We start from the raw sequence: 57,479 nt of genomic DNA, 5'->3' as shown, positions 1-57,479 counted from the left end.
TAAATCTCCAAATACTAAGGAATGAGGATTTTTATGAGAAGAATTGACCTTATTACAATTTGTAGCTACAATGGCGGCATATAGAGATAGGAGTAAAAAATGCTAACTACAGATGTACGTTGCCGTATTGATGCCAAAACCAAGGCAGATGCCTCAGAAGTGATTGAGGCAATGGGACTTAATGTCTCTGACGCTATTCGCTTGTTCTTAAAGCGTGTGGCTATAGATGGCGCAATCCCTTTTGATCTACGCATCCCAAATGCTAAAACTATTGCAGCTATAAAAGAGCTTGAAATGCCTAAAAGTAAATCTAAGCTAAAAAAATATAAGACTGTGGAGGCGATGCATAAGGATCTATTGCGCTAATGCTCTTACATCCTGTTCCTAGTAAGCAGTATGGTAAAGATTTTAAGAAAATTGTCCAAAGTCCCAAGTTCAACCAGGTTGAATATCTAGTGGTTTTAACAAAACTTCTAATGGGGGAGTCTTTGCCAATTAAATATGGAAGCCATCCACTTAAAGGTGATTATGAAAGTTACAGCGATTGTCATATCACTAATGATTGCGTTTTGATTTTTAAAGTTGTTGGTAATGAACTACGACTTGCAAGAATTGGAACCCACTCAGAGCTTTTCAAAAAATAAATTTTTTGTCTGCTGTCGTGTTTAACACGACACCTTAATCCCTTTAATTGTTTGGTTTTTGCGGAAAATCAATGCTTGCTTCTTGCAAAATAAATTCTTCAATACGAATGTGCCACTTCCTGAGTAGGTCAATAGGGCGCTGTCGATAGTGCTTTTCAGCAATGGCGCTGGGTTTATGACCCATAATTTGTGCACTAATTCCTGCTGGACACTCAACCCACTCAGCAAGGGTGCCAAACGAACGTCTTAAACCGTGAATAGTGAGAAAAGGTAATCCAGCTCTATGAAGGGCTTGATCAAGCGCTATTCGAGGCTCTTTTAAATAGCCAGACTTAGATCTCTCGCTGGCAAAAACAAAATCGTTTATTTTTGGGAGGCTAGAAATTAAATATTCAACATAAGGGGTTAAGGGAATTACTCTAGTTTCTTGTACCTTGTCGTGAATAATTGCTGTATGCCAAATAGTATCGATGTTTGACCACTTAAGACTTGCCCATTCTTCGCGCCTTGCGCCAGTTAGTAATAGTGATTGCAGATAAGCGCTAATGGTTTGGGTTTTTATCTTTTTTACTGAGCCAAACCAAAATTCCAATTGTTCTTTTTGCAAGCAATCTCTCCGTGCTACTGGGACGGGTAGCTCTTGATTTAATCTTTCACAAAATGTGTTGTCAACTATTAGGTGTTTGTATGATGAATGATTGCTTGTCCATCTAATAAATGCTTTAAGCATCGCAAGAGCCAAACGAGTCTTTAGTGGCCTAGACACTTTTTCTTTTTCAATCCACGCAATGACTTTCTCGCGTGTAAGCTGATCAAATGAGAGATTTAATAGGGGTCGTAAGAAACCACGCTCTTTGATATTGGATTGATTTTTTCGTAGTCCACGAGAAATAATTTCGCCACCATCTCGCGACATATCGGCATGGTCCAAATAGTACCTGTGACTCCAGCGACCCTCTTTTTGCTTTATATATGCATTCCAAATCGTTAGTACAGTCTGATTTTGGATCAATTTAGTTTTGAGCTTTTCTACACGAGGGTCTATGCCACGGTCTATTAAAACCGCTAATTGTCTTGCTTCAGATTGAGCCTCTTCTATGCTCCAACTGTCCACAAGTCCAATCGTTAATCGAATTGTTCTACCATTTAGTCGATTTTGGGCTATGTAGGCTTTCACTCCATTTTTAGTTATTCGAATACCAAGACCAGGGGTTTTAGCATCCCAAAAAATAGCTTGACCCGCAAGGGGAGGGCTTAGCTTTTCGAGTTTCTTGATTGTGAAGCTAAATTTTTTAGGTAGCTGTGTAAGCACTATGTAAGCAATATCTGTGTAAGCGCTGTGTAAGCAAATCGCTTAAAAAATGAGCAAACCATCCTTGAAGATTGTGAAATAGGATAAAATATCAATCGTTGCCCCTTTAGCTCATCTGGTAGAGCAACTGATTTGTAATCAGTAGGTGGTCTGTTCGAGTCGGACAAGGGGCACCAAGAAATATGAGGCTCACTGCTTAACGGCTAGTGAGCTTTTTTTATTGGTTTTCAGCGCGAGCTTGTAGAGTTTTGATTGACAAAGTTTAAGTTTCCAAGTAATTTACTAAAATGCAAAATAACTTGGAAATAGTGGATCTTCCGGAAGATTCCATCCGGCAGTACATTGATGCCAAAAGCGCCTTTACTGCTTTGGAGCAGGCTAAATTACGCGCTACAGAGTTTCGTGGTGGAATGGTTTGGAAAGCCGTTAAAGGTAAAGAGTATTTGGTGCGCACCACCACTAGAGGTGGCCAAACCGGACTTGGTGCCAAAAACGCTGAAACAGAAGCCATCTACAAGAAATTTACTGCTGGCAAGTCGCGTGCAGCCGAACTTTCTTCTGGGTTGAAGCAGGCTGCCGTTAAGCATCAACGACTAAACCGCGCGCTCAGGGTGGGCAGAACACCCAACATCATTATTGATATCCTGCTTGGGTTGGGTGATGCTGGTATGTCTGATAAATTCACCATTATTGGCACCAACGCACTGTATGCCTATGAAACTGCTGCTGGAGTTCGCCTTAATGAGGCTCATCTGGCAACTCGTGATATTGACTTGCTATGGGATAACCGTAAAAAGCTCAGCCTATTCACCCAAGAAGGCGCCCTAGTCGGAGGGATGTTGGGCTTTCTTCAGAGCATTGATTCTTCCTTCACCCTTCGTGACAACCAGATGTATACCGCTGTTAATAAGGATGGCTACGAAGTAGATATTTTGCGCCGTATGGGTCGGAATAGTGACGCTGAGCCGGTTCGGTTAAGCGCGTTGGTTGATGATTTTTGGGTAGTTAAAGCACGCAATGCCGATTGGTTGCTGAGTGCACCCAAATTTAGTGAAGTGGTAGTTGGTATCAACGGCAAGATGGCTCGTATGAATACGGTTGATCCACGTGCTTTTGCTTTGTTTAAGTTATGGATGGCTGATCAATCTGATCGAGAGTCGGGTAAACGTATCCGTGATTCAAGTCAGGCTCGTATCGTAGTTGATTTGATTAATAGTCATTTGCCGCAATATAGCTTTGAAGATATCAAGGTGTTTCCATCAGCAGTTGCCGATAAGATTGCGATTGATAGCGCAGGCTCCCAGAGAATTATTAAGCCCAGTGGCTCTATTGAGCCCACCTGACGAAGTCGCTGAACTGATTTGTAATCAGTAGGTGGTCTGTTCGAGTCGGACAAGGGGCACCAAGTATTTGAAAGCTTCTAAGTTAATCGCTTAGAAGCTTTTTTCTTTGGCGCTTGAGTTACAGGTGCAGATTTGTTTTTCTTGTCTCTGGCAAATACAGAAGAGCCACAATAGCAGCGCTTGCTAAAAATACAGTGGGATACCATAGCCCAGCGCTGTCGCTTTGCCAACGTTGATTTAACCAGGTCACGATTAAAGGAAGTAAGCCGCCAATCCATCCGGCAGCAAGATTGTGGGGAAGAGTTGCAGCACTGTTTCTAGTTTTGGCTGGAAAGAGTTCCGCAAGCATGGCAGTCTGAGGTCCAACTACTAAAGCAAGTGCTAGAGATAAGCCGATTAGTAGTGCGCCAATTAAAATCAGATTAATAGCATCGGCTGGGTTGTTGAGGTGTTCCATGCCAATGTTCTTGAGCAGATGAAATGCCGGCAGAATAAATGTGGCACCTAAAAAGAGTCCGCAAACTATTACTGGTTTACGACCAATCTTGTCAGATAGCCAGCCAGCAAAAATAGTGAGTGGGAATAAGGCTAGAGTCGCATAAATGCTGAGCTGGTCAACTAACTCAGGCGCCAGCTTCACAGAAGTTTTTAGAAAAATCGTTGTATAGACTTGCACACAAAAGAACAGGACTGCTCCACCTGCCGAGATGCAAAAAAACAGTAAAAACATACGTTGGCGGGTTTGTGGATTCCGGAAGTTATTGAGTAAGGGGCTAGCAGATTGTTGATGGGATTTGCTCAGCTCTAGAAACACCGGCGTTTCTTCTAGAGCCATGCGCGCTTTGAATGCAATGAGCAATAGCGCAATCGAAATCCAAAACGGCACACGCCAACCCCAAGATTGAAATTCTTCTGGTGACAGCTGGCTTCTGAGTAATGCAATTTGCAAGGTGGATAACAGAATGCCAAGAGGGCCCATGAGTTGCAGGAAGCTGGTCTTAAATCCCCTGTGCTCATCACCGGCATGTTCGGTAAGGTAGACGGCACTGCCGCCGATTTCACCGCCAGCAGAGAGTCCTTGAAGCAGTCTCAGTGCAACCAGTAGGATGGGCGCCCAGATTCCGACTTGGGCATAAGTGGGTAAAAAGCCCACGCTCACGGTTGCCAGCCCCATTAACGCAATGGTGATCATGAAAACGGGTTTACGGCCGATCCGATCGCCCATAGAGCCAAATAGGGCCGCTCCAATAGGCCGGACTACCATTCCAACGCCAAAAGTCGCTAGGCTTGCTAAAAGGGCTGTATTTGGGTCTGTTGAGGGAAAGAAGAGCGGGGCAAAAACCACTGCCAGGGTCGCAAATGTCAGGAAGTCATACCATTCTAAAAAGGTCCCAAAACAGGCCGCAATGGCTACTTTTCGATAGGAGTGAGAATGCAAATATGACATTAAGTTATTGATTATATTAGTTTTATTTTATTTTTGGAATGTATTTGTTGCATAGCAGCAAAAACTGCTTGATTTGTCATATTCCTTCAGTTACAGTTTCATGGTGCAGTGCAATATTTAAGGTATCGACAGTTTTCCATCTCTTAAATCGTGCGCTTAATTGACTAGTTGTACCACTTAATTTCTGGAGAAATACATGAACCAAGATCAAATCACCGCTAAATTGTCCCAAATTAACAGCAAAGGCCTTGAGGCTACATTTTCTTTGAGCGAAGCTGCTTTGGAAAATGCTCAAAAATTGGCTGAACTGAACTACGCTGCTTCAAAAGATGTTTTGGTAAACGCTCAAGACGGCATTCAGCAAGTGTTGACAGCTAAAGATCCTAAGCAAGTGACTGAGATGTTAAATGCTGAAACTTTGCAATCTGTTGGCAACCAAGCTGTTGCTTATCAAAAGAAAGTTAGCAAAGTATTGCGTGATAGCAATAAAGAATTTGTAAACGTAGTTGATGCAAGCATTGATCACTTGCAAGATGGTTTCCAAGACTGGATTAACACTGTTGCTGCTAATGCACCTGCTGGTTCAGAAACTTTCTTGTCTTCATTTAAGACTGTATACGGTAGCGCATTGCAAGGTTTTGAACAGTTCCGCGCTGCCAGCAAAGAAGCATTTTCTACCGCAGAGAAAACTGCTGATCAAGCAATCGAAACTGTACAAGGTCAAATCGCTCAAGTTAAAAAGGCTACTACACCTGCATCACGTAGTCGTAAATCTGCTTAATTGATTGCTGACTTAGAGTATTGATTTAGTAGTCGGTATTAAAAACCCCGCTTGGTGAAAACTAAGCGGGGTTTTTGTTTGTCTAAAATCATTCGAAATCAGATGAAGACTCAATCAGTGGCGGAGATAGATTCTTGCTGGGCTTCACGCCTAGTTCACGAACCTTTTCCGCTGACCGGATGAGGTTGCCTTTGCCGGTTTTGAGTTTACTAAATGCATCGTGATAGCTGGTTTGCGCTTGATCTAATCGTTGACCAAGTTTCTCTAAATCATCTACAAAGCCTACAAACTTATCGTAAAGATTGCCACATTGTTTTGCAATTTCTAAGGCATTGCGATTTTGATGATCTTGCCGCCATAGGTGGGCAACTGTTCGTAATGTTGCCATGAGAGTACTTGGGCAGACCAACACAATATTTTTTGCCAGAGCTTCTTGATATAGGTTTGGCGCAGTCTTTAATGCGAGTAAGAATGCTGGCTCAATGGGGACAAACATAAGCACGAAGTCGACTGATCCAACCCCATATAGGGAGCTATAGTTCTTTCCAGATAGGCCTTGGATATGTTGTCGTAGCGACTGAATATGCGCAGCCAACTCTTGCTCAGCAACTACAGGGTCAGTAGTTTCAGCATGGCGTGCATAGGCTGTTATGGATACTTTGCTATCTACAACCAGACTTCTGCCTTCTGGTAGCTTAATGACAACGTCGGGCTGTAGGCGAGAGCCATCAACTTGCGTGTGGCTGTCCTGCACAAGATATTCTTCACCCTTACGTAGACCAGAGGATTCCAGGATGGACTCTAATACCAGCTCTCCCCAATTACCTTGAACCTTAGAGTCGCCTTTTAATGCCTGAGTTAAGGAGCGCGTTTCATCTGACATTCGCAGATTGAGATTAGCCAAGCGCTCGATTTCACTTTTGAGAGCATGGCGCTCGCGAGCTTCATTGCCATAAGAAGCGCTGACTTGTTCTTTAAATTCAGTGAGCTTGGTTTGTAGTGGCTTTAATAGCGCATCCAGGCTGGCTGCATTTTGTTCGGTAAAGCGCTTAGATTTATCTTCTAGGATTTCATTGGCTAAATTTTTGAACTGATTTGTCAAAGCCTCTTTAGCTTCATTAAGTGATTCAATTCTGCCTAGACCTTGTTTGCGTTCAGAATCCAGCTCTGCCTCTAGGCGAATCGCATTTTGAAGTGCTTGGTCACGCTCGTTACGCAAGCTGAGCCCTAGAGCAAGATCTGTTTGGGCTTGTAGCTCAACACGAGCAAGGGTGGAGCGTAGGTTTAAGGCATAAACTAAAAGGCCTGCACAAACTCCAAATGGCAGGCCAAATAATAGAAGAGAGCTTAAATCAAAAGTCACAGCGTCAAAGTCTCAACGAAACTCTTGCTTAAGCTTTAACGAGTTTTTGCAGTTCGCCAGACTGGAACATTTCGGTCATGATGTCAGAGCCACCAATGAATTCACCATTGATATAGAGCTGGGGAATCGTTGGCCAATTTGCGAACTCTTTAATCCCTTGACGAATGCCGGCATCTTCCAATACGTTCACTGTATGGAGGTTTTCAACACCACTAGCGCGCAAGATATTAATGGCGTTTCCAGAAAATCCGCATTGTGGAAACTGCGCAGTTCCCTTCATAAACAATACCACTGGGTGGCTAGTAACGATTTCTTTAATTTGAGCTTGTGAGTCCATATATTCTTTCTACTAAGTTTCTACTGAGGCAGTCTTATTGCAAAGACGGTTTGAAAATAAGGTTTTGTTGATTTTAAGACTTAATGTGAAAAAAGGTTATTTCAACCTATTTTCTGCCCGAGGCGACGCGGTAATGGCCGCCTAAATCCAAATGTGTTTGGACATCCTGAAAACCCGCTTGCTGCATGAGGGCTACTACCGCTTCTGATTGGTCAAATCCATGCTCAACGGCAAGTAGGCCATTTGGGTTGAGATGGTGTTGGGCACCTGAAATAATGTTTTCTAAGCAGGTAAGTCCGTTGCTATGATCAGTTAAGGCAGAAATCGGCTCAAAGCGCAGGTCACCTTGGTTTAGATGAGCATCTTGGGATGTGATGTACGGCGGATTACTCAGAATGACGTCAAAAGAAGCGCTAGCTTCTACCGCCTCATACCAGCTTCCCTGAAAAAACTGTACTCGAGACTCCACATTCAATATCTTGGCATTTATTTTGGCAATTTCTAGCGCTTCTATGGATTGATCGGTTGCGGTAAGTTGCGCATTTTGAGCTTCATGCGCAATCGCTAACGCAATGGCACCCGAGCCTGTTCCTAAATCCAGAATTTTGGCTGGAGCATTCAAACGTTTAATTTCACGCAAGCCTATCTCCACCAAGAGCTCAGTTTCGGGGCGCGGTATCAGTACTCCAGGAGCAACATAAAGCTCAATATTGTGAAAGCCTCTTTTGCCAATTAGGTATGCAATAGGCTCGCCCTGAATTCTCTTGGATTCAAGTATTTTCCACTCTTCAAGCGCCTTAACGCTGAGCTCTAAATCATCGCGCGATAGTAGAGCGGAGCGCGGAAGTTGGTAATGCTTTTCCAGAATGTAAGCCATCAGAATTTTCGCCTCAGCGGTAGCGAGTACTGAATCGCTCAATAGGGAGCGTAGGCTTAAATCCTGATTCACGGATTTTGTGATCGCTTAATTGTCACCAAGGGCAGCAAGTAACTCTGCTTGATGTTCAGATGCAAGAGCATTACAAAGATCATCGATATCCCCATCCATCATGGCGTCAATTTTATAAAGCGTGAGATTGATGCGGTGGTCAGTGATACGGCCTTGTGGGAAGTTATAAGTACGAATGCGATCACTGCGATCCCCTGATCCTACGAGGGATTTTCGGGTTTGAGCCTCAAGCTTATGTTTCTCTCGCTCACGCGCATCCATGATGCGAGAAACCAATACCTTCATGGCTTGTTCGCGGTTGCGGTGTTGGCTGCGATCGTCTTGGCACTCAACTACGGTACCTGTTGGCAGGTGGGTAATGCGGACCGCAGAATCTGTTTTATTAATATGCTGACCACCAGCACCTGAAGCGCGGAAGGTATCAATACGTAACTCTGCAGGATTAATTTTGACCGCCTCAAGTTCATCTGCTTCTGGCATGACGGCTACAGTGCAAGCGGAGGTATGAATACGACCCTGCGTTTCTGTTTGTGGAACCCGTTGCACGCGATGACCACCAGATTCAAACTTAAGACGTGAGTAAACAGACTGTCCAACGAGACGAAGGACTACTTCTTTGTATCCACCTAAGTCAGATTCAGCAGCGCTGACCATTTCTACTTTCCAGCCTTGGCGTTCAGCGAACCGGGTATACATACGTAGTAGATCGCCGGCAAAGAGTGCGCTCTCGTCACCACCAGTGCCTGCACGAATCTCTAAGAAAACGTTGCGATCATCATTTTCATCTTTAGGAAGCAGAAGCTTTTGTAATGTGCCCGCAAGTGCTTCCATCGTAGCCAAAGCCTGCTTCTGCTCATCATCGGCAAAGTCCTTCATTTCAGGATCTTTGCGCATTTCCTCTGCTGCTTGGGCGTCCTCCTCGGCTTGCTTATAAAGGCCAAACTGCTCTACTACGGTAGCAATATCAGAATGTTCACGCGTGAGCTTCCGATAAGCATCCATGTCTTTGGTTGCTTCTTCGGAGGTTAATAAGGAGTTAAGTTCGGCTAAGCGCGTGTCTAGGTGGTCTAGCTTAGCCCGCATGCTGGGCTTCATCTAATGGTCTTCTGGCTTGGAATGCGAGGCGAATAGTTTGGGTAACAACTTAATCAAGGCGTCACGCTCAGCGCCATTAGAGTGTTGCAATGCATGGAGAGAGCCATGCAGAAATTTATTGGTTAGACCTTGTGCCATAGCATTGAGAACTTCTTGCGGATCATCGCCACGCATCAAGCGTTTCATTGCGCGCTCGAGTTCAAGTTGACGCAAACGTTCGCCTTGTTGCTGAATATCCTGAATCAGTGGAACCGCGTTGCGACCTTGCATCCAATGCATAAAGTTACCAACACGATCTTCGATGATCGCTTCAGCTTGGCTTACTGCCGCTTGACGTAAGTTGGCGCCAGTCTGAATCATCATCCCTAAATCATCAACTGTGTAGAGATAGATGTCATCCAGTCTGGAGATTTCAGGTTCAAAATCCCGCGGCACTGCTAAATCAATCATCACCATCGGCTTGTGGCGACGTTGTTTCAAGGCGCTCTCCACCATGCCAAGCCCAATAATAGGCAGGGATGAGGCGGTGCTAGAAACAATAATGTCGAACTCGTGCAGGCGCCCTGGTAGCTCTGAGAGCTTGAAGGACTCAGCCTCAACGTCTTGTTCAGAAATAGAGTCCGCAAGCTCCTGACCACGTTCTATAGTGCGGTTAGCAATCGCTACTGTTTTCGGTTTGCGCGCCACAAAATGCGTTGCACATAAGGTGATCATTTCACCGGCGCCGATAAACAAAATCTTTTGATCTGCAATTTTTTCAAAGATACGCTCTGAGAGGCGAACAGAGGCTGCAGCCATTGAAATAGAGTGTGCGCCGATTTCAGTAGAGCCGCGTACTTCTTTGGCAACTGAAAATGTTTTCTGGAAAAGTTGATTGAGATAGGTTCCCAATACACCGGCATCGTTTGCGGTGCGAACTGCATCTTTCATTTGACCTAAGATTTGTGTTTCGCCAATCACCATCGAATCTAAGCCGCAGGCAACTCTGAAGGCATGTCGCACTGCATCTGATTGTGGCAATGAATAAATGTGCGGCTCAAGACTGCTTGGAGCAAGTTGCTGAGTTTTGGCTAACCAATCGAATGTGGCTTCATGTAAAAGACCTGCGGCACTGGCATCATTTGCAGCACAGTAGACCTCGGTGCGGTTACAGGTCGACAAAATCGTAGCTTCGGGAAGCCCGGCCTGATTCGCGCCAACCAAATGTTGGCGAAGATCGTGCAACGCTTCTTGAAGAAATTCAGGGTCAAAGGCGACCTTTTCCCGAATGGCGACCGGCGCTGTGTGATGATTGATGCCGAGTGTCAACAACTTCATAATGGCAATTATAGATTTGATGACAGCATTAATGGGGGTATCAATGGGGTTTTTGGCTTTTCTGGTGATTGGGGGTATTTCTGGGGTGTCGGCCTGGATCTTTTACCCCGGAGTCTCTTATGGGGTTAAGCCTGGCAGGATTCTCATCGCCTTTTTACTGGGGTCTATTGCGGCGGCTGCTAGCTCTTATGCGGGGCAATACTGGGGTCTTTTCCAATCCGGCCAAATTCTAGAGTGGGCTAGCGCTATTTTTTCCGCCTGTGCCGTGGGGTGTATTTTTACTGCTTTAGCTAAATAAGTCGGTCTGATTGTTCTCCACCCACTGAATGGGCGAGCTCTTTTGTTCAATCAGCCATTGGTTGGCTTTGGTGAAGTGGTTGCAACTGGCCTTGCCCCCAGGCTCCAAAAATGGCTTATCCGTCTTATATACGCCAAGACCAGATGGGTGGGAGGATTGTAAAATCAATGGTTCCTGACCACCTTCAATCAATGGCAGCTTGGATTGGGCATGACCACCCCATAGCATCCAGACTAAATGAGGTCTGGTTTGAGATAAAGCGCTGATCAAATGGTCAATTAAGCTTTTCCATCCCAGACTCGTATGACTGCCAGCCTCACCCAATTTGACGCTCAAAGCCGTATTTAGAAGCAGCACTCCTTGCTTGGCCCAGCTGTGTAGATCTCCATTTGGCAAAGACCCAAAACCTTCTAATGCGAGTGCCTTGCTGATATTGCGTAGTGAGCTGGGAAATTCTCGTGAATTGATGGCAATCTCTGCGGGAATAGAAAAAGCCAGTCCCTGAGCCAGTCCTGGTGAGTGATATGGGTCTTGACCTAAGATCACAACCTTTACCGAGTCAACAGGACAAAGTTTGAGGGCTTTAAAAAAGTTCTGAGGCTCGGGCCTAACAACATCAGTATTAAGAGCAGCCTGCAAATTTTTCTCTAGCGAATACCAACCCTCTGACTCGAAATAATTCCCTAGTAATTCTTGCCAATCCTTTGGGATATCGTTTTTTGAAAATAGTGCTTTCAATTTCGATCAGACATCTTTCTTGGGTATCAGCTCATATTGCGCAGGTATCTGAGTAGATTGCAGTGTGACCATACGCTCATGCTCTAGATCATCGCGATAGAAAGTAATACGGGTGTGCGAGTTTTCAGAAAGACTGCCTAAGACCCTATCCCAGCGACCGCTGCTGACCCGCTGCCCATCAATGCTGGCTAGTAAATCACCAGCTGCTAGGCCTGCTGCTTGGGCAATCCCGCCATCAAGCACATGGGTAACTTTAAGCCAGCCATTGGCATCTACATGGCGCATCCCAAACTGCAGCTTGAGTTTTTCCAGCGTGGACTGCGTTTTTGTTTTTACAGAAATAAAATTTGAGCCAATCCATTTTTGCAGCGGAACATCTTCTGTGCCAAAAATATAGCGGGCCTTCATCTCATGCCAGATTTTGCTAAAGCCATTTCCTAGCAATTCAAAAATCACATCATCTAGCCCATCTTCTGGAATACCATCAAAGGTAACACCATGCTTATTCCAGAGTAGGCGCATGAGGTCATCTAGAGATTGTTTATTTTTAGTGAATGCGCGAATCTGCAAATCAAGACCAAGCGCTACCAAGGCGCCCTTACCGTAATAGCTGACAACCGTATTTGGGGTGTTCTCATCCACTTGGTAGTACTTGGTCCAGGCGTCAAATGAACTGTCAGCCACGCTCTGCTTATGGCGTCCAGGGCCACGCAAGATGCCATTCCAGTTATCTGCAACGAGTTTGAGATAGGTCTTAAGATCAATTCGTTTACTACGCAGTAGTTGGAGATCGTCGTAGTAACTTGTGAAGCCTTCAAACACCCACAGTAAGCGAGTGTGATTACGCTTGGCCAGATCATACGGTTGAAAGGCTTTTGGCTGAATGCGCTTAACCAGCCATGCGTGAAAATACTCGTGACTACAGAGGCCTAAGAATTCTCTATATGCAGATTCTTCAAAGAGAATATTTTCTTGGGGAATTTGATCGCGCCTGCAGAGTAGCGCAGTGCTATTGCGATGCTCAAGGCCGCCATAACCATTTAATACCGCATTGACTAAGAAAAGATATTCATTGAAAGGAGCGCGCTTAGATTTTGGTTCAAAGAGATCAATAGTGCTGGTGCAGATTGCTTGTAAATCTTGTGCAAGGCGCTTGGCATCAACAATATGATTGCAGCCCTGTATTGCCATGCGATGAGCTACACCATTTGATTTCCAGTGCACGAGTTGGAACTCGCCCATAGCTACAGGATGATCCAATAAATTATCATAATTTTGTGCCAGATAAAAACCAAATCCACGCTCATCTGTCTTGGCTGCTCTCAAGGTAGTTTGAACCGTCCAGTGATCAGCAAAGGCAAGCTCTGGTGCGGTGATAGCGAGTGAGCAAGGTAAATGCTCTTGTCCTTTGACGGCTAGGCATAGGCTGGTAGCGTTAAAGAAGGCGCGTTCGGTATCCAGATATGCTGCACGCACTGAAGAATCAAAAGCATAAACAGTGCTGAGTACCTCTACTGGATCATCGCATGGCGGTAAGCGCCAATGGTCGTTATCAATCCGTTCGAGAGTAATTTTTCTCTTAGCACCCTCTACTGAAAACGCTTCAATCGATTCCAGATGTTTACTGAAATCACGAATTAAATAACTGCCTGGAATCCAGGCTGGCATTTGCAGCACCTGTCCATCGGGATCGGGGTTAGCAATATGCAGTTTGACGCGATAGCGATGGCCGTGCAGATCGGCCGGCCAGACCGTATATTGAATTGCGGGTAAGTCGGCATGGTTCATGATATTTATTTCAGAGAACTAAATTTCTTTTCGATATCAGTAATTTGTACCGCGCCAGGGAAACGGCTGCCGTCAGTAAAAAATAAAGTCGGCGTGCCCGTGATTCCATAGGTTTTTGCAAAAGCCATGTTCTTATCTAATGGTGTGCTGCACTCCCCCTTGCCGCTAGGCGTAATACCATTCACCATCCAATCAATATAAGCCTTATAGGGATCTGAAGAGCACCAAATTTGCTTCGACTTTTGTGCAGAATCTGGAGACAAGATTGGAATCAAATACGTATAGATAGTGACGTTATCAAGCTGCTGCAAGGATTTTTCTAGGCGCTTGCAATAGCCACAGTTTGGGTCGGAGAAGACTGCCAGCTGGCGACTGCCATTGCCGCGAACATTTTTTATGGCGTGAGCGGGTGTTAAATCACTCCACTTAATGCGGTTTAAGTCTGCCTGTCTTTGTTCGGTAATATTTTTGCCTGATGCGAGCTCAATGATTTCGCCTTGAATCAAGTATTTTCCAGAGTTGTCGGTATAAAAAATATCATTGCCAACCAATACTTCATAAAGACCGGAAACTGGTGCTGGTGAAACACTCTTCACTTTGGCATTGGCACCCAACTTCTTTTGAATCTCAGTCTTCAATTGCTGTTCTTGTTGTGCATACAGTGGACTCGTGCAGAGTAGGGTTGTGCCAATAAATGCAATCGCAGATAACAATTTATTCAAAATCAATCTCTCCTAAAGCGCGTTCAATTAAGCGCTGTTTTATAAAGTGGCTTTTGTTTACTAGACCTAAACCCCAATTGCGGAGCTGGCGTTCAGTGCTACTACTTGCAGAAAATAATTTCTTGAGTTTATCGGTAACCCATAAGAGAGCGCTAGTGTCGCCTTGACGTTGTCGTTCATAACGTCGAAGCAATACCAAGTCACTAGGTGCGCGGAACGATTCACGCTTGCCCAAAATATTCAGCAGTACGGCAACATCTCGCAGCCCTAGATTCAGGCCTTGCCCAGCTAGTGGATGCATGACATGGGCTGCATCGCCAATGAGCACAACCTTCGGAGAGGCGTCGGGCCCGATAAATCGTTTAGCCCGAATCTTTCTCAAAGGGAAAGCTGCTGGTACTGAGTTCAGAGTCAGCGCGCCTAATTGTTTGGTGATGGCGCCATTAGCAATGGATGAGAGTTGATCCAGCCATTGCGCTTGGTCTAGTCTTAATAAATCAGCTGCATGTTCTGGGGAAGTAGACCAAACCATCGACACTTGTTTTCCTGGCAAGGGCAGCATGGCAACAATATCGCCGCCTGGCAAAAACCATTGAAAGGCAGTTTCTAAATGGGGATAGTCACAAAGCCAATTGGCAACCACTGCACTTTGTGAATAACTTTCTTCACTCGCGCTAATACTCAATTCCTTGCGAATTGGTGAGTTGGCGCCATCAGCTGCAATTACGAGTTGCGCACGAATGCCCCCGCCATTTTTTAAAAGCAGAGTACTTCCGTCAGCGTCCACCTGAATTTTTTCTACAACATCATTGATGCGCTCTAACTTGTTCTGAAAACGCGAGGCTTGATCAATGGTGTGCTCAATTAAATTGGCTTCTCCTATCCAGGCAAGCTGTGGAGTGCCCGCTTCAAATGCGGAAAGATGGAGTTGATCATTTTTTTCGCCGCGATCACCGTAGATGCGCATATCTCGGACTGCTTGCAGGCGGTTGTGATCAATTGCATCCCAAATATGCAAATGAGCCAGTAATTTTTGGGTGCTAGGAGAAAAAGCATAGATTCTTTGGCCCCATTGAGCGCCTTGCGGACTTGGGACGTTTTCTCCTAAATCGGGGGCAATTTCAATGGTTTGTAAGCCAAGCTGGGCTAGACCTAGGGCGCAAGCCTTGCCAGTAATGCCTCCGCCGACCACAACAACGTCTACTGTGCGGATTTGGGTGGAATGGGCGGGGGACTTGGGCACGTGATTTGGGTGAACTTCTGACATAACTCGATGATATCGAAACCAGCCCCTTTACAATAATGCTATGTCTTTGAAATGTGGCATCGTCGGCCTGCCTAACGTCGGCAAATCTACCCTCTTTAATGCGCTTACCAAGGCTGGGATCGCAGCGGAAAACTATCCTTTCTGCACGATTGAGCCTAATGTGGGCGTTGTTGAGGTTCCTGACCCCCGTCTAGCCGCCTTGGCTGAGATCGTGAAGCCTGAGCGCATCCTGCCTGCAGCAGTCGAATTTGTCGATATTGCTGGTTTGGTAGCTGGCGCCTCAAAAGGCGAAGGTCTTGGCAACCAGTTTTTAGCGAATATTCGTGAAACGGATGCTATTACCCATGTCGTCCGGTGTTTCGAGGATCCCAACGTCATTCACGTTGCCGGGAAAATCGATCCCATTGCTGACATTGGTGTGATTGACACTGAATTGGCCTTATCAGACCTCGCAACGGTTGAGAAAACCCTGAATCGCTCAAGCAAGGCTGCTAAGTCTGGCAATGATAAAGAGGCTGCTGCTTTGGTTGCTGTTCTGACTAAAGTTCAGACTCATCTAGATTCTGCTCTGCCAGTACGCAGTTTGAATCTCAATGACGATGAAAAATTATTGATTAAGCCGTTGTGTTTGATCACTGCTAAGCCTGCGATGTATGTTGCAAACGTCAAGGAAGATGGCTTCTCAAATAATCCACACCTCGAGGCTGTGAAGCAACATGCGGCAAAAGAAAATGCTCCAGTTGTTGCTGTATGCGCTGCGATTGAAGCAGAGATCGCCGACTTAGAAGAAGCAGATAAGATTGAATTTTTGGCCGACTTAGGAATGGAAGAGCCAGGCCTAGATCGTGTGATTCGTGCGGGTTATTCATTGCTTGGTTTGCAAACCTATTTCACGGCAGGAGTTAAAGAGGTTCGTGCTTGGACTATCCATGTTGGTGATACAGCACCTCAAGCGGCCGGCGTGATTCATACAGACTTTGAGCGTGGCTTTATTCGTGCTCAGACAATCTCCTACGAAGATTTTGTGCAGTTCAAAGGAGAGTCTGGCGCCAAGGAAGCCGGAAAGATGCGCGCGGAAGGTAAAGAGTATGTTGTTAAGGATGGAGATGTACTGAACTTCTTGTTTAACGTCTAAAGCCCTCTTATTTCTACCCAATAAAAAAGCCCTTTTCAGGGCTTTTTGCTTATGTAGTTGTGCTGTAACAATTAAGAGGCTTTTGCTGCCTTCTCTAAGCATTTAGAAATTTCTTCATAGCGCTTTAGAGCAATCTTGGTAGGCAACACTTCCTTTTTACGACCATCAGCATTGGCAGCCATTTTGATATAGCCCAAAGCGCTGAGATTTTTAAGTCGACCATGCAAGGTAGCTTGTGAGCCTAGGTCTGAAATGGAGATTAAATCACCAACCAAAATTGCTTGCTTTGCATGGGCGCAAGAAACAATCTTGTCGAGCAAACTCTCTTCGATACAGTCCAACTTCTTGCCTGGGTTGATTCGATCGAGAGCATCAATCAAGTTAAGGAACTTGATGTAGGGTGACGGTTTAGTAGATGACATATTTAATATTTATTTGTATTAGCTCTAGGGCTAGCACTAGTGTATTCCCTTAGCCTACTTTTGGCAATTGATGCGTATCAATAAAAATTAATCCATACTAATAACAATGTCTAAATTATTCGCAATTTCTTCGGAATGGTTTTTCGGGTGCGCAATTAGTGCGATGGCGTACACACTTCTTTTTTATTGCAATAGCTGGCTTACCAACAGTATTACTTTTGGCTTAGGGGTGAGTTGGATTTATCTACCTGCTGGTTTACGGTTATTTTTGACTTTGATTTTTGGTTTACCCGGCGCCATTGGTATTGCTATAGCCTCATTTTTAATTAGCTACTACGGTGATTTTCCGCACGATCTAATCTTATGTATTGGAACTGCATTAATTTCAGGATTTGCCCCTTATTTGGCTAGATTTTTTGTTTTTAACAATCTTCGCCTTGAGTCAGACTTAAGTAATCTCAATTTCCCTAAACTCATTGCTTGTATTTTGATTTATGCCTTGCTCTCTGCAGGCTTGCATCAGTGGTGGTTTTCAGTGATGGCTTTAGAAAATACAGGCACTGTAAATCACTTTTTAGTGATGTTTATTGGTGATGTGCTGGGCTCGCTACTATTAATCTCTTTGATCAAATACTGCTTAGATCTATTGCGAAAGGCTAGGAAAACAGCTCACTAAGGGCTGCGCCTGGATCTTTAGCGCGCATAAATGCTTCCCCAACTAGGAATGCGTTGATTTGATTGTTGCGCATGAGCTCTACATCCGTGCGATTCAAGATACCAGACTCTGTGACTAAGGTTTTGTTGTCCGGAACCATGGACATTAGAGAGAGGGTGGTTTGCAGTGTTACCTCAAAGGTTTTGAGGTTGCGATTGTTAATACCAAGCAAAGGTGTTCTGAGTTCTAGGGCTTGCTCTAATTCTGGGGCATTGTGAACTTCGACTAAAACATCTAGACCTAATTCATGAGCGCAAGCCTCGAGCTCTTTCATTTGATTTAATTCTAGACAAGCCACGATCAGCAGGATTGCATCGGCGCCAATCGCACGAGCTTCATAGACTTGATACGGATCAATGGTGAAGTCTTTACGCAAAACGGGAATATTGCAGGCGGCACGAGCTTCTTGCAGATAGGCATTGCATCCTTGGAAATAATCCATATCAGTCAGTACTGATAAACAAGCTGCACCATGATTTTCGTAGGACTGGGCAATGTCTGCTGGAACGAAGTTATTGCGCAAAATGCCTTTGCTTGGGCTTGCCTTTTTGATTTCAGTAATGACTCCTGCCTTACCAGCGGAAATCTTGTTCTCAATAGCCTGAATAAAGCCTCTTGGCTTTAAAAGGGCATCACGGTTATTAGCTTCAGCTTGCTCGCGTTGATTGGTAAGCGACACTTTCTGCAGACAGTTGGCCACTTCAATCTTTTTAGTGGCAACAATTTTATCGAGGATATCGCTCATGAATAATCAATTATTGAGAATGGGTTGCTGTAACAAAAGCATCTAACTTTTGGCGTGCCGCTCCAGAGGTGATGGCTGTTTTAGCCATTGCAATACCGCTAGCAATGTCTTTGGCTACTCCAGCTACATAGAGGGTGGCTCCAGCATTAAGGCAGACGATATCGCTTGCGGGTCCGGGTTTGCCATCGAGCACATCCAAGACAATCTGCTTGGACTCTTCAGCATTAGCTACTTTAAAGCCGTTGGTGGGTGCGGTATTTAATCCAAAATCTTTTGGATGAATTTCATATTCACGTACCAAGCCATCCTTAAGTTCCCCAACTAAGGTGTGACCCTCTAAGGAAATTTCATCTAGGCCGTCTCGCCCATGCACAACGAGAGCATGCTCCATTCCCAAAGCTTGTAATACACGCGCCTGAATACCAACCAGGTCAGCATGAAATACACCCATCAAAATCCGCTTGGCATCAGCAGGGTTGGTAAGTGGGCCAAGGATGTTGAAGATAGTCCGGACACCAAGCTGCTTGCGGATAGGTACTACGTTCTTCATCGCTGGATGATGATTCGGGGCAAACATGAATCCCGCGCCTACTGATGAGATGCATGTGGCTACCTGCTCAGCAGATAAAGCTAGATTCACACCAAGCGCCTCTAATACATCTGCGCTGCCTGATTTACTGCTTACACTGCGATTACCATGTTTGGCTATCTTTGCGCCCGCTCCCGCAGCTACAAACATCGCTGCAGTAGAGATGTTAAATGTATGGGCGCCATCACCACCTGTGCCCACCACATCCACCAAGTGCTTACGGTCATCCACTTTTACTGAGGTAGCAAACTCGCGCATCACTTGTGCAGCAGCAGCGATTTCACCAACAGTTTCTTTTTTAGTGCGCAAGGCAACCAATAATCCGGCTACCAACTCTGGTGCCATTTCACCGCTCATGATGAGCCGCATCATGGCTGTCATTTCATCATGAAACAGTTCGCGATGTTCAATGCAGCGTTGTAGAGCTTCTTGCGGAGTAATTGACATAGCGCTATTGGCAGACTGTTTATTTATTTTGTAAAAAATTCTTGAGCAGGGCGTGTCCGTGCTCAGAAAGAATGGATTCTGGATGGAATTGCACGCCCTCAACTGCGAGTTCTTTATGGCGTACGCCCATAATCTCGCCATCGGATGAAGTTGCAGTCACCTCAAGCATTGCTGGCAGGGAGCTTTTTTCAATGGCTAATGAGTGATAGCGAGTGACCTTAAATGGATCGGGCAAATTTTTAAACACACCGACACCAGTGTGATGAATGCTGTCGGTCTTGCCATGCATGACTTTTTGGGCGCGAATGACTTTCCCACCAAATGCTTCACCAATAGCTTGGTGCCCCAAACAAACGCCAAGGATCGGAATTTGACCTGCGTAACGCTTGATGGTTTCGACTGAAATACCTGCCTCAGAAGGGCTACATGGCCCAGGTGAGATGCAAATGCGTGCTGGATTCAGTTTGGCAATATCCTCCACGGCAATTTCATCATTACGAAAGACTTTGACCTCTTCGCCAAGCTCTGCAAAGTACTGAACGAGGTTGTAAGTAAATGAATCGTAGTTATCAATCATTAGGAGCATCGAGTCCTCCTTGTACTAAATCTGCTGCAGTCAATACCGCGCGTGCTTTGGCTTCTGTTTCTTTCCATTCGGCAGTTGGGTCAGAGTCAGCAACAACGCCAGCCCCAGCCTGAGAGTGCAGCATGCCGTCCCGAATTACACCGGTACGAATAGCAATGGCCACATCCATATCGCCTGAGAAAGACAGGTAGCCTACTGCGCCACCATATACGCCGCGCTTCACAATTTCCATTTCATCAATGATTTCCATCGCCCGAATTTTCGGCGCGCCTGATAGGGTACCTGCCGGGAAAGTCGCTCGTAATACGTCCATATTGCTCATATTGTCCAAAAGATCGCCTTCTACTGAACTCACGATGTGCTGAACGTGGGAATACTTCTCAATAGACATGGAGTCGGTTACCTTAACTGAGCCAGTCTTGGCAATTCGACCCACGTCATTACGTGCTAAATCAATCAACATCACATGCTCGGCAATTTCTTTGGGGTCAGCCAGAAGTTCTTTAGCTAAACGCTCATCTTCCTCTGGATTGGCTCCGCGGGGACGGGTGCCGGCTAACGGTCTGATAGTAACAATCTTCTCGGCAGCCCGTTTTTCTTGCCGTACCAAAATCTCAGGAGATGAACCCACAATTTGCAAATCGCCAAAGTCATAGAAGTACATGTATGGCGATGGATTAAGTGAGCGTAACGCTCTGTAGAGGGCTAACGGTGAGTCTGTAAATGGCTTGCTAATGCGTTGACCGATAACTACCTGCATGCAATCGCCGGCCAAAATATATTCTTTAGTTTTGAGTACTGCTTTCTCAAAATCGGCTGCTTTGAATTTACGAATGAGTTCAGTTTTAGCGCTTGGTAAAGATGCCGGCATATTTGCTGGCTTATTGAGGCAAGCGAGTAATTCTTTTAAGCGATCTTGTGCTTTTTCAAAACCATTAGCAATGCTCGGATCTGCATAAACAATCAAATAAATTTTGCCAGCAACGTTATCAATCACTGCCAACTCTTCAGTCAACATCAGTTGAATATCGGGTACGCCTAATTCATCTGGAAGTTGATGTTTGGCTAAACGTGACTCGATATAGCGAACGGTGTCATAACCAAAATAGCCGGCAAGACCACCACAAAAGCGGGGCATGTCAGCTTGCAAGGCCACCTTAAAACGCTTGAAATAAGCATCCACAAAATCGAGTGGATTATCAGTATTTGTCTCAACTACTTTTCCATCAGTGACTACTTCGTTGACTGGTGTTGAAGGGGTGCCAACAGTTCTGACAATAGTCCTGGCAGGCAGGCCAATAAAGGAGAAGCGACCGAAACGCTCGCCACCTAAAACAGACTCCAGTAAGTAAGTATTGGTCTTACCAAACGCTTGAGTCAGCTTAACGTAGAGTGATAGCGGAGTCTCTAGATCTGCCAGAACTTCTTTGACCAGGGGAATACGATTGAAACCCTGCTTTGCTAGAGCGTTAAATTCTGCAAGCTGCATTACGCTTTTCCTGACTTTCCTAATTCAGTGCGCATTGCTTGAATTACCTTTGCATAATTTTCTTGTGCATAAATTGCTGAGCCTGCAACAAAAGTATCTGCGCCTGCTCGTGCTACTTCTGCAATGTTATCGACTTTAATTCCACCATCTACCTCAAGACGAATATGTCGACCAGTCTCAGCTTGGTAGCGATCAAGGCGTGTGCGTACTTGAGCAATCTTATTGAGGGTGCTGGGAATAAATGACTGGCCACCAAAGCCTGGGTTGACTGACATGAGCAATACGAGATCTAGCAATTCCAAAGTGTGATCGAGATGGTCTAGCGGCGTGGCCGGATTTAAAACAAGACCCGCTTGACATCCCTGATCGCGAATCAAGTTCAATGTGCGATTGACATGAGGGCTTGCTTCGGGATGAAAGCTAATTAAATTGGCACCCGCTTTAGCAAAGTCAGGGACGATACGATCTACTGGCTCAATCATTAAATGCACATCGATCACCGCAGGCTTTCCATCTTTATTTGCATAAGGCCGAATAGCCTCGCAAACCAAGGGGCCAATAGTGAGGTTGGGCACATAGTGGTTATCCATCACGTCAAAGTGAATCCAGTCAGCGCCTGCCACTAAAACGTCCTGAACTTCCTTGCCAAGGCAGGCGAAGTCAGCCGACAAAATGGATGGGGCAATAACAAATTGACTATTTGAGGATGATTTTTGGCTTTCCATCCCTAGATTCTAGCTTGCAGTTGGCCTTAGGATGGAGCAGAATTCGTCCATGAATCCCCACGAAATGAGCATTACGGTCAAAGCCCAGTACCTTCCTGAGCAATCTGACCCCGATAACCGCCAATTTGCCTTTGCTTATACGGTAACTATCCGCAATACGGGAACTGCCAGTATTCAGGTAATTGCCCGCCATTGGTTCATTACAGACGGGGATAACGATGTCCAGGAGGTCCGAGGCCTGGGCGTTGTTGGGCAGCAACCGCTATTACGCTCTGGAGAGCACTTTGAGTACACCAGCTGGGCAACATTGCCCACTCCGGCCGGAACGATGCGTGGGGAGTATTTTTGTGTCACTGAGGATGCCCAGTTCTTTCAGGCCCCTATCCCAGAGTTTGCCCTGGTGATGCCACGTACCCTGCACTAATGTAGGGTGGTGAGAATGCTATTTTTTGCCCTTGCCGGTCCAAAGAACAATAAATAACAAAAGTCCTAAGGCAACAGCGCCTTCAAAAACAAACAGTAGCATTGGGTATTCATCGAGTAAATTGGCAATCATGATTTCTAAATTTAAATTAGTTCCGTTAAGTGTATTCGCTATCCTCATAGCTAGCTTGATTGTTGGATGTTCTACGCCTCCTACTCGGGGGATGGGATATCGCTCAAGCGGTTCCGGCGCTTCGCCTTCAAGCTATAGCTCCTCGATTGCAAGTTTTAGCGCTGTCTCTTGGCAAGCCTTGCCTGGATGGCAGGAAGACGACTTGTCTCAGGCTTGGCCTGCTTGGTTAAAAAGTTGTGATGCTTTGCGTAAGAAAAGTACTGATGTGAACTGGCGCTCAGTGTGTGCCCAGGCTGCCAATGTATCAAGCCGTGATACGCAGGCTATTCGTAAATATTTTGAAAATAATTTTCAAGCTTATGAAATTCGCAATAGCTCCGGTAGTGATACGGGCTTGATCACAGGTTATTACGAACCAGTAATGAATGGCTCACAAACTCGTACGAGCACTTATAACGTGCCGCTTTACGGCTACCCTAATGCTTGGCGCAAATCTAAGCCCAACCCAGGCCCAAGCCGTGCTGAGCTAATGAGTTCTGGTGTCTTGCAGGGCTCTGAAATTGCTTGGGTGCAGGATCCAGTAGCAGCAGCCTTCATGCAAATTCAAGGTTCTGGAAAAATTCGTCTTGAGGATGGACGCATCCTGCGTCTGGGTTTTGCGGGCACCAATGATCAGCCTTTTAAATCCTTTGCTCAGTGGTTGTTAGATCGCAAAGAAATCACACGTAGTGAAGCGACGATGCAAGGCATTTCACAATGGGCTAAAAGAAATCCCGGCCAAGTAAATGAAATGCTGAATGCCAATCCTCGTTTTGTTTTCTTTAAAGAGTTGCCTGGCAATGTCTCTGCTGATTTAGGTCCCAATGGCGCTCTCGGTGTTCCGCTCACAGCTGAGCGCAGTATTGCGGTAGATTTACAAGCCTTGCCACTGGGCGCGCCTGTCTTTTTAGCAGCCACCAAACCATTAAGCAGTCAGCCTTTGCAAAAGCTGGTGATGGCACAGGATACGGGCAAAGCAATTGTGGGTGGTGTCAGAGCCGACTACTATTGGGGATCCGGAGATGCTGCTGGAGAGATGGCAGGTCGTATGAAACAAAATGGCAGGATGTGGTTGTTGTTGCCACGTTAATTAATACTTTTCACCGAAAGAAATTCATGAGCTACAAAACTATTTTGACTGAAGTGGATGGTAAGGTTGCTACCATTACTTTGAATCGCCCTGAAGTGTTAAATGCCTTGAACGACCAGCTCATGGAAGAACTTGGCGCTGCATTATTGGCATTTGACGCGGATGACAATATTGGTTGCATGATCGTTACTGGCAGTGAAAAGGCATTTGCTGCTGGAGCGGATATTGCTTCAATGGCCAAGTACGGCTTGAAAGATGTTTATCGCGGTGACTTTATTACCCGTAACTGGGAAGAAATTAAAAAAGTACGTAAGCCTGTAATCGCCGCTGTCTCTGGCTATGCGCTTGGCGGCGGCTGTGAGCTGGCCATGATGTGTGACACGATCATGGCGGCTGACAACGCTAAGTTTGCGCAGCCCGAAGTAAAGCTAGGGATCATTCCTGGGGCTGGAGGTACGCAACGTTTACCGCGTGCGGTATCAAAAGCCAAGGCGATGGATCTGGCTTTGACGGGCCGCATGATGGATGCTGCTGAAGCTGAGCGCTCTGGTTTAGTCGCACGCATCTTCCCGCAAGCGGACTTATTAAAAGAGGTCAAGGCGATTGCTAAAGGAATCGCAGACATGCCTTTATTGACTGCAATGATGGTGAAGGAAAGTATTAATACTGCTTACGAAACTACTTTGTCTGAAGGCATCCATTTTGAACGCCGCCTCTTTCATGCTTGCTTTGGAACGAATGACCAGAAAGAGGGTATGGCTGCGTTTATGGAAAAACGCCCAGCCAAATTTACGAATTCTTAATTCAATAGCCGAAGAGAAAGTTTGAAGGGATTCAGTTTTTTTCTAGGAAGCGTTGAGCTAGTTTGACCCAATAGCTCACGCCGACTGGAATCAAGGAGTCATTGAAGTCATAAGAAGGGTTGTGTAAGTGGCATGGGCCCATGCCATGACCTACCGAGCGATGATCACCGTCTCCATTACCTAGGAATACGTAGCAACCAGGCTTCTCCAACAGCATAAATGCAAAGTCTTCCGCGCCCATTGTAGGGTCGATCGAAGCATTAACATTTTGCTTGCCAACCAATTCACTCATGACCTCGGTAGCAAACTCTACTTCGTTGGCGTGATTAATTAGGGGTGGGTAATTTCTAGAAAACGTAATTTCAGCTTGGCAATCAAAGGCGCTAGAAACGCTATGGGCAATTTCTCGTAGACGTTGTTCAATGAGATCCAAGACATCTAATGTGAATGTGCGTACCGTACCGCCGATAAAAGCATTATCTGGAATGACATTGCTCGTTTCGCCCGCATGAAATTGCGTGATGGACAAAACTGCAGCATCCACAGGACGTTTATTGCGTGTAATGATGCTTTGTAATGCAAGCACTACTTGGGCACCAGCAAAGACTGGATCTGCGCTATTGTGGGGTAGAGCGGCATGACCGCCTTTTCCAGTGATGGTAATTTCAAAAGTATTGCTTGAGGCCATCATTGGGCCAGAGGTCACTCCAAAGTGACCCTCTGCCAAGCCGGGCCAGTTATGTAAGCCAAATACTGCATCGCACGGGAAGTCTTTGAAGAGTCCATCCTTGATCATTTCATTAGCACCAGCACCGCCCTCTTCGGCTGGTTGGAAAATAAAAATCACTGTGCCTTTGAAGTCGCGGTGATTGGATAAATATTGTGCGGCACCAAGCAGCATTGCGGTATGGCCATCATGTCCGCAAGCATGCATTTTCCCGGGGTTTATTGATGCATGGGCAAAGTTGTTGTGCTCTTGCAGTGGAAGTGCATCCATATCGGCGCGCAGACCAATCATTTTGCCGGGACCCAAGTCACCATCTAAACGACCTACGACACCTGTTTTTCCCATGCCGCGGTAGACGGCAATTCCCCAGCTAGAAAGCGCTTCCGCAACTAGATCGGCGGTGCGATTTTCTTCGAAACGCAATTCAGGATGTGCATGAATATTGCGTCGAATTTCTTGAATGGCTTCTGCGGAGTCAATAATTTCTTGGGCTAAATGCATGCCTTTATCTTATCCGAAAGTCTTTGGAGATGTCTTTTAAGCGAAATTACTGCTAGTTAATTGTTGGGTAATCGAATGTGCTTTGCAGCAAAATTCAGCGCTTCAATTGAATATGGGCTGTTATCGGCTTTTTGGAGTTCTTTTGGAAGCGCTGGAATGAGGCCTAAAAATGGGGCGTCTATTCTGGCTTGCAGAGTCTGAATATTTTCATCAATCAGTGGCATTTCGGTAGATAGGGTGTTCGCTACCCATCCTGCAATCTTTAAATGACGAGCTTTGATTGCCTCATAGGTCAGGAGGGCGTGATTAATGCAGCCTAATTTCATGCCGACTACCAGGATGATGGGCAATTTAATTGCTTTCGCGAACATCGCTAAATCTTCCTGATCATTGAGGGGGACGATTAAGCCGCCAGCACCTTCAACCACAACGCAATCTGCTTGATTTTGAATGTTCTGAAAACCCTGCAAGATCATACCCATTTCAAGTTTCAGTCCTTGATGTGCCGCCACTAGATGGGGAGCAGCTGGTTGGTCCAATATATAAGGACACAAACTCAATACACTAGAGTCAAGGTTTGAGGCAATACGGAGTGTTTCCAAATCCTCATTCAGAGTCTTGTCTTTCCCATCTTGATAGGTTCCAGCGACAACTGGTTTAAAACCAATCGCATTTATTCCTTGCTCACGCAATTTCAGAATGAGAGCGCCACTCACCAGCGTTTTTCCAACCTCGGTGTCTGTACCGGCGACAAAGAAGCCTGTGGCCTTACTCATGAGAGCCCTTTTGAATGACTACTTGCTCAATAGCTTTTAAGGTATCGATGAGTTGACGCACATCTGCTTCGCTATGGTTAGCAGAGAACGTAATGCGTAATCTTGCACTGCCATTAGGTACGGTAGGAGGGCGAATAGCAGGAATCCAATAGCCGGCATCATCAAGTAACTTGGCTGCGAGCAGGGCATTGGCATTACTTCCCAAAATGACGGGCTGAATGGCGGTACAAGAGGACACCTTTTCCCATTGAGAAAATTGCATTTCATCTTGCCAGATACGAATCAGTTTATTGAGTTGAGTGCGGCGATTGCTGCCCTCGTCCCCTTCAATGATTTTCAAGCTCTTTGAGAGTGTATGCGCTATTGCAGGTGGCGTTGCGGTGCTGTAAATGAAAGGGCGCCCCTTTTGAATGAGCCACTCAATAAAAGTGGCTTGTGCACAAACAAAAGCACCGCTGACGCCCGCAGCTTTTCCAAGTGTGCCAATATAAATAATACGATCAGAGCAGATACTTTCCTGCTCCAAAATACCGTGACCTTGTTTACCCAACACTCCGAAACCGTGAGCATCATCCACAAGTAACAGTGCATCGTATTGCTCAGCAAGTTTTAACAATTCCTTAACTGGAGCAAGGTCACCATCCATACTAAAGACACCATCGGTAACAATGATTTTTAGTGGATGTTGATCTACTTTCAGTAATGCATTTAATGAGTCAATTTTCGTGTGATCGAATAGCGTGATGTTTGCTTGAGTCTGAGCAGCCGCTAAACGAATGCCATCAATTAAAGAGGCATGATTGAGCTTTGCAGAATAAATGCTAGTCGATTTTTGTGGCGCCAGTCTTGCTAGGCCAGTGATGGCGGTAAGGTTAGCTAGATAGCCGGTGCTAAAAAATAGGGCGCGCGCATTCGGAATGTGCTGTTTTTGAAAAGAGGCTAATTGGTTTTCAAGTAGCTCATGGGCCATGCTGTGACCGCTAATGAGATGGGAGGCGCCACTGCCTACCCCATACTTCTGAGCGCCTTCAGCAAGGGCTTGAATCAACTCGGGATGGTTTGCAAGCCCTAAATAATCATTGCTACAAAATGCTTTGAGCTCGCGTCCATCGACTATGGCTTTGGTATCACATGGAGATGTAGTTGCTCTGAGTTTGCGTTTGAGCAATTGCGACTCAAGATCTGCAATCTGCTCTTGCGCTAACTTTAAGGCCTGATATGTATTTGTCATACCAAGGTTTTCTCAAGGGCAACTTGCACAGCATGACCTAGTTGAGTGGTTTCTGCTAGAGACAAAATATACGGTGGCATGACGTAGATAGTATTTCCGATTGGTCTAATCAATACACCTTCGCTTAAACAGTTGGAGAACATCGTTCGCGCAAACATCTTAGGCTTTTTTAGAAACTCATTTTTAATATCGAAGGCCAAGATCATTCCTTGCTGGCGCCAATGCTCAATGCGGGAATCCGTTTTTGCCCACGCAAATGCATTTGCTAAATCCTTTGAGCGCTCAATATTTTTTTCTAATACTTTGTCAGTTTCGAAAATCTCTAGACACGCAAGTGCAGCAGCGCACGCTAGTGGATTACCGGTATAAGAATGAGAATGCAAAAACCCTTGCTGAGTTTGGTCGCCGTAAAAGGCTTGATATATCTGGTCGGTAGTTAGGCAGAGCGACAGCGGAAGATAGCCGCCGCTAATCCCTTTAGACAGGGTTAAGAAGTCTGGCCAGATACCAGCATGCTCACAGGCAAAGAACTTGCCACTCCGCCCACAGCCCACCGCAATCTCATCTGCAATCAGATGTACTTCATAGCGATCACATAAATCCCTGACTAACCGAAGGTATTCAGGAGAATGCATGGCCATTTGCCCTGCGCACTGCACCAAAGGTTCAACAATGATGGCAGCAATATTGTCATGTTCTTTTACAAATAATTCTTCGAGTTGTTTTGCTGCATATCTTGCTACATCTTCTGCGCTCTCACCATTTTTTGCCTTGCGTGCATCAGGTGATGCGATAGTAAATACATCTTGCAAGAGTGATCCATAGGCTTCCCGGAAAATAGCAACGTCCGTTACCGCTAATGCACCAAGTGTTTCCCCGTGATAACCATTTTCCAAGCAAACAAATTTTTTCTTTTGTGGTTTGCCGTTGAGTTGCCAGTAGTGGTGACTCATCTTGAGCGCTATTTCTACTGCAGACGCACCATCGGAAGCGTAAAAGACATGACCTAAATGGTGATTGGTGAGTGCGGACAGTTTTTCAGATAACTCCACTACCGGCGCATGCGTAAAGCCGGCGAGCATCACATGCTCAATTTTTTCGAGTTGCGCGGTAATGGCTTGATTGATGCGTGGGTTGGAGTGACCAAATAAATTAGTCCACCAAGAACTAATGGAGTCGAGCAAGGCTTTTCCGTTTTCATCATAGAGCCAAGCGCCCTTACCTTTTGTAATAGCAACTAGCGGAAAGGACTCATGCTGTTTCATCTGAGTGCATGGGTGCCAAACGGCTGCAAGGCTGCGATCAACGAGGGGGGCTTGATTTAAATCAGAAATAACCTTCATGTTTGATATTTGACCACTAGTTTTTCCAAATTCAGGCTTGTATCTGTTATGTTTATGTCTTGAATCCCCTCATTTTCTGGAATTTACCCATGCAGGACACTCAAACCGTTGAAAAACCCTTAACCCAATTTAAATCCAAAGCGGATTTACATCAGGGCGTAAACGCAGGTGTTGAGGCGCCTAGCGAGTGGTCAGTGGCTCAAATTGAAGCCTTATTTGCACTTCCTTTAAATGAATTGATGCTGAAGGCTCAAGAGACTCATAAGGCCTATTTCCCAGAAGGTGATGTTGAATTAGCTACCTTGCTGTCAATTAAGACGGGCGGCTGTCCTGAGGATTGTGGTTATTGCCCGCAAGCCGCTCGTTATGACACCGACGTTAAGGCTGAGAAGTTAATGGGTTTAGAAGAGGTCTTAGAGGCTGCCAAAGCTGCTAAAGCCGCGGGTTCTAACCGTTTCTGTATGGGTGCCGCATGGCGCGAACCCAAAGACCGCGATATTGAAAAGGTGACTGCCATGATTAAGGGCGTAAAAGCCTTGGGTCTGGAGACCTGTGCCACCTTAGGCATGCTGGAGGCAGATCAAGCTCAGGCACTGCAAGAGGCTGGCCTAGACTTTTATAACCATAACTTAGATACCAGCGAAGACTTTTACCGTTCGGTGATCTCAACCAGAGGCTACCAAGACCGTTTAGATACGATATCCAATGTCCGTGCCGCTGGCATGTCGGTTTGTTGTGGCGGTATTGTCGGCATGGGCGAGTCTAGACAGCAGCGCGCCGCATTTTTGGCCCGTTTAGCGAATTTGAGCCCCTACCCAGAATCAGTTCCTATCAATCATTTAGTACCAGTGGCCGGTACGCCATTAGCTGAGCAGAAGCCTTTAGACCCACTGGAGTTTGTGAGAACGATTGCGGTTGCTAGGATCACAATGCCTAAAGCCCGCGTTCGTTTATCTGCTGGTCGTCAGGAGCTTGGCAGGGCGGTTCAGGCCATGTGCTTTATGGCAGGAGCGAACTCTATTTTCTATGGTGAGCAACTACTCACTACCGGTAATCCCGAGGCAGAACAAGATCGTGAGCTCTTGGCAGAGTTAGGTTTAAAGACTAAACAAAGCTGTAAAGCGGAAGTTTTGGTTTAGTTTTTCACGCGGATGTCTCCAATAGATCGCCTCATTCTGGAGTTTGATACCGCCCTTCGGTCGGTGGTTGGAGGTGCTCATGCCCATAGACCTACCCCAGGATCTGATTTTGGAGGTAATTCCGGTTTAGATGGTGCCGAACGTAAACATGCAGCAGGACTCATGCGAGTCAATCATGTGGGTGAAGTTTGTGCACAAGCGCTGTATCAATCGCAAAAATTGGTTGCTCGAAATCCAGAAATTCAGGAGATGTTAGATCACTCTGGGCAAGAAGAAATGGATCATCTGGCATGGTGTGAAACTCGTCTTCAAGAGCTCGGGTCACACACCAGTTATCTCAATCCACTTTGGTATGCAGGATCCTTTTCAATTGGCTTGGCAGCAGGCTTAGCGGGCGATAAGTGGAGTTTAGGTTTTGTTGCTGAAACAGAAAAACAAGTCGAGAATCACTTAGAAAGTCATCTCGAAAAATTACCCAAAGAAGATCAACGATCTCGTGCAATTGTGGATCAAATGCGCATTGATGAAATTGCTCACGGACAGGCCGCAAAAAATGCTGGCGGTGCAAATTTGCCAGAACCCATTCAAAAAATAATGCAGGCGATGTCCAAGATAATGACCACCACTGCTTACAAAATTTAATACGGAAATAGGTTTTAATTCTCAAAACTCATGCCTCATTAATTTTGAGATATTTTTTTTACGTATTACTGTTTTTAAATACAGTATATTTAGGCATTATCTAGCGCAATAGCTAAGATCTATTCTTAAGTATATTTTCCAAGCCATTGTTTCAAGTAACTATTTTATTATCACCATTTTATCAACACATGACGCTAAGTGTTTGTAAACACTAGAGAAATTCCTAAAAAAACTCCTAAAAACACTTGACCCTCTTAGTGCGATCCTCTAAAGTGGGAGGAAGTGTGAAAAAGTGGGGTAAATGGTGTTTCAAGGTGCGTCAGCTCTCAATTTAGATGCAAAAGGCCGCATGTCTGTGCCGGCTAAGCATCGTGACGCCTTGTTGGTACAGGGCGAGGGCCGAATCACGCTTACAAAACACCCCGACGGCTGTCTACTTCTCTTCCCGCGTCCAGAGTGGGAAACCTTTAGAGCAAGAGTTGCGCAACTTCCGATGGATGCCCATTGGTGGCGCCGTATTTTTTTAGGTAACGCAGCAGAAATGGATTTGGATAGTGCTGGTCGTGTGTTGGTAAGTCCAGAGTTGCGTGCTGCAGCTGGCATTGAAAAAGAAGTGATTTTGCTTGGCATGGGAAGTCACTTGGAATTGTGGGATGCAGCTACATACGCTGCAAAAGAACAGGCTGCGATTGCGCAAGGCATGCCTGAAGCACTCAAGCAATTTAATTTTTGATGACAGGGTGCCATGAACATAACTCATCGCCCAGTGTTACTGGCCGAGGCGGTGACGGCGCTAGTTGGCGGTCCGCTGATTCGGAATCAAGATACAGAAAACAAAATTTTGGTGATCGATGGAACCTTCGGGCGCGGCGGTCATACACAAGCTTTACTCAAGGAGTTGAATCCTTCGGCGCGCATGATTTCTTTCGACAAAGATTTGGATGCGATTGCAGTGGCGCAAAAAATCAACGACCCAAGATTGAAAATCGTGCACGACAGTTTTGCGCAGATGGATCAGTACGCAGAAGCGGAATCAGTCGATGGAATATTGTTGGACTTGGGGATCAGTTCGCCCCAAGTGGACGAAGCGCATCGGGGATTTTCTTTTCGTCGAGAGGGTCCACTCGATATGCGTATGAATACCGATCATGGTTTAACTGCAGCAGAGTGGTTGGAGCAGGCGCCACCGGAGGAAATCACTCACGTGATTAAGACTTACGGAGAAGAACGCTTTGCATTTCAGATCGCAAAAGCCATAGTGGCTAAGCGAGAAGAAGGCCTTTCCCCTAAAACGACTACTCAGTTGGCAAGCCTAGTTGCAAGCGTGGTGCGTACCCGCGAAGCTGGTCAAGATCCCGCAACAAGAACTTTTCAGGCTTTGCGTATTTTCATTAATCGCGAATTAGAAGATTTGGAGCTCGGTTTGAAGGCGGCTCTGAAATTATTGAAGCCTGGTGCAAGACTTGCGGTGATTAGCTTTCATTCGCTAGAAGATCGGATTGTGAAGCAGTTCATGCAAGCGCATGCAAAAGTAGAAGTACCTCGCGGTTTGCCGGTACGTGATAAAGATTTGCCACAGAGCGCGCTTGAAATTATTGGTCGCGTAAAGCCAAGTGATGCAGAAGTGTCTGAAAATCCGCGTGCCCGCTCAGCAATCATGCGTGTGGCTGAAAAGCGTATGGGAGTGTCCGCATGAATCGTGCTACCTTGACTCTGCTCGCATTGCTATTGATTTGCGCCCTATCTCTGGTTGCGGCTCAGCAACGTGCGCGAAAATTATTCATCCTTCAAGAGCGCGCGCAGATAGAAGAGCGTAAGTTAAACCAAGACTGGTTGCGTTTAGAGTATGAGCAGCGGAATTTATCGAAGTCTGCACGTATTCGCGACGTCGCTCGCAATCAATTACATATGTCTCCGATTTCTCCTGAGCGCACCTTGTATTTGAAGGAGGCTAAATGAGACCGGTTGGCTTCTCTACTACGCCAAATTTAGTTTTACGCCTGCCAATGTGGCGGTCGCGTTTGATGCTATTCCTTTTGTTCTTTGTGTTCATGATGCTGCTTCTCCGTGCGTTTTGGATTCAGGGTCCAGGAAATGCGTTCTATGAAGCTAAAGGTGTGCGTGGCACTCAACGCGAATTGGAGCTACCCGCTAGTCGCGGAAAAATTTTGGATCGTAACGGCCAAGTGATTGCAACGAGCTTGGAAGCCAAGTCGGTGATTGCCTATAACGACACAGTTCCAGATGATTTGGCTGCAGACAAAGTGCAGAAATTGGCAAGTCTTTTGCAAATGAGCGAATCTGATCTGCGCAAAAAGTTGAAAGAAGAGCGCAAGCAGGTTTTCTTAAAGCGTCAAGTAGATCCAGTTGTAGCGCAGCAAATTAAACAGCTAGAGATCCCTGGCATTGGTTTAAATAATGAATATCGTCGCTTCTACCCTGAAGGTGAGGCGATGGCGCACGTGGTTGGCTTTACAAATGTGAATGACAAAGGTCAAGAAGGGATGGAGCTTTCTCGTGAGAATGAGCTTGCTGGTCATCCCGGTCAAAGACGTGTGGTGGTTGATCGTTTAGGTCGTGTTGTTGAGGATGTTGCAATCCTGCAGTTGCCACAAAATGGAAAAGACTTAAACCTATCTATTGATAGCAAGATTCAGTTCCTAGCATATAACGCTGTTAAAGACGCTGTTGAAAAGCATCACGCTAAAGCGGGTGGCGCTGTAGTGCTCGATACACAAACGGGCGAGATTTTGGCATTGGCAAATTATCCAAGCTACAACCCAAATGATCGAAGGTATTTAACAGGCGAGCAATTACGTAACCGCGTATTGACCGATACCTTTGAGCCTGGTTCAACTATCAAGCCGTTAACCATTTCAATTGCTTTAGAAAAAGGTGCAATTAAACCGGATACCAATATGGTGATTGGTGCGAGTTATTTAGTAGGTCCTAAGCCCATTACAGATACCCATCCCTATGGAAATCTTACGGTCGCGCAAATTATTCAAAAGTCGAGCAACATCGGTACTGCAAAGATTGCAATGAATAATCTTTCTGCTGAAGAAATGTGGGATTTTTATACTGCTGTTGGCTTGGGACAAGCACCAAAAATTGGTTTCCCGGGTGCTGTTGCAGGCACAGTGCATCCTTTCAAAAAATGGATGCCTACCGATCAAGCCCGTATTGCTTTTGGCTATGGTATTTCTGCGTCGCTCTTTCAGGTAGCGCGCGCATACACAGTCTTTGCACGTGATGGCGAATTAGTTCCCCTGACGATTGAGCGTAGTCCTGAGTTCAAGCCGGGCATTAAAGTGCTCTCACCAAAAACGGCTATTGAAATGCGCAACATGATGGAGGCGGTTACTGAGCCGGGGGGAACTGCAGTCAAAGCGCAGGCTGAAGGTTATCGCGTTGGCGGAAAAACAGGTACTGCCCATAAATTAGTTGGTAAGGGTTATGGCAATTCTTATCGCGCTTACTTTGCTGGACTTGCTCCCATTAGTGCTCCACGTATTGTGGTTGCGGTAATGATTGATGAGCCTACTGGTGGAAGTCACTACGGTGGTGATGTTGCCGCGCCTGTATTCTCGACAATTGTTGGGGAGACGCTCCGTTCATTGAATGTCTTGCCAGACAACAAAGTAAAGCAAATGGTGTTGGAAGATAAGGCCCCAGAAGAAATTCGGCCAGCAGCTGCACACGCTCAACATGTGGTTTTGAAACGATGAGGGTGGATTTGAAAATAGACACCAATCATTTGATTGACCACTTACACACTTTAGCGAACTCCTCCGCAAAAGTATGTGCGGATAGTCGCCAGATACAGTCTGGCGATATCTTTTTTGCCTACCCTGTAGGTCATGGCAACGCCTTGCGCGATGGTCGTCAATTTATTGAGGTTGCATTAGAGTGCGGGGCAGCCGCAGTAGTGTTCGATCCGGCGGGTATGGGTAAGCAATTTTTAGATCATCCACAATGTTTTCCTATTGAAGATCTTGCTGCAAAAGCAGGTGAGCTTTGTGCGCAATGGTATGGTCATCCGAGCAAAGAATTAAAAATCATTGGTGTCACTGGCACTAATGGCAAAACTAGCATCACGCAATGGTTGGCTCAGGCTTTAGATACAAGTAGTCATCGCACTGCAGTTTTGGGTACTCTAGGTACTGGGTTCCCTAGCGCATTGGTTCAAACTGGCTACACCACTCCAGATGCACCTAAATTACAAACTCAGCTAGCAGAGTTACGTAGCGCTGGAGCAAAACAAGTGGCGATGGAAGTATCTTCACATGCTTTGCATCAAGAGAGAATCACTGGAACAGATATTCACTGTGCAGTATTTACGAATCTGACGCAGGATCACTTGGATTACCACGGCAGCATGGCTGATTATGCTGAGGCAAAGGCTAAGTTATTTCAGCAAACCGGCCTTGAGCACGCAGTCATCAACTTGGATGATGCATTTGGTCGTGAGCTTGCCATGAACTTGTTGACAAAAGATGGCTTGAAGGTCTGGGCATATGCATTGTCTCAATCCGCGTTCCAAGGATTTGAAAAATTTGGTGATCGTTTATCCCGTATCTATGCAAAAGATATTCTGCTAAGTGGAGCGGGTTACAACGCAAGTTTCATTTGTGATGGAGTGGGCAGTGCTCAATTGCATATTCCTTTATTGGGTGAATTTAATTTAAGTAATGCGCTTGCAGTGTGGGCGGTATTGCTGTCACAGGGTATGAGCTTTGAAGTGGCCGCTCAAAAAGTGAGCCAATTAAATCCAGTGCTTGGTCGTATGGAGTTAATTCCTTTGGGGAAATCTCAAAAGACAGAGGGTTTGTTAGCAGTTGTTGATTATGCGCATACCCCAGATGCTTTGGAGAAAACCTTACAAGCATTGCGCCCTATTGCTGAACAGCGCGGTGGAAAAATTTGGTGTGTCTTTGGTTGTGGCGGTGATCGCGATGCTGGTAAACGTTCGCTAATGGGCGCTGTTGCAGAGCGCAATGCCGACCATATTCTGATTACAAGTGACAACCCTCGTTCTGAAGATCCACAAGCCATCATGGAGATGGTGCGCGGTGGTATTAGCAAGGATGCGCAGAACGTTCAAGTTATAGCCGATCGTGCATCTGCCATCATGGCCGCAATTCGTCATGCGGATGCTTGCGATATTGTCTTAGTTGCTGGCAAGGGCCATGAAACTACTCAAGAAACTAATGGTAAGAAATTTGATTTTTCTGATCAAGAGCATATTCGCTTAGCCGCTGGAAGTGGAGTCTGATGACTATCATGACCACCCTTGCACAAGCACAGGCAATGTTGCCTGGAAGTAAATTACTGAATACTTCTGCACAAGCTGCCCAGGAAATATCGATTTCTCGAGTGGGTACTGATAGTCGCCAGATCGATCGCAACGAATTATTTGTCGCTTTAGTTGGCGAGCGCTTTGATGCGCATGATTTTTTATCTGATGTCGCTAAGGCAGGCGCTAGTGCTGCCCTAATTAGTGCGCAAGATAAATGCCCACCGGACCTACCTGCTATTTGCGTTTCGAACACGCGTGTTGGTTTAGGAAATTTAGCAAAAGCATGGCGGACTAATCACCCGATTCCTTTGGCATTGGTTACTGGCAGCAATGGTAAAACCACCGTTAAAGAGATGATCGCTTCTATTTTTAAAGCGGCAGTGGGCGAACAAAATACTTTGGTTACCAAAGGAAATCTGAATAACGATATTGGTTTGCCATTAACGCTGTTGAAATTGCGCGCAACAGATCGCCTTGCTGTGGTTGAGCTTGGCATGAATCATCCTGGTGAAACAGCGCAGTTAGCTGCTATTGCGCAAGCGAACATTGCATTAATTAATAATGCCCAGCGCGAGCATCAAGAGTTTATGACTACAGTAGCGGCGGTAGCAGAAGAGCATTCTGATGCCATTCGTACTTTGCCAAGCGATGGAATTGCTGTATTTCCAGCAGATTCAGAATTTTCAAGTGTTTGGCGCAAGGCGGCTGCAGGCCGCAAGGTTATCGATTTTGTATTGTCATCTGCGCAGGCCAAACTATCGGCTGCAGTGACTGGAAGTCTATTAAGTAACGGGCTTGTGCAGATACAAACTGAACAAGGGACCATTGAAGTTCAGTTAAATACTTTGGGCAGTCACAATGTTCGCAATGCATTGGCTGCAACTGCTGTTGGTGTCGCAGCAGGTGTAAGTCTTGAAAAAATTAAACAGGGTCTCGAATCATTCTCCCCAGTAAATGGGCGCATGCAAGCAAAGGTGATTGATTCAAATCACACCTTAATCGACGATAGCTATAACGCCAACCCAGATTCCGTAAGGGCTGCTATCGATGCTTTAAAGCAATCAGGTAATTTATCTTGGTTAATTTTGGGTGATATGGGTGAGGTTGGCAATCAGGGTCCTGAGTTCCATCGAGAGGTGGGTGCTTATGCTGCTGAGCAGGGAGTTTCAAAGCTATTTGCATTGGGGGAACAGTGCCAATTTGCTCTTCAGGGATTTAATGAGACTGTTGGTAATAGTGCGACTGCATCTAGTGCGATGCATTTTGCCGATATGGATATTCTCATCATGCAATTGAGAGATGCTTTGCATGCCCAGTCTAGCGGTGGCAATCAACACTTAAATATTTTGGTTAAAGGTTCACGGTTTATGCGCATGGAGCGTGTAGTGCAGGCCTTGTTAGAGGAGGCTAAAACATGCTCTTAATGTTAGCGCAATGGCTGCAAGATGATTTCGGATTCTTCCGAGTATTTAACTACATCACTTTCAGAGCGGTGATGGCAACGGTCACTGCATTATTGATTGGTTTAACTGCGGGACCTTGGGTGATTCGCAAATTAAGCGCCCTGAAAATGGGTCAGGCAGTCCGAACTGATGGGCCACAAACCCATTTAGTGAAATCAGGCACCCCAACTATGGGTGGTGTTTTGATTTTGATCGGTATCTTTATCTCATGCATGTTGTGGGCCGATCTCAGCAATCGATTTATTTGGATTGTGATGATTGTGACTTTTGGTTTTGGTTTAGTTGGCTGGGTAGATGACTATCGCAAAGTAGTCTACAAAGATCCTAAAGGCATGGCCTCAAGAGAGAAGTTTTTCTGGCAAACACTAATTGGTTTATTTGCCGCTATCTATCTTGCATTCTCCGTTTCTGAGGTCAATAACCTAAAAGTATTGCAATTATTTTATGAGTGGTTAAGAAGTGGATTTGCTTTAGATCTGCCTGCAAAAACCAACTTGCTACTGCCCTTCATGAAAGAAGTGAGCTATCCATTGGGTGTGATGGGCTTCATTATTTTGAGTTACTTAGTAATCGTGGGTAGTAGTAATGCAGTGAACTTAACCGATGGTCTTGATGGCCTTGTCATCATGCCGGTGATCTTGGTAGGAGCTGCTTTGGGTGCTTTTGCTTATGTGATGGGTAATGCGATTTATGCAAAGTATCTCCTCTTCCCTTACATACCAGGTGCTGGTGAACTCATGATCTTCTGTGGAGCTATGGGCGGTGCTGGCTTAGCCTTCCTTTGGTTCAACACACACCCAGCACAAGTATTTATGGGTGATGTGGGCGCACTTGCTTTGGGCGGAGCCCTTGGCACCATCGCTGTGATTGTTCGTCAAGAAATTGTGTTGTTTGTGATGGGCGGCATCTTTGTTGCTGAGACTGTTTCGGTAATGATGCAAGTATTTTGGTTCAAGCTCACTAAAAAACATTTTGGAGAAGGTCGTCGCATTTTCCGGATGGCGCCATTGCATCACCATTTTGAATTGGGTGGTTGGAAGGAGACGCAAGTGGTTGTGCGTTTCTGGATCATTACCATCCTCCTGGTCTTAATTGGCTTATCTAGCTTGAAGTTACGGTGATTCAAAAGTAAATATGTTGATTTTAGAAAATACCTTTGCAAATGCAGCCTTCATGAGTGATGAAGGTTACCAAGCTCCAAATCGATTCCTTATCTTGGGATTGGGCGAGTCTGGCGTAGCTATGGCGATGTGGTGCCTACGAAATGGCGCCGAAGTCCGCTTAGCGGATACACGTGATCAAACCTCCTTTACTGTGCGTCAAAATGCTTGGCTGGAAGAGCTTCGGATTGCTGGCCTCAAAGATGTTTGTTTTGGTCCCCTGGATGAAAGCTTACTGAAGAATATTGACGTGATTGGTATTAGCCCGGGACTTTCTCCGGTGCAAGACCCAACCTATGCTTTCTTGGTTAAGGCTGAGCAGGCTGAAATCGATGTGTGGAGTGAAATTGAATTTTTTGCTCGCGCAATTTCTGCTTTAAGTCGTATGTCACAAGCGCAAGAGTTGAGTTATGCGGCTGCAGTACTGGCTGTGACTGGCACCAACGGTAAAACAACTACCACCGCATTAACCGGGCAACTCTGTGAGCGTGCTGGCAAGAAAGTTGCTGTTGCAGGAAATATTAGTCCTGCAGCATTAGACAAGCTCATGAGCTGCTTGGATATTGCCGATCAAATCGTAGATATGCCGGATGTTTGGGTCTTGGAGTTATCTAGTTTTCAGTTGGTCTATACCCATACTTTGAATGCTACGGCAGCAACAGTGTTGAATATTACTCAAGACCATTTAGATTGGCATGGCGATATGCAAGCCTATGCACAAGCAAAGTCACGGATATTTGGTGTTGATACAGTTTGTATTCTGAATCGCGATGATTCTCTTGTAATGGGGCTGCTGTCTGAAGAGCAAAAAGCAGAGAGAGCTATCGTGACCTTTGGCTCAAATCGCCCAGATGAGCAAGGTGCTTTCGGAATTGAGCACGATTTACGTGCGGGTGGAATAGATTGGCTGGTTTGGGCTGAGGTAGATGAAGATGTTGAGCCTAAGCCTAAGCGTCGTCGTAAATCCGCAGTAGTTGAAGAAGATGAGCCATTACGCCTCAAGCGCCTTATCCCAGCTGACGCCTTAAGAATTCGTGGCCGTCACAATGCATTAAATGCGCTAGCAGCCCTGGCCTTAGCCCGCGCTGCTAATTTACCTATGAATGCACTCTTACATGGCTTGCGTGATTACCATGGTGAGCCACATCGTGTACAAAGTATTGCGATTGTTAAAGATGTTGAATATGTAGATGACAGTAAGGGCACTAATGTAGGTGCAACTGTTGCGGCATTGAATGGCTTAGGTAGCAACGAGTCTGGCAAGCGCATTTGGTTGATTGCTGGTGGCGATGGCAAAGGTCAAGATTTCAGTCCACTACGTGAACCCGCTTTACGTTTTGTGAAGGGTGCTTTCCTAATCGGCAAAGATGGCGCTGCAATTGGTGAAGCTCTTGGCTCTGGAATTCAAAGCACAAATTGTGGTGATTTAATTTCTGCAGTTCAGGCTGCTGCCTCAAAAGCTGTATCAGGAGACTTGGTATTACTCTCACCAGCCTGTGCAAGCTTAGATCAGTTCCATGACTATGTTGAGCGTGCTCAAGTATTTGCTGCAGAGGTTGAAGAGCTAGGCATGCGCTTTGAAGGAGTCCAGGTATGAACTTAAAAGAAAAATTCTTTCCTGAAAATCGGCTTGGACTAAATCGCTTCTGGAATTTTTCAAGAGGCGGAATTGATAACTTCCGCACTGGCTTGCGAGATGCTGTTTCAGGCGTAGAACAAACCCGTTCCCGCATGATGGACTATGACCAGTTGCTCGTATGGGCAATTTTGTCGCTGATGTTAATTGGTTTGGTAATGGTGTACTCCGCTTCGATTACTTTGGCTGATGGACCAAAGTACGCAAATTACAGTAGTAACTTTTTCCTGATTCGTCACGTGATCTCTTTGGTGATTGCGATTGGTGTCGGTATCTGGGCTTTTAAGATCCCTACTAAGGTATGGGATCGTTATTCACCAGTCATTTTTGGGTTTACCGTTTTATTGCTGATCGCCGTTCTAATTCCTGGTGTAGGAAAGGGTGTGAATGGTGCGAAGCGTTGGATTCCTCTGGGATTGATGAATTTTCAGCCATCTGAGTTGATGAAATTTGCTGCTGTGATCTTTGCAGCAAGCTACACCGTTCAACGTCAGGAATATCTCCATTCCTTTGTGAAGGGCATGCTACCGATGGGTATTGCAGTTGCTCTGGTAGGCGGTCTATTGATGGCTGAGCCAGACATGGGCGCATTCGTAGTGGTTGCTTTGATTGCATTCGGCATTCTCTTTTTGGGCGGTATTAATGCCAAGTTATTTGGCGGCTTGATTTTGGTTGGGTTGATGAGTGGCGCAACGATGATTGCGCTCTCCCCATTCCGTCGCGGACGCATGCTAGCCTTTATGGATCCTTGGCAAGTAGATAACGCTGCTAATAAGGGTTACCAGTTAACACATTCATTGATGGCATTTGGTCGGGGCGAATGGTTTGGTACAGGACTTGGTGGTAGCGTAGAAAAACTGCACTACTTACCAGAAGCGCATACCGATTTCATCATGGCTGTGATTGGTGAAGAGTTGGGATTTGTTGGTGTGGTGGTGATGATCTTCTTGTTTTATTGGATCGTACGTCGTGCCTTCTTAATTGGCCGCACTGCTTTACAGCTAGATCGTAGCTTTGCAGGACTTGCAGCTAAGGGCGTTGCCATTTGGATTGGTTGGCAGGCTTTCATCAATATGGGTGTGAACCTTGGGTTGTTACCAACCAAAGGCCTGACTTTGCCATTGGTAAGTTATGGCGGCTCTGGAATTTTGATGAATGCGGTAGCTGTAGCAATGTTACTGCGCATCGATTTTGAAAATCGCATCCTCATGCGTGGAGGGAAGCTTTGACTAAACCCTCAATCTTAGTGATGGCTGGTGGTACTGGTGGGCATATCTTTCCAGGCCTTGCTGTCGCTGAATATTTGCGGATATGCGGTTGGAAGGTCTCTTGGTTAGGTAATCAAGCTGGCATGGAGTATCGCCTCGTAAAGTCTTGTGATTTTCCATTTGAGGCGGTCGAGTTCGGGGGCCTGCGTGGCAAGGGATTAAAAGCAAAGTTGATGTTGCCTATTAATCTTATGCGCGCTTGCCATCAAAGTTGGAAGATTATGCGACGCTTAAAACCAAATGTGGTTTTAGGTATGGGCGGTTACATTACTTTCCCTGGTGGTTTGGTGTCTAAATTATTGAAGCGCCCATTGGTCCTACATGAATCTAATTCGGTAGCTGGAAGTGCTAATCGTGCGCTAAGCAAAATTGCAATGCGAACTCTCACTGGATTCCCCAACACAATGGATCATGCAGAGTGGGTAGGAAATCCGATTCGGGAAGAGTTTGATCACATGCTAGCGCCTGCAGTACGTTATGACCAGCGCCAGGGGCCTTTATCTATCTTGGTGGTAGGTGGTAGCCTGGGTGCCGCTGCCCTTAATGAAAATATTCCGGCTGCCCTGGCATTAATTCCAGTAGAGTCACGTCCCAAAGTAATTCATCAGGCAGGCGACAAGCATTTAGCAGATCTACAGAAGCGATATGCCGATTTAGGTGTAATGGCAGATATTCGTCCCTTCATTGATGACATGCCATCTGCATATTCACAGGCCGATTTGGTTATTTGCCGTTCAGGCGCCATGACAGTTTCTGAAATAGCAGCTTGTGGTATCGCCTCTTGCCTTATTCCATTCCCATTTGCGATTGATGATCATCAAACTGCGAATGCACAGTTTTTGGCGAATACGAATGCAGCAATTTTGTTACCGCAACCATTACTAAACCCGCAAGATTTAGCAATGATGATTCAGAACTTTAATCGCAAAGAATTAAAAGAGATGGCATTACGTGCGCATGCTTTAGCAAAACCACGCGCTACCCAGCGTGTAGCTGAGGTATGTGCAGATTGTGCGGGAGTAGGAATATGAAGCATATCGTTCAGCAAATTCACTTTGTCGGTATCGGTGGTGCTGGCATGAGCGGCATCGCTGAAGTGCTATTGAACTTGGGTTACCAAGTGTCAGGGTCAGACTTAGCAGATGGTGCAGTCACTAAACGACTTAGAGATTTGGGTGCAGTCATTCATATTGGGCATGACCCCAAAAATATTGGTACAGCAGAGGCGGTAGTGATTTCTACTGCTGTTGCAGGCAATAATCCAGAGGTTTTGGCAGCACGCGCGGCGAAGGTACCAGTGATTCAGCGCGCAGTCATGTTGGGTGAGTTGATGCGCCTGAAGCAGGGTATTGCAATTGCTGGCACACACGGCAAAACAACTACTACCAGCTTGGTTGCATCCGTTTTGGCTGAAGGTGGTCTAGATCCCACATTTGTGATCGGCGGCAAACTCAATTCCGCAGGTGCTAATGCGCGCTTGGGGCGTGGAGATTTTATTGTGGTTGAGGCGGATGAGTCAGATGCCTCTTTCTTGCAATTATTTCCAGCCATGGAAGTAGTAACGAATATTGATGCTGATCATATGGATACCTATCAGCATGATATGGCTCGATTGAAACAGGCATTTGTTCAGTTCATTCAGCGTATGCCTTTTTATGGTGTAGCAGTACTTTGTATTGATGATGCTAATGTGCGTGACATTATTCCGTTTGTATCTCAGCCAGTACTTCGATATGGTATTTCGGAAGATGCAGATATTCGTGCAAGTAATGTTCGTGCGGATGGTACTCAGATGCACTTCACGGTTGACCGTCGTACTGTGCGTAGGCATGGCAATAAACCGGGTCCATTAAACATCACCCTGAATTTACCGGGCTTACATAACGTCCGTAATGCCTTAGCCGCTATTGGCATAGCAACAGAGTTGGGTGTGGGCGATGAAGCAATTACCAAAGCGCTGTCTGAGTTTGGTGGTGTTGGTCGTCGCTTCCAGCGTTATGGAGAGATTCCTTTGGCTGCTGGTGGTAGCTTTACCTTGATTGATGATTATGGCCATCACCCAGTAGAAATGGCTGCAACCTTAGCTGCAGCAAGAGGTGCCTTCCCAGATCGTCGCTTGGTATTGGCATTCCAGCCGCACCGCTTCACTAGAACGCGTGATTGTTTTGGCGAGTTTGTTCAAGTTCTCAAAAATTTTGATGCTTTGGTGTTGACCGATGTGTATCCAGCAGGCGAAGCAAAAATTCCAGGGGCTGATAGCAAGAGTTTGATGAAGGCCGCTATCGCTGAAGATAAAAATTCCAAAGCCTTATTAGATTCGTACGCAGTTGCTTATGCTGCAAATGTTGCAGAGATGCCAGAAAAGTTAAGTCAAGTTCTAAAAGATGGAGATGTATTAATTACGATGGGTGCGGGATCAATTTCTGCTTTGCCACATACGTTGTCGGAGGCGAAGCATGTCTAAGGTAGGCGCTAATTTGATTTCCTGGGGTGATCGCGTTAAGTCCAGCTTGGCTGGTCTAGATCTTAAGTCTTTAGGTCGTGTTGGTGTTTTGCTTGGCGGTAAATCAGGCGAACGAGAGATTTCTCTTATGTCAGGCAATGGCGTATTAGAAGCTTTGCGCGCAAAAGGAGTAGATGCCTATGCATTTGATACGGGTTTGCGTTGCCCTACCGAAATAGCAAAAGAAAACTTCGATCGTGTATTCATTTCCTTGCATGGCCGCTTTGGTGAAGACGGAACCATCCAAGGATTGCTGGAGTTGTTGGGGTTACCTTATACAGGTAGTGGTGTTTTGGCCTCTGCTCTAGCAATCGACAAAATTGTCACTAAGCAAGTCTGGATTAGTAATGGACTCGCCACCCCTGAATATGAAGAGCTGACAGCTGATAGCGACTGGAATGCGGTTGTGAAACATCTGGGCTTGCCTTTGATTGTGAAGCCTGCGCATGAGGGATCCTCTTTAGGCTTAACAAAAGTGAAATCAGTCGACGAGTTGCCGGCTGCATACAAGCTTGCTGCTGGGTTGGATAAAAAAGTGATTGCAGAGACTTGCATTATTGGTGATGAGTTAACTTGTCCGCTAGTTGGTCAAGGCAAGACGGCTGAAGCTTTACCAGTGATCAAAATTATTCCACCACAAGCAAATTACGATTTTCATAATAAATATTTCTCTGATGAAACTCAGTACTTATGCCCTACTGGGCTTGCACCTGAGGTGAATGCCGCTGTTCAGGAGTTGGCCTTAGCGGCATATAAAGCCTTGGGATGTCGTACATGGGGTCGCGCTGATGTGATGTTAGATCAAAAGACCGGTAAGCCTTACTTATTGGAAATGAATACCTCCCCTGGAATGACTTCCCACTCTTTGGTGCCAATGGCCGCCAAGGCTGCTGGCGTTGAATATGCGGATCTAGTGCTTTGGTTGCTCAGTCAAACGTTGCAGCAAAAAGAGGGCGCTACTGCATGAGCAACTTCATGGATCGCTTCGGTGAAATTTTCTCTATGTTGATGTCTCCGCTATGGAATCATGCGGAGCGTATGGAGAAGCTGAGCCGTTTCCTGCTGCGCTGCTTTGTGGTGATGCTCGTCATTGGTATTTTGGTTTGGCTAAGTCAGCGACCAGTTTTCGCTTTGAAGCAGATCCAGATTGAACCAGTTGCTGGCCAAACATTGAAACACATTAACAAGCCTATTGTTAAGCAACAAGTTTTAGAAACGGTACAGGGTAATTTCTTCAGCGTTCGCTTGGAAGATGTGAAGCGAGGCTTTGAAAGTATGCCTTGGGTTCGACACGCCAATGTCCGTCGTGTATGGCCAAATGGTCTGGTGGTGAGTATTGAAGAGCAGAAGCCTTTTGGTACCTGGGGCGGTACTGAGAGTCTCACCCTGATGAATACCCATGGCGAACTATTTACTGGACGCGTTTCCGAGGTGAGTGAGGATGTACGTTTAGTCGACTTTTCTGGCCCTGAAGATGCCGGCAAAGAGGTAATGAGTCTTTATGAAAAAGCCAACAATTGGTTTAAGCCATGGGGCGCGGAGGTCACGAGCCTTGCGCTGACTGAACGTTATGCATGGCACGTCAAACTCTCAAACGGAATGAAAGTAGAGTTTGGTCGCGATGAGGAAAGCTCCGATAAAAATTTAACTGAAGAACGTGTGGCACGTTTATTTAAATATTGGCCGCAAGTACAAGAGAAGTGGGCGAATCGAGTCGATGCAGTCGATTTGCGCTATGCAAATGGTTTCGCAGTTCATCTTGCTTCTGCAAGTTTGAAAAAGAATGAAGTAGATGGCAAAAAAAGTGAGCTGAAGCAATGAGGAATGGTAATGAGTAAAGACAATCGCGATATTTTGGTTGGATTGGATATTGGAACTTCCAAGGTTGTTGCCTTGGTTGCTGAATTAGCTCCTGATGGTCAATTTAACGTAGTAGGTGTTGGTCAAACCGCATCCAAAGGATTGAAGAAGGGCGTTGTAGTCAATATTGAAGCAACCGTTCAGTCCATTCAGAAGGCGCTTGAAGAGGCTGAAGTGATGGCTGATCGCCAGATTGTGCAAGTCTTTACAGGAATTGCTGGTAATCACATTGTGAGTTTTAACTCGAGCGGTATGGTTGCTATACGCGATAAAGAAGTTGGCTCTGGTGATGTTGAGCGCGTACTGGAAACGGCAAAAGCAATCAATATTCCAACAGATCAACAGATTCTGCACATCCTAGTTCAAGAATTCATTATTGATGGACAGGAAGATGTGCGTGAGCCGATCGGCATGAGTGGCCTTCGTTTGGAAGTGAAGGTGCATATTGTTACTGGCGCTGTTAGTGCCGCGCAAAATATTGTGAAGTGTGTGCGTCGTTGTGGTCTCGAGGTGAATGACTTGATATTGCAGCCTTTAGCCTCAAGCTTGGCGGTATTGACCGAAGATGAAAAAGAGCTTGGTGTGGTGTTGGTTGATATTGGCGGAGGTACAACCGATATTGCAATTTATTGCCAGGGTTCAATTCGTCACACTGCGGTGATTCCAATTGCCGGTGATCAAATTACGAATGACATTGCGATGGCATTGCGCACACCAACGATTGATGCCGAAGATTTAAAAATTGCGCATGGTATCGCCCGTCAAGAGATGGCTGATCCAACCGCGATGATTGATGTTCCTGGTGTTGGTGACCGTGAGCCACGCCCGATGTCTAAGCAAGCTCTGGCAGCAGTTATTGAGCCACGCGTGGAAGAGTTATTTACGCTGGTAAGAGGCGTAGTTCGTGACTCCGGTTACGAAGATATGGTTTCTTCTGGAATTGTTTTAACAGGCGGCACAGCATTAATGCCAGGCATGGTGGAGTTAGCCGAACAAGTCTTTTTGAGGCCTGCTCGTATCGGAACCCCCGAATACCGTGGCCATCTTCATGAAGTCTTACGTAGTCCCAGATATGCCACCAGCATTGGTTTGCTGATGGAAGGCCAAGCGCAGCTATTGCGCGGTCGTCGTGTTTCTCAATCAGGCGCGTTGCAAGGTGTTATCTCGCGTATGAAGGAATGGTTTGCAGGAAATTTTTAAGTTTTTTTCGTCGTCGTCAATGTAGTACGTATTTACCTAGGAGGGTATATGGAATTTGAAATGTTAGATCAAGAAACAGCTGGCAAGACCATTATTAAAGTGGTTGGAGTCGGTGGCGCTGGTGGCAATGCTGTCCAGCATATGATCCGTCGCGGTGTTAATGGCGTAGAGTTCATTTGCATGAACACCGATGCTGGCGCTTTACAGCGTTCTGAGGCATCTGTGAATTTGCAACTGGGTTCTAGCGGATTAGGCGCTGGTGCTAAACCGGAAATCGGCGCAGCTTCTGCTGAAGAAGCACGTGCTCGCATTGCCGATACATTGCAAGGCGCACACATGGTATTTATTACTGCTGGTATGGGTGGCGGTACAGGAACTGGAGCGGCCCCAATCGTGGCTCAAGTAGCCAAAGAAATGGGCATTTTGACTGTTGGTGTTATTAGTAAGCCATTTGATTTCGAGGGCGTAAAGCGCTTGAAGGTTGCTGAGAATGGTGCGGCAGAGCTCGAGTCATATGTAGATTCATTGATTGTTGTGCTCAACGAAAAGCTCTTTGAAGTAATGGGTGAAGACGCTGAGTTTGACAAAGCATTTGCTTGCGCTGATGACGTGTTGCATAACGCAGTTTCTGGTATTGCAGAAATCATCAATGTTCAAGGTTTGATCAACGTTGACTTTGAAGACGTTAAAACCGTGATGGGTGAGCAAGGTAAAGCCATGATGGGAACAGCAACTGTTTCCGGTATGGATCGTGCGCGCTTAGCTGCTGAAGCTGCAGTGGCATCGCCATTACTCGAAGGTGTTGATCTGTCAGGCGCACGTGGTGTATTGGTAAACATAACTGCTAGCCGTTCATTGAAATTGTCTGAGACTCGCGAAGTCATGGCAGCGATTCGTGGTTATGCCGCTGATGATGCAACGGTAATCTTTGGTACTGTTTATGACGAGAGCCTAGGCGACGCCTTACGTGTGACTGTGGTTGCCACTGGTTTGAATAATCCTCAAGCTCGTAAAAATAACCAACCTGAAGTAGTTTGGAGACAAGCTACTGGTACTCATGATGCAATGCCAACGATGGCAGACCTCAATAGCTTTGCTCCTGCTAGCGCATCAGCAGCAATGAGTAAGGTAAGTGTGGATTCTGCTTTAAGTACTAGCGCAGGTTTGGCTCTCACTGGAACAGGTAGTGCTCCAGCAATGGCAACTCAACCTGCAAGTACTGGTGTTGACTATAGCCAATATGATTTGCCGCGGGTTTTTCGTAGCTCTCGTGAAGCGACTCCTGCGCCTACATTAGGTGCGGATAGCTCTCCTCAGGCTAAATCCATGTTGGACAAAGGGGCTGATTACTATGAAATTCCAGCCTTTTTACGTAAACAAGCAGATTAATTAACTGCTTAATACAATAGGTAATTGCGAAATGCCAGCGCGGCGCCCCTCCGGACGACGAATCCCGCGCTTGCGTTGGCATGCTTACTAACAATTATTTATTGGAGATGTCATGATTGCTGTTGGACAAAAATTACCGAACGCTACTCTTTATGAATTTATGAATGAAGAGACTGAAGGCTGCTCCTTAGGGCCAAATGCTTTTGAAGTTGAAAAGCTGGTAGCTGGAAAAAAGATTGTGTTGTTTGCATTGCCTGGCGCGTTTACACCAACTTGCTCTGCAAAGCACGTACCTGGTTACGTTGAGCACTACGATGCGATTAAAGCTAAAGGTGTTGACGAGATTTGGTGTGTTTCTGTAAATGACCCGTTTGTGATGGGCGCATGGGGACGCGATCAAAAGGTTGGCAAAAAGATTCGCATGTTAGGTGATGGCAGTGCTGAGTTCACCAAAAAGCTTGGTTTGGAGCTGGACCTAACCGCTCGTGGTTTTGGTGTTCGCTCAGATCGTTATGCCATGATTATTGAAGATGGTGTGGTCAAGTCATTAGACCGCGAAGCTCCAGGTAAGTTTGAAGTAAGTGATGCTGCTTCTATTTTGAAAAAGCTTTAATTCAAACCCTTATATAACAAATATCCCCTGAATTTAGAAATCCAAACATGATGAAGCAACGCACTATCGCCACTCCGGTTAAAACCGTGGGGATTGGCTTGCACTCTGGTCGCAAGGTGACGATTTCTATCAAGCCTGCACCAATAAATTCAGGGGTTCAGTTTGTTCGGGTAGATACACCTGAGCAGTCAGTTGTGCCGGCAACCGCTTTAGCTGTATGTGACACAAGATTAGCTTCTGTTATTCAGAAGGATGGTGTACGTGTTTCTACCGTTGAACATCTGCTTTCAGCCTGCGCGGGTCTTGGGCTTGATAATTTATTGATTGAACTTGATGGTGAAGAAGTGCCCATCATGGATGGTAGCGCTGCTTCATTCTTATTCTTAATTGAATCTGCTGGTATTGCAGAACAAGATGCGCCACGTCAATTTTTGGTGATTAAAAAACCAGTAGAAGTTCGTGAAGGCGACAAGCTTGCTCGCTTAGAACCTTTCTTTGGATTTAAGTTGGATTTCACAATTGACTTCAAGCATCCGGCGGTAGATAAGACTGGCCAACGTTTTGTTGTTGATTTTGCAGAACAAGCTTACCGAAGTGAAATTGGTCGCGCACGTACTTTTGGATTTGCACATGAAGTAGAGGCGTTGCGCGAAATGGGATTAGCGCGCGGCGGTAGTTTGGATAACGCGATTGTTTTAGATGAGCACCGAATTTTGAACAACGAAGAACTTCGTTATGAAGATGAATTTGTGCGTCACAAAATATTAGATGCGATTGGCGATCTGTATCTCATTGGACATCCTATTGTGGGAGCTTATGTTGCTGAGAAATCAGGTCACGCCCTAAATAACGCTCTTTTACGCAAGCTTTTGGAAGATCCTAGTTCTTATGAAATCAGCTCCTTTGCTGAAAATAAGGCTCCAGGCGCTTATTCCCAGGAAAGCCAGCCCCTCTTTTTCTAAGGGGCCCGAAGTAGTTTTGGGCTACTTCGGTTTATTTTTCAGCAGCTTCTCGATGGAGGAGCGTAAACCAGAGTCAGGCCCTAACTTCTCTAATAGGGACTCCCAGGATTTTTTGGCAACCTCATTTAGCCCTTTTGGCTTTTCACGCTGATCTTGGCGAGGTTTAACTTCCCAAGCGGGTGGAGCGGGTTTTACTCGCACCTTTATTGCCTTACAGGATAAGCCAGATTTACCTAACTCATTGATTAGACTAGGTAATATTTGCTGCAAGCGACTGGCGATGCTCGCACTGCTGACCAGTAAAAATAGCTCGTCTTGTGAGCCAGAACGCCAACCAGCTTCAATTTTTGAGCTTAGATGGTCTAAATCCAGTTTTGTTAGGGCTGAGTGGATGATTGTCTTGAGTTTGGCTAGATCTTCAGTTTTAGCCAAAATTTCCCCAAGACCATCGGATTCACGTAGGTAATCGATCCAGTCGTGAGCTGTGGGCTTGCGGGATGATTTGGGGTTAAAGTTCATAAAAAATGGGGTTGCGAGTGATAAACTCAAGGACTTAATTTTCTTCAATATCCCATGGTAATCGGTCTTCTTAAAACCCTGGTCGGCAGTCGTAACGACCGCCTCTTAAAACAGTATCGCAAAGTCGTTGCCAAGGTAGCCACTTTTGAGGCGAGCCTGCAATCTTTGGATGATTCTGCACTTGCTGCAAAAACTGCAGAATTCAAGTCACGCCTTGCTGCTGGAGAGTCCTTAGATGACATCGCTGCAGAAGCCTTTGCAGTGGTTCGTGAGGCCAGCACACGCGTTATGAAGATGCGGCACTTTGATGCGCAGATTCTGGGTGGTTTAGCCTTGCATCAAGGCAAGATTGCCGAGATGGGTACAGGTGAAGGAAAGACGCTAACAGCCACTCTTCCAGTCTATTTAAATGCTTTGACTGGTAAGGGTGTTCATGTTGTTACAGTAAACGATTACTTGGCGCAACGTGATGCCGAATGGATGTCTAAGCTCTATAACTTCTTGGGTATGAAGGTGGGCGTGAATCTATCTCAAATGGATCACACAACCAAGCAAGAGGCTTACGCCGCTGATATTACATACGGCACCAATAACGAATTTGGCTTTGATTACTTGCGCGACAACATGGTTCAGGATTTGGATCAGCGTGTGCAACGCGGCTTAGCTTATGCAATCGTCGACGAAGTTGACTCCATTCTGATTGATGAAGCTCGTACACCATTAATCATTTCAGGTCAGGCTGAAGATCACACTGATCTCTATATCAAGATTAACGCTCTGCCATCTCATTTAGAGCGTCAAATTGGCGAAGAGAAGGCGGATGGCACAGGCGTTGAGAAGCCAGGTGACTATTGGGTAGATGAGAAGTCTCAGCAGGTTTATTTGACCGAACAAGGTCATGACAAGGCTGAGTCTGTATTAGTTCAATTGGGTGCGCTCAATGATGGCGACTCTCTTTATGCGCCGCAAAATATTACTTTGATGCATCACGTGTATGCTGCTCTGCGCGCACACACACTCTATCACCGCGATCAACAATACGTTGTTCAGGGTGGCGAAGTCATCATCGTAGATGAATTTACAGGTCGTTTGATGCAAGGTCGTCGTTGGTCTGATGGATTGCATCAGGCTGTAGAAGCTAAAGAGGGTGTGCAGATTCAGAATGAGAATCAAACTTTAGCGACGATTACTTTCCAGAATTATTTCCGCATGTATGGCAAGTTAGCCGGTATGACTGGTACTGCCGATACTGAGGCGTATGAATTTAAAGAAATCTACAACTTAGAAACAGTTGTGATTCCGCCAAATCGTATTAGCCAAAGAAAAGATAAGCAAGATCAGATTTATAAATCTTCTCGCGAGCGCTATGACGCGGTGATTAAAGATATCGAAGATTGCTATGAACGTGGACAACCAGTGTTGGTGGGTACTACTTCGATTGAAAACTCTGAGTTGATTGCAAATCTATTAGATCAACGCAAATTACCACACCAAGTTTTAAACGCTAAACAGCATGCTCGTGAAGCGGAAATTATTGCTCAAGCTGGTCGGCCAAAAATGATCACGATTGCTACTAATATGGCAGGTCGTGGTACTGATATCGTGCTTGGCGGCAACGTAGGTAAGCAGTCTTCTTTGATTGATGCTGATAGTGCCCTAGCTGATGCTGATAAAGCAGTCAAAATTAAGCAGTTGCAAGACGAGTGGCAAAGCATCCACGACCAAGTCCTTGCCGCAGGCGGCTTACATATTATCGGTACTGAGCGTCATGAGAGTCGTCGTATTGACAACCAATTAAGAGGCCGTTCAGGCCGTCAGGGTGATCCTGGATCATCTCGCTTCTACCTTTCATTGGATGATCCACTGTTACGTATCTTTGCAGGCGATCGTTTACGTGCTGTCATGGAGCGTCTCAAGATGCCCGATGGTGAGCCGATTGAAGCGGGTATGGTGACGCGTTCTATAGAGTCTGCTCAACGCAAGGTTGAAGGCCGTAACTTTGATATTCGTAAGCAGTTACTCGAATATGACAACGTTGCTAATGACCAGCGCAAAGAAACTTACCGCCTCAGAAATGAGGTGCTTGAGAGCGCTGATATTGGCGAGCTAATTGCTAATTTACGTGAAGATGTTTTGCGTTCTGTTTGCTCGGTTTATGTCCCTCTAGAGTCTATGGAAGAGCAATGGGACTTAGCTGGGTTAGAAAATGCTCTAGCCGGTGAATGGGGTCTCACAATTGACCTGAGAAGCTGGGTTGAAAGTGCTGAGACTGTAGATGACTCAGAAATTGTTGACCGTGTATTGCAGGCCGCTAAAGAGGCTTACGATGCAAAGGTCGAACTCTCTGGGCGTGAATCTTTTGCAGGCTTTGAGCGCTCTGTTCTTCTCTATAGCTTGGATAGTCACTGGCGTGAGCATTTAGCTGCTTTGGATCATTTGCGTCAGGGTATTCATTTGCGCGGTTATGCGCAGAAAGATCCTAAGCAAGAGTATCGCCGTGAAGCATTTGAGCTGTATGGTGAATTGCTCAATGTCATCAAGAATGATGTTGTGAAAAGTATCATGACCGTGCAGATTCGGAGCTCAAGCGAGTTAGATCAGGCTTCGGAATCTATGAATGAAGATTTGGCAAAACTTTCAGATGTTCAGTATCAACATGCTGATGCTGATGTCGATAAGGAAGTGGCAGGCTCAACTGGTGATCGCGGTGCTGCAGTAGATATCCAGCCAGCCCCACTTCGCGCAGGCCCAAAGGTAGGTCGTAACGATCCTTGCACTTGCGGTAGTGGCAAGAAGTATAAAAACTGCCACGGCGCCCTAGCTTAGAGCTTTAATCTTAACGCGACAGTGTTTAACTGGCTCAGATTTATCTGGGCCATTTTTCTTGGTGGAATCCCTAATAATTTAATATACCTATAGACCCTGAGATCTGTCATGATTTGTAGGTGCAAAAACATTTGCTTTGTCTTCAAATTCTCAAATTTAACTAAGGGGGCGTTATGGCCGTGTCTTTTACTCTCAATGGTAAAGCTGTTAATTTCGACGGGGATCCTGATACGCCAATTCTCTGGGTCTTACGAGACCATTTAGATGTAACGAGTCCAAAGTATGGCTGTGGAGCAGGACTTTGTGGTGCATGTACCGTTCACTTGGAGGGTGCGGCCATCCGTTCTTGTTCTACCCCTGTATCTGCTGCAGGTGGAAAGGCAGTTACAACTCTCGAGGGCTTAGCGGCAAAGGTTGGAAAAGCGCTTCAAGATGCTTGGATCGAATTCGATGTGCCTCAGTGTGGATATTGTCAGACTGGACAAATGATGTCTGCAGCTGATTTATTGGCAAAGAAAAAACAGCCTAGTAGTGATGACATTAAAAATGCCATGAGCGGAAATATTTGTCGCTGCGGCACATATTCTCGTATCGAAAAAGCAGTCAAACGTGCTGCAGATAAGTTGGCATAAAGGGTAAAGATCACATGAAAAATCAATCTTTAAAAAGTAATAGCCGTCGTCAATTTATTCAGCACAGTGCCGCTCTTGGCAGTGCCTTTGTTATCGGCATGCATCTGCCTTTGGCAAGTGAAGCTGCTGTAGGGGATGCTGTAAAGCCTGCCTTAGCAAACGCTTGGGTACAAATTACCCCGGATAATCAAATTACGCTTATTTGTGCTCGCTCAGAGATGGGTCAGGACGTATATACCTCTTTACCAGCTTTGTTAGCTGAGGAATTAAATTTACCTCTCTCAATGATTCGGGTTGAGATTGCTGGAGTTGCCCCTGTTTACATCAATGCGATGTTGGGTGGTCAAATTACCGGCGGCTCAACTTCAGTACGCGAAGCCTTTGATAAGTTAAGAACTGCCGGAGCCGCAACTCGTACTGTCTTAGTTCAGGCCGCTGCTCAACGTTGGAATGTTGCAGCTGCCGACTGTAAGGCTATGAATGGCAAAGTAACGCATGCGAGTGGTAAGTCAGCCACGTATGGTGAGCTAGCTGCTGATGCTGCTAAGTTACCCCTTCCAGAAAAGCCGGTCCTGAAATCGCCAGCGAACTTTATGGTGATTGGCAAAGAGTCGATGCGCCGTTTGGACACGCCAAGTAAAGTTGCCGGCAAAGCAGTTTATGGAATTGACGTCAAGATTCCGGGTATGGCAATTGCATCTTTAGCGCAGTGCCCTGTTATTGGGGGTACACCTACGTCCTTTGATGCTTCAGCCGCAATGAAGGTATCTGGCGTGATTAAAGTTGTTCAGATTTCAGATGGCGTTGCAGTATTGGCTAAAGATTTTTATGCGGCGCGTAAGGGTAGGGATGCCCTGAAAATTACCTGGAATGAAGGATCTAATGCAAACCTCAACAATGCGGTTGTTCGTAAGTCATTAGAAGATGGTTTAGCTAAAAAAGGTGCCGTGATTAAAGCGGTGGGCGATGCTAACGTTACCGTTGTAAATGGTAAGTCGCTTAGTGCCCAATACTTTTTGCCATACTTAGCCCACTCCACCATGGAGCCTGTGAACTGTTCTGCCGATGTATCTAATGGCAAGTGCAGAATTATTGGGCCAATTCAATTTCAGCAGGGTGGTCAAGCGGCGGCTGCTGCTGCAGCTGGGGTTAAGCCTGAGGATGTCACTATTGAAACCACCTTTCTGGGCGGTGGATTTGGCCGTAAATTAGAGTTGGATTTCATTCGTCAGGCTGCTGAAATTTCTAAAGCAGCTGGCATGCCAGTCAAGATGCTCTGGACCAAGGAAGATGATATTACTCATGACTTCTATCGTCCTATGAGCATTCATAAGGTGGACGGCATCTTGGGTGCCAATGGTCAGTTAACTTCTTTAAAAGCCAAAATGGTTTCTCAGTCAGTGACAGCACGAGCCTTTCCTGGTTTTGTGAAGGATGGCTTTGATCCATTCATGGTGGAAGGCTCGAACAATATTACTTATGAGATTCCCAATCTAGAAATTACTAACGTGATTACGGATACTGGACTTCGAGTGGGTTATTGGCGCTCAGTCAGTAATGCACTCAATGCATTTGCGATTGAAAGTTTTGTGGATGAAGCCGCTAAAGCTGCCGGAAAAGATCCTGTTGCATATCGGATGGCATCTTTAAGTAAGCACCCTCGAGCAAAAGCTGTTCTTGAGTTGGCGGTGAAAAAGTCTGGATATGTTCCAGGCAGCAAGCGTTTTGGTGTTGCACAGATGGAGTGTTATGACACTTATTCTGCTTGCATACTTGAATTGGATCCTGCTGCTAAGGAGACCAAGGTTAAGAAAATTACGTTCGTTTCTGATTGCGGAATTACAGTGCACCCTGATCAAGCAAGAGCGCAGCTCACTGGCGGCGTGATTTACGGATTGAGCGCAGCCTTAAGCAATGAAATCACGATTGAGAAGGGCCGGGTTCAGCAGAATAACTTCAATAACTACCCTAGCTTGCGACAAAATCAAGTGCCTGTGGTTGAGGTGCATCTGGTGCCCAGTCAAGAGAAGCCGGGCGGCTTGGGTGAGGTTGGAGTGCCTTTGGTGGCCCCAGCTTTGGTAAACGCCATTGCAGCTGCTACAGGCAAACGGATTCGGGAGCTGCCAATCAAGGTATAGCATTTGTAATGTGGATTAAGCAATAAAGCGCACCCAGAAGGTGCGCTTTATTTTTGAGCCTCATCTACAATTATCAGACTATGACCGTTAACTTACCTCTCCCCCTAAAATCCGAACTGAAACCTATTAAAGGTTTTGAAATGGGTATCGCCGAAGCTGGTATTAAGAAGGCAAACCGCAAAGATTTATTGGTGATGACTTTAGCTCCTGGTTCCCAGGTCGCTGGCGTTTTTACTTTGAATCGTTTTTGTGCCGCTCCAGTACAAGTTTGTCGCGAGCATTTGGCGCAAGAGGGTCGTAATGGTGAAATTCGAGCTCTGGTGGTGAATACTGGCAATGCTAATGCTGGGACTGGTGAATCTGGCATGAAACATGCCTTAGAAACCTGCGCAGCTTTAGCCAAAGATCTGAAGATTCATCCGGAACAGATTCTGCCTTTTTCAACTGGCGTGATTCTTGAACCGCTTCCGATCGAGAAAATTATTAGCGCTTTGCCAAAGGCAGTGGCAAATCTAGGCGAGGACAATTGGTTTGATGCGGCTGAAGCCATCATGACCACCGATACTCAGCCTAAAGCCACCTCAGCAACTGTGCAAACGCCTGCGGGGATGGCGACTATTACTGGTATCTGCAAAGGTGCTGGCATGATTCACCCCAATATGGCAACCATGTTGGGATTCATTGCTACTGATGCTGGATTTGCGCCTGGACTCTTGAGCAGCCTGACTCGTGAGATAGCGGATCTTTCATTTAACGCGATCACTATTGATGGTGATACATCTACTAATGACTCTTTCATCATTATGGCGACGGGTCAGTCGTCAGTGCAAATTCAATCAGCGAACGATCCTAGTTATGCCATCTTGCGAGATGCCTTAATTGCTTTAGCTAGAAAGCTAGCGCAAATGAT

At 45.9% G+C, this 57,479-nt stretch carries 55 protein-coding genes and 1 tRNA gene (1 of these 56 running past the window's edge); 34 read left to right on the top strand and 22 right to left on the bottom strand.

The window, feature by feature from the left end; all coding sequences use genetic code 11:
• Positions 1–99: 99 nt before the first annotated feature.
• On the top strand, positions 100–366 hold the full coding sequence (locus VC159_RS10280) for a type II toxin-antitoxin system RelB/DinJ family antitoxin (RefSeq protein WP_323473537.1): 267 nt from the start codon (positions 100–102) through the stop codon (positions 364–366).
• Complete coding sequence (locus VC159_RS10275) at positions 366–644, top strand: type II toxin-antitoxin system mRNA interferase toxin, RelE/StbE family (RefSeq protein ID WP_323473536.1); 279 nt, start codon at positions 366–368, stop codon at positions 642–644. The genes VC159_RS10280 and VC159_RS10275 overlap by 1 nt, the downstream gene beginning before the upstream one ends.
• Before the next feature lie 43 nt (positions 645–687).
• On the opposite strand, the gene VC159_RS10270 is transcribed toward VC159_RS10275, so the two are convergent.
• On the bottom strand, positions 688–1,956 hold the full coding sequence (locus VC159_RS10270; protein ID WP_323473535.1) for an integrase family protein: 1,269 nt from the start codon (positions 1,954–1,956) through the stop codon (positions 688–690).
• Between the two features lie 100 nt (positions 1,957–2,056).
• On the opposite strand from VC159_RS10270, the gene VC159_RS10265 reads away from it, so the two are divergent.
• Together VC159_RS10265 and VC159_RS10260 are read left to right on the top strand one after the other, a co-directional pair.
• Positions 2,057–2,132, top strand: a tRNA-Thr gene (locus VC159_RS10265).
• A gap of 111 nt (positions 2,133–2,243) precedes the next feature.
• A complete protein-coding gene (locus VC159_RS10260) occupies positions 2,244–3,299 on the top strand; it encodes a nucleotidyltransferase domain-containing protein (RefSeq protein WP_323473534.1) in 1,056 nt (351 codons plus the stop codon).
• Between the two features lie 118 nt (positions 3,300–3,417).
• On the opposite strand, the gene VC159_RS10255 is transcribed toward VC159_RS10260, so the two are convergent.
• On the bottom strand, positions 3,418–4,746 hold the full coding sequence (locus VC159_RS10255; protein ID WP_323473533.1) for an MFS transporter: 1,329 nt from the start codon (positions 4,744–4,746) through the stop codon (positions 3,418–3,420).
• A gap of 196 nt (positions 4,747–4,942) precedes the next feature.
• Here VC159_RS10255 and VC159_RS10250 point away from each other — a divergent pair, with 196 nt between their 5' ends.
• Positions 4,943–5,527, top strand: a complete 585-nt coding sequence (locus VC159_RS10250; protein ID WP_323473532.1) for a phasin family protein — start codon at positions 4,943–4,945, stop codon at positions 5,525–5,527.
• Positions 5,528–5,615: 88 nt separating this feature from the next.
• On the opposite strand, the gene VC159_RS10245 is transcribed toward VC159_RS10250, so the two are convergent.
• From VC159_RS10245 to hemA, 5 genes are all read right to left on the bottom strand, one after another.
• The gene (locus VC159_RS10245) at positions 5,616–6,890 is read right to left on the bottom strand and encodes a DNA recombination protein RmuC (protein WP_323473531.1); all 1,275 of its coding nucleotides are present in this window, start codon (positions 6,888–6,890) and stop codon (positions 5,616–5,618) included.
• 28 nt (positions 6,891–6,918) lie between these two features.
• Positions 6,919–7,227 carry a Grx4 family monothiol glutaredoxin gene (gene grxD / locus VC159_RS10240; protein WP_072583421.1) on the bottom strand — a complete coding sequence of 103 codons (309 nt, stop codon included), beginning with the start codon at positions 7,225–7,227 and terminating at the stop codon, positions 6,919–6,921.
• Positions 7,228–7,333: 106 nt separating this feature from the next.
• Positions 7,334–8,176 carry a peptide chain release factor N(5)-glutamine methyltransferase gene (prmC, locus tag VC159_RS10235; RefSeq protein WP_323473530.1) on the bottom strand — a complete coding sequence of 281 codons (843 nt, stop codon included), beginning with the start codon at positions 8,174–8,176 and terminating at the stop codon, positions 7,334–7,336.
• 15 nt (positions 8,177–8,191) lie between these two features.
• Entirely contained in the window at positions 8,192–9,271 is a 1,080-nt protein-coding gene (gene prfA, locus VC159_RS10230; protein WP_215358891.1) for a peptide chain release factor 1, read from the bottom strand.
• On the bottom strand, positions 9,272–10,588 hold the full coding sequence (hemA, locus tag VC159_RS10225) for a glutamyl-tRNA reductase (RefSeq protein ID WP_215358892.1): 1,317 nt from the start codon (positions 10,586–10,588) through the stop codon (positions 9,272–9,274).
• Between the two features lies 1 nt (position 10,589).
• On the opposite strand from hemA, the gene VC159_RS10220 reads away from it, so the two are divergent.
• Positions 10,590–10,886: a hypothetical protein gene (locus VC159_RS10220; RefSeq protein WP_323473529.1), complete on the top strand. Its 297-nt coding sequence runs from the start codon at positions 10,590–10,592 to the stop codon at positions 10,884–10,886.
• Here VC159_RS10220 and VC159_RS10215 read toward each other — a convergent pair.
• From VC159_RS10215 to VC159_RS10200, 4 genes are read right to left on the bottom strand one after another with little or no spacing between them, the layout of a single operon-like run.
• The gene (locus tag VC159_RS10215; protein ID WP_323473528.1) at positions 10,875–11,624 is read right to left on the bottom strand and encodes a uracil-DNA glycosylase; all 750 of its coding nucleotides are present in this window, start codon (positions 11,622–11,624) and stop codon (positions 10,875–10,877) included. The two genes, VC159_RS10220 and VC159_RS10215, sit on opposite strands and share 12 nt — an antisense overlap.
• A 6-nt stretch (positions 11,625–11,630) precedes the next feature.
• Positions 11,631–13,412, bottom strand: coding sequence for a M61 family metallopeptidase (locus tag VC159_RS10210; protein ID WP_323473527.1), 1,782 nt, complete (start codon positions 13,410–13,412; stop codon positions 11,631–11,633).
• A 5-nt stretch (positions 13,413–13,417) separates the two neighbouring features.
• Positions 13,418–14,134: a DsbC family protein gene (locus VC159_RS10205; RefSeq protein ID WP_323473526.1), complete on the bottom strand. Its 717-nt coding sequence runs from the start codon at positions 14,132–14,134 to the stop codon at positions 13,418–13,420.
• Positions 14,127–15,401 (bottom strand): FAD-dependent monooxygenase, encoded by a 1,275-nt coding sequence (locus VC159_RS10200; RefSeq protein ID WP_323473525.1) that lies wholly within the window; start codon positions 15,399–15,401, stop codon positions 14,127–14,129. The genes VC159_RS10205 and VC159_RS10200 overlap by 8 nt, the downstream gene beginning before the upstream one ends.
• Positions 15,402–15,441: 40 nt before the next feature.
• Here VC159_RS10200 and ychF point away from each other — a divergent pair, with 40 nt between their 5' ends.
• Positions 15,442–16,536, top strand: a complete 1,095-nt coding sequence (ychF, locus tag VC159_RS10195; RefSeq protein ID WP_216121513.1) for a redox-regulated ATPase YchF — start codon at positions 15,442–15,444, stop codon at positions 16,534–16,536.
• Between the two features lie 71 nt (positions 16,537–16,607).
• Here the strand turns inward: ychF and VC159_RS10190 are convergent, their stop codons facing one another.
• Complete coding sequence (locus tag VC159_RS10190) at positions 16,608–16,958, bottom strand: hypothetical protein (RefSeq protein ID WP_216154347.1); 351 nt, start codon at positions 16,956–16,958, stop codon at positions 16,608–16,610.
• 106 nt (positions 16,959–17,064) lie between these two features.
• Between VC159_RS10190 and VC159_RS10185 the strand changes: the two genes are divergently transcribed.
• Positions 17,065–17,634, top strand: coding sequence for a hypothetical protein (locus VC159_RS10185; RefSeq protein WP_323473524.1), 570 nt, complete (start codon positions 17,065–17,067; stop codon positions 17,632–17,634).
• Here the strand turns inward: VC159_RS10185 and trpC are convergent.
• From trpC to rpe, 5 genes are read right to left on the bottom strand one after another with little or no spacing between them, the layout of a single operon-like run.
• Positions 17,615–18,418: an indole-3-glycerol phosphate synthase TrpC gene (trpC, locus tag VC159_RS10180; RefSeq protein ID WP_323473523.1), complete on the bottom strand. Its 804-nt coding sequence runs from the start codon at positions 18,416–18,418 to the stop codon at positions 17,615–17,617. The genes VC159_RS10185 and trpC overlap by 20 nt on opposite strands.
• 10 nt (positions 18,419–18,428) lie before the next feature.
• Positions 18,429–19,454, bottom strand: coding sequence for an anthranilate phosphoribosyltransferase (trpD, locus tag VC159_RS10175; RefSeq protein ID WP_323473522.1), 1,026 nt, complete (start codon positions 19,452–19,454; stop codon positions 18,429–18,431).
• Positions 19,455–19,473: 19 nt separating this feature from the next.
• The gene (locus VC159_RS10170) at positions 19,474–20,040 is read right to left on the bottom strand and encodes an aminodeoxychorismate/anthranilate synthase component II (protein WP_216232271.1); all 567 of its coding nucleotides are present in this window, start codon (positions 20,038–20,040) and stop codon (positions 19,474–19,476) included.
• A complete protein-coding gene (gene trpE / locus VC159_RS10165; protein WP_323473521.1) occupies positions 20,024–21,529 on the bottom strand; it encodes an anthranilate synthase component I in 1,506 nt (501 codons plus the stop codon). The genes VC159_RS10170 and trpE overlap by 17 nt, the downstream gene beginning before the upstream one ends.
• A complete protein-coding gene (rpe, locus tag VC159_RS10160) occupies positions 21,529–22,254 on the bottom strand; it encodes a ribulose-phosphate 3-epimerase (protein WP_215358904.1) in 726 nt (241 codons plus the stop codon). Before rpe ends, trpE begins: the two co-directional genes overlap by 1 nt.
• A 49-nt stretch (positions 22,255–22,303) precedes the next feature.
• Between rpe and apaG the strand changes: the two genes are divergently transcribed.
• From apaG to VC159_RS10145, 3 genes are all read left to right on the top strand, one after another.
• Positions 22,304–22,678, top strand: a complete 375-nt coding sequence (gene apaG / locus VC159_RS10155) for a Co2+/Mg2+ efflux protein ApaG (RefSeq protein ID WP_072583449.1) — start codon at positions 22,304–22,306, stop codon at positions 22,676–22,678.
• Positions 22,679–22,808: 130 nt separating this feature from the next.
• Entirely contained in the window at positions 22,809–23,939 is a 1,131-nt protein-coding gene (locus tag VC159_RS10150) for a murein transglycosylase A (protein WP_323473520.1), read from the top strand.
• A 26-nt stretch (positions 23,940–23,965) separates the two neighbouring features.
• On the top strand, positions 23,966–24,742 hold the full coding sequence (locus VC159_RS10145) for an enoyl-CoA hydratase (RefSeq protein WP_215358906.1): 777 nt from the start codon (positions 23,966–23,968) through the stop codon (positions 24,740–24,742).
• Positions 24,743–24,773: 31 nt separating this feature from the next.
• Here VC159_RS10145 and VC159_RS10140 read toward each other — a convergent pair whose 3' ends face one another.
• Genes VC159_RS10140 through bioA form a run of 4 tightly spaced genes read right to left on the bottom strand, consistent with a single transcriptional unit; the run spans position 24,774 to position 29,320 of the window.
• On the bottom strand, positions 24,774–25,970 hold the full coding sequence (locus tag VC159_RS10140) for a M20 aminoacylase family protein (RefSeq protein WP_323473519.1): 1,197 nt from the start codon (positions 25,968–25,970) through the stop codon (positions 24,774–24,776).
• Positions 25,971–26,026: 56 nt separating this feature from the next.
• Positions 26,027–26,746: a dethiobiotin synthase gene (gene bioD, locus VC159_RS10135; protein WP_323473518.1), complete on the bottom strand. Its 720-nt coding sequence runs from the start codon at positions 26,744–26,746 to the stop codon at positions 26,027–26,029.
• The gene (gene bioF / locus VC159_RS10130) at positions 26,739–27,977 is read right to left on the bottom strand and encodes an 8-amino-7-oxononanoate synthase (protein ID WP_323473517.1); all 1,239 of its coding nucleotides are present in this window, start codon (positions 27,975–27,977) and stop codon (positions 26,739–26,741) included. The genes bioD and bioF overlap by 8 nt, the downstream gene beginning before the upstream one ends.
• The gene (gene bioA, locus VC159_RS10125) at positions 27,974–29,320 is read right to left on the bottom strand and encodes an adenosylmethionine--8-amino-7-oxononanoate transaminase (protein ID WP_323473516.1); all 1,347 of its coding nucleotides are present in this window, start codon (positions 29,318–29,320) and stop codon (positions 27,974–27,976) included. The genes bioF and bioA overlap by 4 nt, the downstream gene beginning before the upstream one ends.
• An 89-nt stretch (positions 29,321–29,409) precedes the next feature.
• Between bioA and bioB the strand changes: the two genes are divergently transcribed.
• The 19 genes from bioB to lpxC all read left to right on the top strand — a co-directional run bounded on the left by bioB (position 29,410) and on the right by lpxC (position 50,454).
• Complete coding sequence (bioB, locus tag VC159_RS10120; protein WP_323473515.1) at positions 29,410–30,459, top strand: biotin synthase BioB; 1,050 nt, start codon at positions 29,410–29,412, stop codon at positions 30,457–30,459.
• A gap of 12 nt (positions 30,460–30,471) precedes the next feature.
• Positions 30,472–31,101 carry a 2-polyprenyl-3-methyl-6-methoxy-1,4-benzoquinone monooxygenase gene (gene coq7, locus VC159_RS10115; protein ID WP_323473514.1) on the top strand — a complete coding sequence of 210 codons (630 nt, stop codon included), beginning with the start codon at positions 30,472–30,474 and terminating at the stop codon, positions 31,099–31,101.
• Between the two features lie 304 nt (positions 31,102–31,405).
• Positions 31,406–31,834 (top strand): division/cell wall cluster transcriptional repressor MraZ, encoded by a 429-nt coding sequence (gene mraZ / locus VC159_RS10110; RefSeq protein WP_068320686.1) that lies wholly within the window; start codon positions 31,406–31,408, stop codon positions 31,832–31,834.
• Positions 31,835–31,846: 12 nt separating this feature from the next.
• Complete coding sequence (gene rsmH / locus VC159_RS10105) at positions 31,847–32,797, top strand: 16S rRNA (cytosine(1402)-N(4))-methyltransferase RsmH (protein WP_323473513.1); 951 nt, start codon at positions 31,847–31,849, stop codon at positions 32,795–32,797.
• A complete protein-coding gene (gene ftsL, locus VC159_RS10100) occupies positions 32,794–33,060 on the top strand; it encodes a cell division protein FtsL (protein ID WP_072583399.1) in 267 nt (88 codons plus the stop codon). Before rsmH ends, ftsL begins: the two co-directional genes overlap by 4 nt.
• Positions 33,057–34,829 (top strand): penicillin-binding protein 2, encoded by a 1,773-nt coding sequence (locus VC159_RS10095; RefSeq protein WP_323473512.1) that lies wholly within the window; start codon positions 33,057–33,059, stop codon positions 34,827–34,829. The genes ftsL and VC159_RS10095 overlap by 4 nt, the downstream gene beginning before the upstream one ends.
• The gene (locus VC159_RS10090; RefSeq protein WP_416350435.1) at positions 34,826–36,376 is read left to right on the top strand and encodes a UDP-N-acetylmuramoyl-L-alanyl-D-glutamate--2,6-diaminopimelate ligase; all 1,551 of its coding nucleotides are present in this window, start codon (positions 34,826–34,828) and stop codon (positions 36,374–36,376) included. Before VC159_RS10095 ends, VC159_RS10090 begins: the two co-directional genes overlap by 4 nt.
• Positions 36,376–37,824: a UDP-N-acetylmuramoyl-tripeptide--D-alanyl-D-alanine ligase gene (locus VC159_RS10085; RefSeq protein ID WP_323473510.1), complete on the top strand. Its 1,449-nt coding sequence runs from the start codon at positions 36,376–36,378 to the stop codon at positions 37,822–37,824. The genes VC159_RS10090 and VC159_RS10085 overlap by 1 nt, the downstream gene beginning before the upstream one ends.
• Positions 37,815–38,984: a phospho-N-acetylmuramoyl-pentapeptide-transferase gene (gene mraY, locus VC159_RS10080; protein ID WP_323473509.1), complete on the top strand. Its 1,170-nt coding sequence runs from the start codon at positions 37,815–37,817 to the stop codon at positions 38,982–38,984. Before VC159_RS10085 ends, mraY begins: the two co-directional genes overlap by 10 nt.
• A gap of 52 nt (positions 38,985–39,036) precedes the next feature.
• A complete protein-coding gene (gene murD, locus VC159_RS10075; protein WP_323473587.1) occupies positions 39,037–40,620 on the top strand; it encodes a UDP-N-acetylmuramoyl-L-alanine--D-glutamate ligase in 1,584 nt (527 codons plus the stop codon).
• Positions 40,617–41,888, top strand: a complete 1,272-nt coding sequence (ftsW, locus tag VC159_RS10070; RefSeq protein WP_215362531.1) for a putative lipid II flippase FtsW — start codon at positions 40,617–40,619, stop codon at positions 41,886–41,888. Before murD ends, ftsW begins: the two co-directional genes overlap by 4 nt.
• A gap of 20 nt (positions 41,889–41,908) precedes the next feature.
• Positions 41,909–42,958 (top strand): undecaprenyldiphospho-muramoylpentapeptide beta-N-acetylglucosaminyltransferase, encoded by a 1,050-nt coding sequence (murG, locus tag VC159_RS10065; RefSeq protein WP_215360283.1) that lies wholly within the window; start codon positions 41,909–41,911, stop codon positions 42,956–42,958.
• On the top strand, positions 42,955–44,391 hold the full coding sequence (murC, locus tag VC159_RS10060; RefSeq protein ID WP_323473508.1) for a UDP-N-acetylmuramate--L-alanine ligase: 1,437 nt from the start codon (positions 42,955–42,957) through the stop codon (positions 44,389–44,391). The genes murG and murC overlap by 4 nt, the downstream gene beginning before the upstream one ends.
• Complete coding sequence (locus VC159_RS10055) at positions 44,384–45,397, top strand: D-alanine--D-alanine ligase (protein ID WP_323473507.1); 1,014 nt, start codon at positions 44,384–44,386, stop codon at positions 45,395–45,397. The genes murC and VC159_RS10055 overlap by 8 nt, the downstream gene beginning before the upstream one ends.
• Positions 45,394–46,251 (top strand): cell division protein FtsQ/DivIB, encoded by an 858-nt coding sequence (locus VC159_RS10050; RefSeq protein ID WP_323473506.1) that lies wholly within the window; start codon positions 45,394–45,396, stop codon positions 46,249–46,251. Before VC159_RS10055 ends, VC159_RS10050 begins: the two co-directional genes overlap by 4 nt.
• Before the next feature lie 9 nt (positions 46,252–46,260).
• Positions 46,261–47,490, top strand: coding sequence for a cell division protein FtsA (ftsA, locus tag VC159_RS10045; RefSeq protein ID WP_215321364.1), 1,230 nt, complete (start codon positions 46,261–46,263; stop codon positions 47,488–47,490).
• Between the two features lie 48 nt (positions 47,491–47,538).
• On the top strand, positions 47,539–48,879 hold the full coding sequence (gene ftsZ, locus VC159_RS10040; protein WP_215358921.1) for a cell division protein FtsZ: 1,341 nt from the start codon (positions 47,539–47,541) through the stop codon (positions 48,877–48,879).
• Positions 48,880–48,991: 112 nt separating this feature from the next.
• Positions 48,992–49,492, top strand: coding sequence for a peroxiredoxin (locus VC159_RS10035; protein ID WP_215321366.1), 501 nt, complete (start codon positions 48,992–48,994; stop codon positions 49,490–49,492).
• Positions 49,493–49,539: 47 nt separating this feature from the next.
• Entirely contained in the window at positions 49,540–50,454 is a 915-nt protein-coding gene (lpxC, locus tag VC159_RS10030) for a UDP-3-O-acyl-N-acetylglucosamine deacetylase (RefSeq protein ID WP_215358922.1), read from the top strand.
• Positions 50,455–50,475: 21 nt separating this feature from the next.
• Here lpxC and VC159_RS10025 read toward each other — a convergent pair whose 3' ends face one another.
• A complete protein-coding gene (locus tag VC159_RS10025) occupies positions 50,476–51,003 on the bottom strand; it encodes a hypothetical protein (protein ID WP_323473505.1) in 528 nt (175 codons plus the stop codon).
• A 24-nt stretch (positions 51,004–51,027) separates the two neighbouring features.
• Here VC159_RS10025 and secA point away from each other — a divergent pair, with 24 nt between their 5' ends.
• The 4 genes from secA to argJ form a co-directional block, all read left to right on the top strand.
• Complete coding sequence (secA, locus tag VC159_RS10020; RefSeq protein ID WP_323473504.1) at positions 51,028–53,799, top strand: preprotein translocase subunit SecA; 2,772 nt, start codon at positions 51,028–51,030, stop codon at positions 53,797–53,799.
• Positions 53,800–53,972: 173 nt separating this feature from the next.
• Positions 53,973–54,431, top strand: coding sequence for a (2Fe-2S)-binding protein (locus tag VC159_RS10015; RefSeq protein WP_323473503.1), 459 nt, complete (start codon positions 53,973–53,975; stop codon positions 54,429–54,431).
• A 14-nt stretch (positions 54,432–54,445) separates the two neighbouring features.
• Positions 54,446–56,569 carry a xanthine dehydrogenase family protein molybdopterin-binding subunit gene (locus tag VC159_RS10010; RefSeq protein WP_323473502.1) on the top strand — a complete coding sequence of 708 codons (2,124 nt, stop codon included), beginning with the start codon at positions 54,446–54,448 and terminating at the stop codon, positions 56,567–56,569.
• A gap of 80 nt (positions 56,570–56,649) precedes the next feature.
• Positions 56,650–57,479 carry the 5' portion of a bifunctional glutamate N-acetyltransferase/amino-acid acetyltransferase ArgJ gene (argJ, locus tag VC159_RS10005; protein ID WP_323473501.1) on the top strand. 406 nt of this gene lie beyond the right edge of the window, so the window shows 830 of its 1,236 coding nt (coding positions 1–830); it begins with the start codon at positions 56,650–56,652; the stop codon falls past the right edge of the window.

This window comes from Polynucleobacter sp. JS-JIR-II-c23 (assembly GCF_035011225.1).
Taxonomy (GTDB): domain Bacteria; phylum Pseudomonadota; class Gammaproteobacteria; order Burkholderiales; family Burkholderiaceae; genus Polynucleobacter.
This window is presented reverse-complemented; position numbering and strand designations above follow the sequence as displayed.

Bases quoted from the DNA above. Each gene is read 5' to 3' on its own strand.
- VC159_RS10280 (WP_323473537.1), top strand. From the start codon at position 100: ATGCTAACTACAGATGTACGTTGCCGTATTGATGCCAAAACCAAGGCA.
- VC159_RS10275 (WP_323473536.1), top strand. From the start codon at position 366: ATGCTCTTACATCCTGTTCCTAGTAAGCAGTATGGTAAAGATTTTAAG.
- VC159_RS10260 (WP_323473534.1), top strand. From the start codon at position 2,244: ATGCAAAATAACTTGGAAATAGTGGATCTTCCGGAAGATTCCATCCGG.
- VC159_RS10255 (WP_323473533.1), bottom strand. From the start codon at position 4,746: ATGTCATATTTGCATTCTCACTCCTATCGAAAAGTAGCCATTGCGGCC.
- VC159_RS10250 (WP_323473532.1), top strand. From the start codon at position 4,943: ATGAACCAAGATCAAATCACCGCTAAATTGTCCCAAATTAACAGCAAA.
- grxD (WP_072583421.1), bottom strand. From the start codon at position 7,227: ATGGACTCACAAGCTCAAATTAAAGAAATCGTTACTAGCCACCCAGTG.
- prfA (WP_215358891.1), bottom strand. From the start codon at position 9,271: ATGAAGCCCAGCATGCGGGCTAAGCTAGACCACCTAGACACGCGCTTA.
- hemA (WP_215358892.1), bottom strand. From the start codon at position 10,588: ATGAAGTTGTTGACACTCGGCATCAATCATCACACAGCGCCGGTCGCC.
- VC159_RS10220 (WP_323473529.1), top strand. From the start codon at position 10,590: ATGGCAATTATAGATTTGATGACAGCATTAATGGGGGTATCAATGGGG.
- VC159_RS10210 (WP_323473527.1), bottom strand. From the start codon at position 13,412: ATGAACCATGCCGACTTACCCGCAATTCAATATACGGTCTGGCCGGCC.
- VC159_RS10200 (WP_323473525.1), bottom strand. From the start codon at position 15,401: ATGTCAGAAGTTCACCCAAATCACGTGCCCAAGTCCCCCGCCCATTCC.
- ychF (WP_216121513.1), top strand. From the start codon at position 15,442: ATGTCTTTGAAATGTGGCATCGTCGGCCTGCCTAACGTCGGCAAATCT.
- VC159_RS10190 (WP_216154347.1), bottom strand. From the start codon at position 16,958: ATGTCATCTACTAAACCGTCACCCTACATCAAGTTCCTTAACTTGATT.
- VC159_RS10185 (WP_323473524.1), top strand. From the start codon at position 17,065: ATGTCTAAATTATTCGCAATTTCTTCGGAATGGTTTTTCGGGTGCGCA.
- trpC (WP_323473523.1), bottom strand. From the start codon at position 18,418: ATGAGCGATATCCTCGATAAAATTGTTGCCACTAAAAAGATTGAAGTG.
- trpD (WP_323473522.1), bottom strand. From the start codon at position 19,454: ATGTCAATTACTCCGCAAGAAGCTCTACAACGCTGCATTGAACATCGC.
- VC159_RS10170 (WP_216232271.1), bottom strand. From the start codon at position 20,040: ATGCTCCTAATGATTGATAACTACGATTCATTTACTTACAACCTCGTT.
- trpE (WP_323473521.1), bottom strand. From the start codon at position 21,529: ATGCAGCTTGCAGAATTTAACGCTCTAGCAAAGCAGGGTTTCAATCGT.
- rpe (WP_215358904.1), bottom strand. From the start codon at position 22,254: ATGGAAAGCCAAAAATCATCCTCAAATAGTCAATTTGTTATTGCCCCA.
- apaG (WP_072583449.1), top strand. From the start codon at position 22,304: ATGAATCCCCACGAAATGAGCATTACGGTCAAAGCCCAGTACCTTCCT.
- VC159_RS10150 (WP_323473520.1), top strand. From the start codon at position 22,809: ATGATTTCTAAATTTAAATTAGTTCCGTTAAGTGTATTCGCTATCCTC.
- VC159_RS10145 (WP_215358906.1), top strand. From the start codon at position 23,966: ATGAGCTACAAAACTATTTTGACTGAAGTGGATGGTAAGGTTGCTACC.
- VC159_RS10140 (WP_323473519.1), bottom strand. From the start codon at position 25,970: ATGCATTTAGCCCAAGAAATTATTGACTCCGCAGAAGCCATTCAAGAA.
- bioD (WP_323473518.1), bottom strand. From the start codon at position 26,746: ATGAGTAAGGCCACAGGCTTCTTTGTCGCCGGTACAGACACCGAGGTT.
- bioF (WP_323473517.1), bottom strand. From the start codon at position 27,977: ATGACAAATACATATCAGGCCTTAAAGTTAGCGCAAGAGCAGATTGCA.
- bioA (WP_323473516.1), bottom strand. From the start codon at position 29,320: ATGAAGGTTATTTCTGATTTAAATCAAGCCCCCCTCGTTGATCGCAGC.
- bioB (WP_323473515.1), top strand. From the start codon at position 29,410: ATGCAGGACACTCAAACCGTTGAAAAACCCTTAACCCAATTTAAATCC.
- coq7 (WP_323473514.1), top strand. From the start codon at position 30,472: ATGTCTCCAATAGATCGCCTCATTCTGGAGTTTGATACCGCCCTTCGG.
- rsmH (WP_323473513.1), top strand. From the start codon at position 31,847: ATGAACATAACTCATCGCCCAGTGTTACTGGCCGAGGCGGTGACGGCG.
- ftsL (WP_072583399.1), top strand. From the start codon at position 32,794: ATGAATCGTGCTACCTTGACTCTGCTCGCATTGCTATTGATTTGCGCC.
- VC159_RS10095 (WP_323473512.1), top strand. From the start codon at position 33,057: ATGAGACCGGTTGGCTTCTCTACTACGCCAAATTTAGTTTTACGCCTG.
- VC159_RS10090 (WP_416350435.1), top strand. From the start codon at position 34,826: ATGAGGGTGGATTTGAAAATAGACACCAATCATTTGATTGACCACTTA.
- VC159_RS10085 (WP_323473510.1), top strand. From the start codon at position 36,376: ATGACTATCATGACCACCCTTGCACAAGCACAGGCAATGTTGCCTGGA.
- mraY (WP_323473509.1), top strand. From the start codon at position 37,815: ATGCTCTTAATGTTAGCGCAATGGCTGCAAGATGATTTCGGATTCTTC.
- murD (WP_323473587.1), top strand. From the start codon at position 39,037: ATGAGTGATGAAGGTTACCAAGCTCCAAATCGATTCCTTATCTTGGGA.
- ftsW (WP_215362531.1), top strand. From the start codon at position 40,617: ATGAACTTAAAAGAAAAATTCTTTCCTGAAAATCGGCTTGGACTAAAT.
- murG (WP_215360283.1), top strand. From the start codon at position 41,909: ATGGCTGGTGGTACTGGTGGGCATATCTTTCCAGGCCTTGCTGTCGCT.
- murC (WP_323473508.1), top strand. From the start codon at position 42,955: ATGAAGCATATCGTTCAGCAAATTCACTTTGTCGGTATCGGTGGTGCT.
- VC159_RS10055 (WP_323473507.1), top strand. From the start codon at position 44,384: ATGTCTAAGGTAGGCGCTAATTTGATTTCCTGGGGTGATCGCGTTAAG.
- VC159_RS10050 (WP_323473506.1), top strand. From the start codon at position 45,394: ATGAGCAACTTCATGGATCGCTTCGGTGAAATTTTCTCTATGTTGATG.
- ftsA (WP_215321364.1), top strand. From the start codon at position 46,261: ATGAGTAAAGACAATCGCGATATTTTGGTTGGATTGGATATTGGAACT.
- ftsZ (WP_215358921.1), top strand. From the start codon at position 47,539: ATGGAATTTGAAATGTTAGATCAAGAAACAGCTGGCAAGACCATTATT.
- VC159_RS10035 (WP_215321366.1), top strand. From the start codon at position 48,992: ATGATTGCTGTTGGACAAAAATTACCGAACGCTACTCTTTATGAATTT.
- lpxC (WP_215358922.1), top strand. From the start codon at position 49,540: ATGATGAAGCAACGCACTATCGCCACTCCGGTTAAAACCGTGGGGATT.
- secA (WP_323473504.1), top strand. From the start codon at position 51,028: ATGGTAATCGGTCTTCTTAAAACCCTGGTCGGCAGTCGTAACGACCGC.
- VC159_RS10015 (WP_323473503.1), top strand. From the start codon at position 53,973: ATGGCCGTGTCTTTTACTCTCAATGGTAAAGCTGTTAATTTCGACGGG.
- VC159_RS10010 (WP_323473502.1), top strand. From the start codon at position 54,446: ATGAAAAATCAATCTTTAAAAAGTAATAGCCGTCGTCAATTTATTCAG.